The 56,130-nt window shown below is 72.1% G+C and carries 51 protein-coding genes and 4 pseudogenes (2 of these 55 cut by a window edge); 29 read left to right on the top strand and 26 right to left on the bottom strand.

All coding sequences use genetic code 11. The features are described from left to right. Positions 1 to 273, top strand: the 3' end of a protein-coding gene (locus NMK34_RS10575) for a BTAD domain-containing putative transcriptional regulator (RefSeq protein WP_318333225.1). 2,865 nt of this gene lie to the left of the window's left edge; 273 of the gene's 3,138 nt are visible here — the last part of the coding sequence; its start codon lies beyond the left edge, outside the window; its stop codon occupies positions 271 to 273. Here the strand turns inward: NMK34_RS10575 and NMK34_RS10580 are convergent. Both NMK34_RS10580 and NMK34_RS10585 read right to left on the bottom strand, forming a co-directional pair. After that, positions 257 to 1,003 (bottom strand): ABC transporter permease, encoded by a 747-nt coding sequence (locus tag NMK34_RS10580; protein ID WP_318333226.1) that lies wholly within the window; start codon positions 1,001 to 1,003, stop codon positions 257 to 259. The genes NMK34_RS10575 and NMK34_RS10580 overlap by 17 nt on opposite strands. Further along, the gene (locus NMK34_RS10585) at positions 1,000 to 1,941 is read right to left on the bottom strand and encodes an ATP-binding cassette domain-containing protein (protein ID WP_318333227.1); all 942 of its coding nucleotides are present in this window, start codon (positions 1,939 to 1,941) and stop codon (positions 1,000 to 1,002) included. Before NMK34_RS10585 ends, NMK34_RS10580 begins: the two co-directional genes overlap by 4 nt. Before the next feature lie 93 nt (positions 1,942 to 2,034). Here NMK34_RS10585 and NMK34_RS10590 point away from each other — a divergent pair, with 93 nt between their 5' ends. The 3 genes from NMK34_RS10590 (at position 2,035) to NMK34_RS10600 (ending at position 4,753) form a co-directional block, all read left to right on the top strand. Then, entirely contained in the window at positions 2,035 to 2,601 is a 567-nt protein-coding gene (locus tag NMK34_RS10590) for a DUF4240 domain-containing protein (protein ID WP_318333228.1), read from the top strand. A gap of 77 nt (positions 2,602 to 2,678) precedes the next feature. Beyond that, the gene (locus NMK34_RS10595) at positions 2,679 to 3,767 is read left to right on the top strand and encodes a DUF3800 domain-containing protein (protein WP_318333229.1); all 1,089 of its coding nucleotides are present in this window, start codon (positions 2,679 to 2,681) and stop codon (positions 3,765 to 3,767) included. Further along, positions 3,764 to 4,753: a BtrH N-terminal domain-containing protein gene (locus NMK34_RS10600; RefSeq protein WP_318333230.1), complete on the top strand. Its 990-nt coding sequence runs from the start codon at positions 3,764 to 3,766 to the stop codon at positions 4,751 to 4,753. Before NMK34_RS10595 ends, NMK34_RS10600 begins: the two co-directional genes overlap by 4 nt. 3 nt (positions 4,754 to 4,756) lie before the next feature. Here the strand turns inward: NMK34_RS10600 and NMK34_RS10605 are convergent, their stop codons facing one another. Further along, positions 4,757 to 5,182: a VOC family protein gene (locus NMK34_RS10605; protein ID WP_318336315.1), complete on the bottom strand. Its 426-nt coding sequence runs from the start codon at positions 5,180 to 5,182 to the stop codon at positions 4,757 to 4,759. Between the two features lie 45 nt (positions 5,183 to 5,227). Next, entirely contained in the window at positions 5,228 to 8,500 is a 3,273-nt protein-coding gene (locus NMK34_RS10610) for a hypothetical protein (protein ID WP_318333231.1), read from the bottom strand. Between the two features lie 244 nt (positions 8,501 to 8,744). On the opposite strand from NMK34_RS10610, the gene NMK34_RS10615 reads away from it, so the two are divergent. Next, positions 8,745 to 9,638: a sulfotransferase domain-containing protein gene (locus tag NMK34_RS10615; protein WP_318333232.1), complete on the top strand. Its 894-nt coding sequence runs from the start codon at positions 8,745 to 8,747 to the stop codon at positions 9,636 to 9,638. 46 nt (positions 9,639 to 9,684) lie between these two features. On the opposite strand, the gene NMK34_RS10620 is transcribed toward NMK34_RS10615, so the two are convergent. After that, entirely contained in the window at positions 9,685 to 10,149 is a 465-nt protein-coding gene (locus NMK34_RS10620; RefSeq protein ID WP_318333233.1) for a VOC family protein, read from the bottom strand. A 151-nt stretch (positions 10,150 to 10,300) separates the two neighbouring features. Between NMK34_RS10620 and NMK34_RS10625 the strand changes: the two are divergent. Further along, positions 10,301 to 10,684 (top strand): annotated as a pseudogene (locus NMK34_RS10625) (AraC family transcriptional regulator); the annotation flags it as partial. Then, positions 10,683 to 10,859, top strand: a pseudogene (locus NMK34_RS10630) (sulfotransferase); the annotation flags it as partial. The pseudogenes NMK34_RS10625 and NMK34_RS10630, both read left to right, overlap by 2 nt. Positions 10,860 to 10,958: 99 nt before the next feature. On the opposite strand, the gene NMK34_RS10635 reads toward NMK34_RS10630, so the two are convergent. Next, positions 10,959 to 15,365, bottom strand: a complete 4,407-nt coding sequence (locus NMK34_RS10635) for an FG-GAP-like repeat-containing protein (protein WP_318333234.1) — start codon at positions 15,363 to 15,365, stop codon at positions 10,959 to 10,961. A gap of 56 nt (positions 15,366 to 15,421) precedes the next feature. Between NMK34_RS10635 and NMK34_RS10640 the strand changes: the two genes are divergently transcribed. The 3 genes from NMK34_RS10640 (at position 15,422) to NMK34_RS10650 (ending at position 23,963) form a co-directional block, all read left to right on the top strand. Beyond that, positions 15,422 to 22,606: an RHS repeat-associated core domain-containing protein gene (locus NMK34_RS10640; protein ID WP_318333235.1), complete on the top strand. Its 7,185-nt coding sequence runs from the start codon at positions 15,422 to 15,424 to the stop codon at positions 22,604 to 22,606. Then, positions 22,603 to 23,124 (top strand): hypothetical protein, encoded by a 522-nt coding sequence (locus NMK34_RS10645; protein ID WP_318333236.1) that lies wholly within the window; start codon positions 22,603 to 22,605, stop codon positions 23,122 to 23,124. The genes NMK34_RS10640 and NMK34_RS10645 overlap by 4 nt, the downstream gene beginning before the upstream one ends. 128 nt (positions 23,125 to 23,252) lie before the next feature. Then, on the top strand, positions 23,253 to 23,963 hold the full coding sequence (locus NMK34_RS10650) for a helix-turn-helix domain-containing protein (RefSeq protein ID WP_318333237.1): 711 nt from the start codon (positions 23,253 to 23,255) through the stop codon (positions 23,961 to 23,963). Here the strand turns inward: NMK34_RS10650 and NMK34_RS10655 are convergent. After that, positions 23,945 to 24,523: a dihydrofolate reductase family protein gene (locus NMK34_RS10655; protein WP_318333238.1), complete on the bottom strand. Its 579-nt coding sequence runs from the start codon at positions 24,521 to 24,523 to the stop codon at positions 23,945 to 23,947. The two genes, NMK34_RS10650 and NMK34_RS10655, sit on opposite strands and share 19 nt — an antisense overlap. A 54-nt stretch (positions 24,524 to 24,577) precedes the next feature. Next, the gene (locus tag NMK34_RS10660; RefSeq protein WP_318333239.1) at positions 24,578 to 25,042 is read right to left on the bottom strand and encodes a rhodanese-like domain-containing protein; all 465 of its coding nucleotides are present in this window, start codon (positions 25,040 to 25,042) and stop codon (positions 24,578 to 24,580) included. Between the two features lie 62 nt (positions 25,043 to 25,104). Between NMK34_RS10660 and ftrA the strand changes: the two are divergent. Continuing rightward, positions 25,105 to 26,096, top strand: a pseudogene (ftrA, locus tag NMK34_RS10665) (transcriptional regulator FtrA). Here ftrA and NMK34_RS10670 read toward each other — a convergent pair. Genes NMK34_RS10670 through NMK34_RS10680 form a run of 3 tightly spaced genes read right to left on the bottom strand, consistent with a single transcriptional unit; the run spans position 26,069 to position 27,214 of the window. Beyond that, a complete protein-coding gene (locus tag NMK34_RS10670; RefSeq protein WP_318333240.1) occupies positions 26,069 to 26,431 on the bottom strand; it encodes a nuclear transport factor 2 family protein in 363 nt (120 codons plus the stop codon). The pseudogene ftrA and the gene NMK34_RS10670 overlap by 28 nt on opposite strands. Next, entirely contained in the window at positions 26,409 to 26,885 is a 477-nt protein-coding gene (locus NMK34_RS10675) for an SRPBCC domain-containing protein (protein ID WP_318333241.1), read from the bottom strand. The genes NMK34_RS10670 and NMK34_RS10675 overlap by 23 nt, the downstream gene beginning before the upstream one ends. Then, on the bottom strand, positions 26,882 to 27,214 hold the full coding sequence (locus NMK34_RS10680) for a metalloregulator ArsR/SmtB family transcription factor (protein ID WP_318333242.1): 333 nt from the start codon (positions 27,212 to 27,214) through the stop codon (positions 26,882 to 26,884). Before NMK34_RS10680 ends, NMK34_RS10675 begins: the two co-directional genes overlap by 4 nt. A gap of 193 nt (positions 27,215 to 27,407) precedes the next feature. On the opposite strand from NMK34_RS10680, the gene NMK34_RS10685 reads away from it, so the two are divergent. Beyond that, positions 27,408 to 28,151 carry a hypothetical protein gene (locus tag NMK34_RS10685; protein ID WP_318333243.1) on the top strand — a complete coding sequence of 248 codons (744 nt, stop codon included), beginning with the start codon at positions 27,408 to 27,410 and terminating at the stop codon, positions 28,149 to 28,151. Positions 28,152 to 28,187: 36 nt separating this feature from the next. Here the strand turns inward: NMK34_RS10685 and NMK34_RS10690 are convergent, their stop codons facing one another. Next, on the bottom strand, positions 28,188 to 28,613 hold the full coding sequence (locus tag NMK34_RS10690) for a hypothetical protein (protein WP_318333244.1): 426 nt from the start codon (positions 28,611 to 28,613) through the stop codon (positions 28,188 to 28,190). A gap of 144 nt (positions 28,614 to 28,757) precedes the next feature. On the opposite strand from NMK34_RS10690, the gene NMK34_RS10695 reads away from it, so the two are divergent. The 4 genes from NMK34_RS10695 to NMK34_RS10710 all read left to right on the top strand — a co-directional run bounded on the left by NMK34_RS10695 (position 28,758) and on the right by NMK34_RS10710 (position 31,733). Continuing rightward, positions 28,758 to 29,495 (top strand): VOC family protein, encoded by a 738-nt coding sequence (locus NMK34_RS10695; RefSeq protein WP_318333245.1) that lies wholly within the window; start codon positions 28,758 to 28,760, stop codon positions 29,493 to 29,495. Positions 29,496 to 29,555: 60 nt separating this feature from the next. Then, on the top strand, positions 29,556 to 30,092 hold the full coding sequence (locus NMK34_RS10700; protein WP_318333246.1) for a DinB family protein: 537 nt from the start codon (positions 29,556 to 29,558) through the stop codon (positions 30,090 to 30,092). An 83-nt stretch (positions 30,093 to 30,175) separates the two neighbouring features. Then, the gene (locus NMK34_RS10705) at positions 30,176 to 30,790 is read left to right on the top strand and encodes a dihydrofolate reductase family protein (RefSeq protein WP_318333247.1); all 615 of its coding nucleotides are present in this window, start codon (positions 30,176 to 30,178) and stop codon (positions 30,788 to 30,790) included. 46 nt (positions 30,791 to 30,836) lie between these two features. Next, positions 30,837 to 31,733, top strand: a complete 897-nt coding sequence (locus NMK34_RS10710; protein WP_318333248.1) for a hypothetical protein — start codon at positions 30,837 to 30,839, stop codon at positions 31,731 to 31,733. Between the two features lie 2 nt (positions 31,734 to 31,735). On the opposite strand, the gene NMK34_RS10715 is transcribed toward NMK34_RS10710, so the two are convergent. The 6 genes from NMK34_RS10715 to NMK34_RS10740 are packed head-to-tail and all read right to left on the bottom strand — an operon-like array spanning position 31,736 to position 34,568. Further along, entirely contained in the window at positions 31,736 to 32,272 is a 537-nt protein-coding gene (locus NMK34_RS10715) for an SUKH-4 family immunity protein (protein ID WP_318333249.1), read from the bottom strand. Beyond that, positions 32,269 to 32,814 (bottom strand): SUKH-4 family immunity protein, encoded by a 546-nt coding sequence (locus NMK34_RS10720; RefSeq protein WP_318333250.1) that lies wholly within the window; start codon positions 32,812 to 32,814, stop codon positions 32,269 to 32,271. Before NMK34_RS10720 ends, NMK34_RS10715 begins: the two co-directional genes overlap by 4 nt. After that, the gene (locus NMK34_RS10725; RefSeq protein ID WP_318333251.1) at positions 32,811 to 33,338 is read right to left on the bottom strand and encodes an endonuclease; all 528 of its coding nucleotides are present in this window, start codon (positions 33,336 to 33,338) and stop codon (positions 32,811 to 32,813) included. Before NMK34_RS10725 ends, NMK34_RS10720 begins: the two co-directional genes overlap by 4 nt. Then, positions 33,331 to 33,825, bottom strand: a complete 495-nt coding sequence (locus NMK34_RS10730; RefSeq protein WP_262012143.1) for a hypothetical protein — start codon at positions 33,823 to 33,825, stop codon at positions 33,331 to 33,333. The genes NMK34_RS10725 and NMK34_RS10730 overlap by 8 nt, the downstream gene beginning before the upstream one ends. Before the next feature lie 3 nt (positions 33,826 to 33,828). Next, a complete protein-coding gene (locus NMK34_RS10735) occupies positions 33,829 to 34,158 on the bottom strand; it encodes a hypothetical protein (RefSeq protein WP_318333252.1) in 330 nt (109 codons plus the stop codon). Further along, positions 34,155 to 34,568 (bottom strand): YbaB/EbfC family nucleoid-associated protein, encoded by a 414-nt coding sequence (locus tag NMK34_RS10740; protein WP_318333253.1) that lies wholly within the window; start codon positions 34,566 to 34,568, stop codon positions 34,155 to 34,157. The genes NMK34_RS10735 and NMK34_RS10740 overlap by 4 nt, the downstream gene beginning before the upstream one ends. 178 nt (positions 34,569 to 34,746) lie before the next feature. On the opposite strand from NMK34_RS10740, the gene NMK34_RS10745 reads away from it, so the two are divergent. From NMK34_RS10745 to NMK34_RS10760, 4 genes are all read left to right on the top strand, one after another. Beyond that, entirely contained in the window at positions 34,747 to 35,361 is a 615-nt protein-coding gene (locus tag NMK34_RS10745) for an RNA polymerase sigma factor (RefSeq protein WP_318333254.1), read from the top strand. Further along, positions 35,354 to 36,265 (top strand): CU044_5270 family protein, encoded by a 912-nt coding sequence (locus NMK34_RS10750; protein WP_318333255.1) that lies wholly within the window; start codon positions 35,354 to 35,356, stop codon positions 36,263 to 36,265. The genes NMK34_RS10745 and NMK34_RS10750 overlap by 8 nt, the downstream gene beginning before the upstream one ends. Positions 36,266 to 36,335: 70 nt before the next feature. Then, positions 36,336 to 37,289, top strand: a complete 954-nt coding sequence (locus NMK34_RS10755) for an FAD-dependent oxidoreductase (protein ID WP_318333256.1) — start codon at positions 36,336 to 36,338, stop codon at positions 37,287 to 37,289. 57 nt (positions 37,290 to 37,346) lie between these two features. Further along, positions 37,347 to 37,724, top strand: coding sequence for a hypothetical protein (locus NMK34_RS10760; protein WP_318333257.1), 378 nt, complete (start codon positions 37,347 to 37,349; stop codon positions 37,722 to 37,724). A gap of 9 nt (positions 37,725 to 37,733) precedes the next feature. Here NMK34_RS10760 and NMK34_RS10765 read toward each other — a convergent pair whose 3' ends face one another. After that, complete coding sequence (locus NMK34_RS10765; protein ID WP_318333258.1) at positions 37,734 to 38,018, bottom strand: hypothetical protein; 285 nt, start codon at positions 38,016 to 38,018, stop codon at positions 37,734 to 37,736. Positions 38,019 to 38,085: 67 nt separating this feature from the next. Here NMK34_RS10765 and NMK34_RS10770 point away from each other — a divergent pair, with 67 nt between their 5' ends. From NMK34_RS10770 to surE, 4 genes are all read left to right on the top strand, one after another. Continuing rightward, on the top strand, positions 38,086 to 38,274 hold the full coding sequence (locus tag NMK34_RS10770; RefSeq protein WP_018786469.1) for a hypothetical protein: 189 nt from the start codon (positions 38,086 to 38,088) through the stop codon (positions 38,272 to 38,274). Between the two features lie 119 nt (positions 38,275 to 38,393). Next, on the top strand, positions 38,394 to 38,606 hold the full coding sequence (locus tag NMK34_RS10775; protein WP_194800835.1) for a hypothetical protein: 213 nt from the start codon (positions 38,394 to 38,396) through the stop codon (positions 38,604 to 38,606). A 57-nt stretch (positions 38,607 to 38,663) separates the two neighbouring features. Continuing rightward, on the top strand, positions 38,664 to 39,590 hold the full coding sequence (locus NMK34_RS10780) for a 1-phosphofructokinase family hexose kinase (protein WP_318336316.1): 927 nt from the start codon (positions 38,664 to 38,666) through the stop codon (positions 39,588 to 39,590). Then, positions 39,580 to 40,410, top strand: coding sequence for a 5'/3'-nucleotidase SurE (surE, locus tag NMK34_RS10785; RefSeq protein WP_318333259.1), 831 nt, complete (start codon positions 39,580 to 39,582; stop codon positions 40,408 to 40,410). Before NMK34_RS10780 ends, surE begins: the two co-directional genes overlap by 11 nt. A gap of 48 nt (positions 40,411 to 40,458) precedes the next feature. Here surE and NMK34_RS10790 read toward each other — a convergent pair whose 3' ends face one another. Both NMK34_RS10790 and NMK34_RS10795 read right to left on the bottom strand, forming a co-directional pair. Beyond that, positions 40,459 to 40,686 (bottom strand): hypothetical protein, encoded by a 228-nt coding sequence (locus tag NMK34_RS10790; protein ID WP_013474689.1) that lies wholly within the window; start codon positions 40,684 to 40,686, stop codon positions 40,459 to 40,461. 68 nt (positions 40,687 to 40,754) lie between these two features. Next, positions 40,755 to 41,582 (bottom strand): alpha/beta fold hydrolase, encoded by an 828-nt coding sequence (locus NMK34_RS10795; RefSeq protein WP_318333260.1) that lies wholly within the window; start codon positions 41,580 to 41,582, stop codon positions 40,755 to 40,757. A gap of 96 nt (positions 41,583 to 41,678) precedes the next feature. Between NMK34_RS10795 and NMK34_RS10800 the strand changes: the two genes are divergently transcribed. Next, positions 41,679 to 42,713, top strand: coding sequence for a sigma-70 family RNA polymerase sigma factor (locus NMK34_RS10800; protein WP_318333261.1), 1,035 nt, complete (start codon positions 41,679 to 41,681; stop codon positions 42,711 to 42,713). 30 nt (positions 42,714 to 42,743) lie between these two features. Here NMK34_RS10800 and NMK34_RS10805 read toward each other — a convergent pair. Continuing rightward, positions 42,744 to 42,977, bottom strand: a pseudogene (locus NMK34_RS10805) (hypothetical protein); the annotation flags it as partial. Positions 42,978 to 43,229: 252 nt separating this feature from the next. Here NMK34_RS10805 and NMK34_RS10810 point away from each other — a divergent pair. Then, positions 43,230 to 43,721: a winged helix-turn-helix domain-containing protein gene (locus NMK34_RS10810; protein WP_318333262.1), complete on the top strand. Its 492-nt coding sequence runs from the start codon at positions 43,230 to 43,232 to the stop codon at positions 43,719 to 43,721. 158 nt (positions 43,722 to 43,879) lie between these two features. Here the strand turns inward: NMK34_RS10810 and NMK34_RS10815 are convergent, their stop codons facing one another. After that, positions 43,880 to 48,277 carry a S8 family serine peptidase gene (locus NMK34_RS10815; RefSeq protein ID WP_318333263.1) on the bottom strand — a complete coding sequence of 1,466 codons (4,398 nt, stop codon included), beginning with the start codon at positions 48,275 to 48,277 and terminating at the stop codon, positions 43,880 to 43,882. 259 nt (positions 48,278 to 48,536) lie between these two features. On the opposite strand from NMK34_RS10815, the gene NMK34_RS10820 reads away from it, so the two are divergent. Both NMK34_RS10820 and NMK34_RS10825 read left to right on the top strand, forming a co-directional pair. After that, complete coding sequence (locus NMK34_RS10820; RefSeq protein WP_318333264.1) at positions 48,537 to 49,106, top strand: winged helix-turn-helix domain-containing protein; 570 nt, start codon at positions 48,537 to 48,539, stop codon at positions 49,104 to 49,106. 254 nt (positions 49,107 to 49,360) lie between these two features. Further along, a complete protein-coding gene (locus tag NMK34_RS10825; protein WP_318333265.1) occupies positions 49,361 to 52,591 on the top strand; it encodes an Ig-like domain-containing protein in 3,231 nt (1,076 codons plus the stop codon). A 63-nt stretch (positions 52,592 to 52,654) separates the two neighbouring features. Here the strand turns inward: NMK34_RS10825 and NMK34_RS10830 are convergent, their stop codons facing one another. The 3 genes from NMK34_RS10830 to NMK34_RS10840 form a co-directional block, all read right to left on the bottom strand. After that, on the bottom strand, positions 52,655 to 53,701 hold the full coding sequence (locus tag NMK34_RS10830) for a zinc-dependent alcohol dehydrogenase family protein (RefSeq protein WP_318333266.1): 1,047 nt from the start codon (positions 53,699 to 53,701) through the stop codon (positions 52,655 to 52,657). 378 nt (positions 53,702 to 54,079) lie between these two features. Further along, positions 54,080 to 54,799 carry a hypothetical protein gene (locus tag NMK34_RS10835; protein WP_318336317.1) on the bottom strand — a complete coding sequence of 240 codons (720 nt, stop codon included), beginning with the start codon at positions 54,797 to 54,799 and terminating at the stop codon, positions 54,080 to 54,082. A 5-nt stretch (positions 54,800 to 54,804) separates the two neighbouring features. Further along, positions 54,805 to 55,308 carry a SigE family RNA polymerase sigma factor gene (locus NMK34_RS10840; protein ID WP_318333267.1) on the bottom strand — a complete coding sequence of 168 codons (504 nt, stop codon included), beginning with the start codon at positions 55,306 to 55,308 and terminating at the stop codon, positions 54,805 to 54,807. 136 nt (positions 55,309 to 55,444) lie between these two features. Between NMK34_RS10840 and NMK34_RS10845 the strand changes: the two genes are divergently transcribed. After that, positions 55,445 to 56,130, top strand: the 5' portion of a protein-coding gene (locus NMK34_RS10845; RefSeq protein WP_318333268.1) for a DUF3152 domain-containing protein. It continues 109 nt past the right edge of the window; 686 of the gene's 795 nt are visible here — the first part of the coding sequence; its start codon is at positions 55,445 to 55,447; its stop codon lies off the right edge, out of view.

Raw genomic sequence — 56,130 nt, forward strand, 5'->3', positions numbered from 1 at the left:
GCGGCGCGCGAGGGTGGCTACGCGCCGCTGACCGCGCAGGTGCTCGTCGGCGTCGCGGACCTGGCGTTGCGGCTGGACCGGCCGGACCAGGCGGCGCGGCTGCTCGGCGCCGCCACCGCGGTACGCGGGCAGCCCGACCGCACCCACCCCGACGTGCCCCGGATCGAGGCGGCGGCGCGCGACCGCCTCGGCGACGCGGGGTTCGCCGAGGCGGTCGCACAGGGCCGGGAGACCGGCTGGGAGCGGCTGGTCGAGGTCACGCTCGCTTCGTGAACGTGGACCGCGCCCACAGGTAGCCGACCACCGCGATGCCGGCGCACCAGGCGAGCGCGGGGATCACGTCGCCGGCCGACGGCGCGCCCTCGAGCAGGCCGCGCAGCGTCTCGATGATCGGCGTGAACGGCTGGTACTCGGCGATCTGCCGCAGACCCGGCCCCATCTTGTCGGCGGGCACGATCGCGCTGCTGAAGAACGGCAGCAGGACCAGCGGCACGGAGGCCATGCCCGCCGACTCCGGCGACTTGGCGAACAGGCCCAGCGCGACGGTGAACCAGCTGACCGCGACGCTGAGCAGCACCACCACGCCGGCCACGCCGAGCCAGTGCAGCGGTCCGGCGGCCGGGCGGAAGCCGAGCAGGAACGCCACCCCGACCAGGGCCGCGACCGCGAGGACGTTCGTCAGCACGGTGGCGACGACGTGGCCGGTCAGCACCGCGCCCCGCGAGACGTGCATGACCTTGAACCGGTTGATGATGCCCTTTGTCATGTCGGAGTTCACCGACGTCGCGGTGCCACCGAGGCCGTAGCAGACCGCCAGCAGCATCAGGCCCGGCGTCGCGTAGTCGACGTAGTCGACGCCGACGGAGAACGCGTCGCCGAGCATGTACACGAACATCAGCATCACGATGATCGGCATCAGCACCGCGTTGAACACCGAGGTCGGGTTGCGGCGCAGGTGCGTCAGGTTGCGGCGCAGCATGACGACCGAGTGGTTCCTGCTCATTTGGCGGCCACCTCCGTGGTACGGCCCGTCAGGGCCAGGAAGACGTCGTCGAGGTCGGGGGTCTGGACGGACAGGTCGTCGGCGCTGATCGTGTGTGCGTCGAGCCGGTCGAGCAGGGCGCGCAGCGCCGTGGTCCCGCCGTCGGTGGGCACGCGCAGCGCCAGCGCCTCCTCGTCGCGTACCGCCTCGGGCAGCACCAGGGCCGCCGCGTCGAGTTCGGCGCCGGTGCCGAACCGCAACCGCACGTGCGTGCCGGGGATCCGGCGCTTCAGCTCCTCCGGCGTGCCCTGGGCGACCAGCCGGCCCTGGTCGAGCACCGCGATCCGGTCGGCGAGGCGGTCGGCCTCGTCGAGGTACTGGGTGGTGAGGAAGACCGTCACGCCGCCGGCCACCAGCTCCCTGATGATCGACCACATGGTGCGGCGGCTGCGCGGGTCCAGCCCGGTCGTCGGCTCGTCCAGGAAGATGATCCGCGGCTCGCCGACCAGCGTCATCGCCAGGTCCAGCTTGCGGCGCATGCCCCCGGAGTACGTCGACACCAGCTTGTCGGCGGCCTCGACCAGGTCGAACCGTTCCAGCAGCTCGGCGACGACCCGCTTGCCGGTCACGCGGTTGCGCGGACCGAGGTCGACCATCAGTTGCAGGTTCTCCCGCCCGGTGAGCAGTTCGTCCACCGCCGCGAACTGCCCGGTCACGCCGATCGCCGCGCGGACCGCCTGGGCCTCGGTGGCCACGTCGTGCCCGGCGACCCGCACCGACCCGGCGTCGGCACGGATCAGCGTGGTCAGGATGTTCACAGTCGTCGTCTTGCCGGCCCCGTTCGGGCCGAGCAGGGAGAAGATCGTCCCGGCCGGGACGTCCAGGTCGATGCCGTCGAGCACGACCCGGTCCTTGTACGCCTTGCGCAGCCCGGAGGCCGCTATCGCTGAACTCGTCATGCGACCACCATGGGCGGCCGTACCGCCACCGCCCTGACACGGCGCTGACACGGGCGCTGACAGCTTGTCGGTGGGCCGGCGTACGGTCCCGCCGTGGATCGGGAGACGTTCTGGGACATCGTGGAGCGGGCGCGTCGCGCCGCGGGAGGCGAGACGGTCACCGCCGAGGGGGCCGAGGCGGTGGCCCGGCACCTGGTCGCGGAGCTGTCCGCGCTGAGTCCGGCGGCGATCGTGGGCTTCGAGCAGGCGTACGACGACGTGAATCTGGAGGGGTGGCGCTGGGACCTGTGGGCGGCCGCCTACCTGATGCGCGGTGGCTGCTCGGACGACGGATTCGACTACTTCCGCGGCTGGCTGGTAGCGCAGGGGCGGACGGTCTGGGAGCGAGCCGTCGCCGATCCCGACTCACTCGCCGACGCCGGTGTCGACCCGGAGGACGACGCGGTCGAGTGCGAGGCGGTGCTGAGCGCGGCGGGCGACGCGTACGCCGTGGCGACCGGCGCCGGCGCCGACGCGTTCTGGGAGGCGCTCGACGCCGCCGACCGCGCTGCTCCCGCCCAGCCGGCCGACCCGGCCGGTGAGGACTTCGACTTCGACGACGACGAGCAGATGCGCGCCCGTCTGCCGCGCCTGACCGCGATCTACCGGCCGGTGGAATGAGGCGTCACGGCCCGCCGTCGCCCCGATCCGGGTTGACCGCTGGTCCGCCGCGGGCCGGGTGGGCGAGCATGGTCGGCATGGCGGGGTCGACGGGTGCGAGGCTGCCGCTCCAGGGCGGGCTGCCACCCGGCGAGGCGCTGACCGGCGCGGTGCGGGAGATCGCCTGCGACGAGTCCGGCTTCTCCGGCACCAACCTGCTCGACCCGGCCACCCCGGTGATCGTCCACGCCAGCACAGACCTGAGCCGCGACGAGGCGGCCGGGCTGATCCGTACGCTGCGGTCCGGGTTCCGGTTCTCGCCCGACGAGGTCAAGTCGCGGCAGTTCCTGCGCCGCCGCGAGGCCGCCGAGGCGGTGAAGTGGTTCCTGTCGGCGCTGCGCGGCCGGGCGCACGTGCACCTGGTCGACAAGGAGTTCTTCCTCGCCACCCGGGTCGTCGATCTGCTGCTGGCCGAGCCGTCGTACGCGGCGGGCACCCGGCTGTCCGGTGACCGGCGTCCGGCCGCCGCGGCGCTGCACCGGGCCGGGCGGGCGGCCGGGGGCGGCTGGGCGGCCTTCCTCGCCGCCGTGGTCGAGATGCTGCGCACCAAGCGGCGGGACCGGGCGGACGACCGGAGCGTCGAGCGGTTCTTCGCCGCGCGGGACGCGCTGCGGCGCGACGTCGGCGACGCGCAGGCCGGGGCGGTCCTCGACGCGCTCGAACCGGCCCGGGTGGCAGCCTTGCAGGCCCGGTTGTACGCGGGCGACCGGACGATCCCGCCACCGCTGGAGCCGCTGCTTCCGGCGCTGGCCGAGACCGTGCTGCACTGGAGCGCCGGCCGGCGGCGGGTGCTGGTGATCCACGACGAGCAGAGCGCGCTCACCGAGGACCGGCTGCGCCGCCTCCAGGCGGCACTGGCCGCGGGCGACCCGGCCGGCCCGTCACCGCTGGCCGGGCTGGTGATGACCGACTCCCGCGACGACCCGCGGGTCCAGGCCGCCGACCTGCTCGCCGGGGTGGCCCGCCGGATGTCCGGCACCCCCGGCGACGGGCCGCTGCGCCCGCTGCTGTCCCCACCCGCCGGGCCCGGCCCGAGCGCCGCCGCCGCGCGGCCCGACCCGAACACCGCCGCGCCGCAGCGCGGCCCGAACGTCGCCGCCGAGCCGGCGGAACAGGAGGCGACGTGATCCTCGACGACGTGACGCCTCGCCCCGGACTGCACTGCGAGACCACCACGCTCGGCGTGCTGACCCGGCACGCGGGCCTGGACCTCTCCGAGCCGATGCTGTTCGGCCTCGGCGAGGGGCTCGGCTTCGTCTACTGGGACGCCAAGGGCATGGATGTGCCGTTCCTCGGCGGGCGCACCAAGCCGCTGTGCGTGACCCGGGCCGCCGCCGGCCGCCTCGGGCTGGACCTGCGCGTCCGGGAGACGACGTCGGCGGCCAGGGCGTGGCGGAACGTCACCGAGGCGCTTGACGCCGGGCAGCCGGTCGGCCTGCAACTCGACTCGTACCACCTGGACTACTTCACCACCAGGGTCCACTTCGGCGGGCACACCGTCGCGATGTACGGCTACGACGACACGCACGCCCATCTGGTCGACACCGCCCAGCAGGGCGGGGCGGTGACCACCACGCTGGACAGCCTGGCCCGGGCCCGCGCCGCGCGTGGGCCGATGACCGCGCGACACCTGTCGTACACGCTCACCGCTCCCGGCGGCCCGCCGGACCTGGACGCCGCCGTCCGCGCGGCGGTACGCGCCAACGCCGGGGCGTTCCTCGACCCGCCGATCGCCAACCTCGGCCACCGGGGGATCGCCACCGCCGCCGCCCGGGTGACCCGCTGGCTGGACCGCGCCGCCGACCCGTCCCGCGACCTGCCGCTCGCCGCGACGCTGATGGAACGCGGCGGCACCGGCGGCGCACTGTTCCGCACCATGTACCGGGACTTCCTCGCCGAGGCCGCCACCGTCACCGGCGACGAGCGGGTGCGCCGGGCACAACTCATGTACGCCGGCATCGCGCCGCTGTGGACCGCCGTCGCCGACCACATCGCCACCGCCGGGCGGACCGGCGACGCCGCCCACCTGACCCGCGCGTCGGCGGTCCTGGCCGACCTGGCCGTCCGCGAGCGCGAGGCGATGACAGTGCTGGCCGCGGTCGACGCGCGGTAGGCGTCAGCTCAGCTGCTCGGCCAGCGCCACGATGACGCCCGCCGGGCCGCGCAGGTAGCAGAGCCGGTAGACGTCCCCGTAGTCCGCCACCTCACCGATCAGCTCGCCGCCGTGGGCCCGCAGCCGGGCCACCGTGTCGTCGACGTCGTCCACGGCGAACATGACCGACCGCAGGCCCAGCGTGTTCGGCGGCGCGTCCGCCGGTTCGGCGGCGACGAGTGCCGGCGCCCGGAACCGCGTCAGTTCGAGCTTGCCGTGGCCGTCCGGCGTCCGCATCATCGCGATGTCGACCCGCACGCCGTCGATGCCGTTGACCCGGTCCACCCACTGCCCCTCGACCGGCATCTCGCCCTCCACCTCCATCCCGAGGTCGGTGAAGAAGGCGATCGCGGCCGGCAGGTCGTCGACCACGACGCTGACGTGGTCCATCCGCTGAAGCGTCACGCCCCGAGCATAGGGCGACGTCCGGCCCGGTCAGCTCATGTCGAGCGTGTACGCGGCCTCCCGTACGTCGGCGTCCGGGTGACGGCGCAACCCGGTCAGCAGGTCCCGCCACGGCGTCTTCCAGCCGAACTCCGACCCGTGCGCGACGAGCGCCACCGCGAACAGCCCACCGGCCAGGTCGCCGCGCCCGGCGAGGTGGGCTACCGTGCCGGCGAGGGCCGCCGGATCGGGCCGCCGCCGCATGGTGAGCAGACGATCGCCGACGCGTTGCGCGGTGCGTACCGCCACCACGGGCCGGCCGGCGCAGAGCGCGGCGACCTCGTCCAGGTCGTCGAGGCGGCCGAGGTCGACGAGCAGCCCGGTGGCCGTACCCAGGAAGGAGTCCTGCCCGGCGAGCCACCGCGCCGCCTCGACCAACCCGGCCCGGTCGGTGCCGGCGGGGCGGCTGTCGGACCACAGGGCCGCGCCCTCCGCGAGCGACTCGACGCGCCGCCGGGCCGGCCGGTCGGTCACCGGGCCACCCGGGTCGCCGTCGGCGGCGTCCCGCTCCACCAGCCGGGTCAGCGCGGCCCGGAACGCCGCGTCGCCACCGGCCCGCAGCAGGTTCGCCACCCCGATGCCCGGCGTCGTCTCGTCCGGGTCGGTGAGCCGGTCCACGACCAGGTCGGTGACGCCGGTCAGCCACGGCGACCACTCGCCGAGCGCGTCGAACGCGGCGCGGCGGACCTCCCGGTCGTCGGCCCGGCACGCCGTCGCGACCAGGTCGGCGTAGGCGCGGCGGTGGCGTTCCGAGATCCCCGACGGGTACGCGCCGAGCACCGCCCGCCGCTCCTCCCGGCCGGCGTGCACCGCCGCGCGCAGCACGGCCCAGGTCGCCTCGGTGCCCAGCCGCTGCCGGGCGGCGGAGACGATCGCCGCGCGCACGTCGCGGTGCGTGCCCGGACCGGCGTACGCCTCAGCGAGCGTCGCCGTCGCGTCCACGTGCGCGTAGCGGGCCAGCAGCCGGGCGGCCTCCTTGCGGCTGGTGACCTTCGCGGCGCCGGTCAGCACCCCGGCCAGCAGCTCGGCCAGGTGGGCCGGCGGGACGTGGCGGGCGGCCCGTCCGGCGGCGTACAGCGCGACGCGCGCCCGGTCGCCGTCGGCGTACCGCAGCAGCAGCGGGAACGCCTCGTCCGGCCGGTCGGTCCAGACCAGCGCGCCGAGCGCCGCCTCGGCGACCGGCACCTCGGACGCGTCGACGTGGCGCAGCAGCAGCTCGCGTCCGGCCGGACCGGCGCCGGCGGCGGCCCGGATCGCCGCCGCCCGCTGCCACACCCGGTGCCCGGAGTCGGCGACGACGCGGGCCTGCAGCGCCACGTAGCGTTCCTGCTGGCGGGGGAGCCACCGCTGCGCCCGCGGGGCCGGGCCGGGCACCCACCGCTTCCCGTTCTCCACGAACCGGCCGCGCGGCGGGCGGTCCAGCACCCGGTCCAGCAGGTCGGTGCGGGAGGTGCAGACGATCGTCCACACGTCGTCCAGCGCCACCGCCGACGCGTCGACGTCGAGCACCTCGGCGACGCGCCGCGATCGGGTACGCGGGTCGTCGAGCCAGAGGCCGACCGCGGTACGGGCCACTGTGGGCAGGGGGTCCGGCCCGATCGCCCGGCGCAGCAGGTCCTGCAGCTCCGGCAGCCGCCAGGCCCGCCGGCCGAGCGCGTGGGTGAGCGCGAACAGCAGCCCGTACCGGCCGCGCGCCATGCCCGCCTCGATCCGGCCGCGCAGCCGGTCGAACACCACCCGCTCCTGGCCGTGCCGCAGCACCGTGTCGAGCCGGCGCAGCACCGGCACGTTCGCGTCGCTGCTCACCGCGTCGATCGTGCGCAGTGCCCACTCGGCCAGCTCCGGCACGTCCACGTGGAGCGTGAGGACGTCGACGGCGAGCCGGCTCAACGCGGTGGTGGTGGTCGCCGAGGTGTCCCGTGCGTCGACCGCGTCGGTGGTGAGCCCGGTCAGCCCGCCCGCGCTCATGGCGGTGAGCAGCGGCGCCACAGTGGCCAGCGCGGTGAGCGCGGCGGCGCGTACCGGGTCCTGCTCGTTGCGCAGCCGGCCGAGGCGGACCACCACCTGGGCCACCGTGCGCGGATCGCGGGAACGCCGCGCGGCCGCCACCAGCAGCCGCCAGCCGTCAGCGCGTTCCTCCGCGTCGCCCGAGCGCAGCGCAGCGCTCGCCGACGCGGACGCCTGCGGCCACGGCAGGTACGCGCTCCAGAACCGCACCTGCTCCTCCCGCTCGCGCACGGCCGGGAGGGTCAGCACACGGGCCGCCTCGCGTGCCCGTACCGCCGCCGGCAGCATCTCCATCACCGCGGTGCCGGGTAGCAGCGCCGTGGTGTCGGTGTCGGCCAGCGCCGCGTCGTACAGCTCGGCGCGGCGGCTCGGCGCCACGGCGCGCAGCAACGCGGCGAGTGCCCGGTCGTGGTCCCGCAGCCGGGCGGCGAGCGGGATCAGCTCACCGGTGGGCAGCGTGGCGACGCGGAGCAGCAGCGCCCGGGGTGGCACGATCCGGGCCAGCCAGGTCGTGCGGCCGGGCGACGTGAGCAGGCGTACGACCCGGCGCGCGTCGTGTGCGGCGAGCCGCCCGTACGCGACGAGCGGGCCGGGCAGCGACTCCTCGGGCGCGTACGCGTCGAGCAGGTCCAGTGCCCGCGCCGGATCACCGCCCAGCACCGCGCCGGCGGCCTCCGCCCAGATCCGCCCGCGCGTCTCGGGCGGGGCCGCGGCGAGCCGTTCACCGGTGCGCGCCAGCACGATGTCGCTGTGCGTCCGCATCAGCCGTTCCGGGTTCAGCGCGTGTTCCAGGTCGGGCAGCCACGCCCGTACCGTCTCGGGGCCGCAGGCCGGCAGCAACGCGGCTGCCTCGTGGTCGCCGAACCGCTCGCGAACCCCGATGATCAGTGCGTCGGCGACTGCCGGCGCCGGGTTGCGGCGCAGCGCCCGGTAGACCCGCCGCCGCGCGTTCGCCGGCCGGTCGGTCAGGTCGGCGGGCGTCACGCCGGCCCGCACGGCGGCGGTCAGCGCGGTGGCGGCGATCGCGGGCTCCGGATCGTACGTCGCGGCCAGGACCGCCGCGGTGTCCCGGGTGGCCAGCGCGGCGAGCAGCGCGAGACGCCGTTCGTAGCTGTCGTGCCGGCGCAGGTCGGCGCAGACCTGCGCACGGTCGGGCGCGGTGCGTGCCCACGCCACGAGGCGCCGCGTCCGGTCAGGGTGGGACAGCGGGTCGAGGGCGGTCAGCAGATCGCGGGTGGGGGTGAGCACGGCGCTCATTGTGCCGGGGTGCGGGCGGGCGCTGCTGCCCCGTCGCGCTTATTCCGCAATTCCTAGAGAAATTGTAGACTTTCAGCGTTCTCTCAGCCGACCGGGATTGACATTAATCGGACCGTCGGGGATATTCCTAGCGGCGCGTCGGGGCGCGGGGCGGAGCAGGCGAAGTCTGCGGACTTCACCTGCGTGACGTGCGGAAAGGTGTTCGTGCTGCCCCTGCTCCGCGGGGTCCGGATGAGGTTGGGAAATGATTAATCGGGCCGTCGAATTCGCCAAGCACAATTCGCCGAATTCTCTGCGCGTCAAGGCCCGGCGGGCGCAGATGGAAGCGCGCAACGCCCGCATGCGACTCACCGTTCCGGTAGTGGCACGTAGCGAGTTCGACAACATCTTCCACTGCACCGTCCGCAAGACCGGCAGCCAGTGGATCAAGGCGCTGTTCAGCGACCCGGCCGTCTACCGCCACTGCGGGATGCTGCCCTACGACCCGCGCTTCTACGCCGGCGGGGCGACCGCGCCGGTGCCGGCCGGCCGCATCGGCCTGGCGATCTTCCTCTCCCACAAGCGGTTCGAGGCGGTGCCCAAGGCCGGCAGTTACCGCGCGTTCTTCGTGATCCGCGACCCGCGCGACGTCGTCGTCTCCAGCTACTTCTCGCTGCGCAACTCGCACGCCCCGATGGGCGACATCCCGCAGGCACGCAAGGCCCTCCAGGAACTGCCGAAGAAGGAGGGCATGCTCTACGTCATCGACCGCCTGCGCGACAAGAAGCAGTTCGGGCAGATGCGCTCCTGGGCCGTCGCGCCGAGCGACGAGACGTTCCGGCTGTTCCGCTACGAGGACCTGACCGGCGAGCGGCAGGCCGACGAGGTCGACCAGCTCCTGCGGCACTGCGGGATCACGCTGCCGCCGGCCGAGCTGGAGGCGCTGCTGGCGCGCTACAGCTTCACCAAGATGAAGAAGTCCAAGGAAACGCCGGGGCGGATCTCCCACTACCGCAAGGGCGCGTCCGGCGACTGGCGCAACCACTTCGACGACGACATCTACGCGGCGTACACGAAGGCGGCCGGTGACCTCGCCGAGATCCTCGGCTACCCCGCCCGCGACGACGAGCGGAACGGGCAGGAGTCCGCAGCCCGGTAGAGCGGTGACGGCGGTACGGTGTTCGTACTGCCCGGAAGGGTGCGCCTCACGAGCCCGCCTGCCCGAACCACAGATCGTGGACAGACTGCAAGCCGTCGTGCGTCGAGTCGGTCACCCGGAAGAACTTCCAGGCATAGCCGAACGGATCCTCGAACTCGACGTACCTCTCTCCCCACGGTGCGTTCGCCGGGCCGGCAGTGATGACGCAGCCGGCAGCTTCACACCGCAGTGCCGCTTCGTCGATGTCGTCAACCTCGAGCCCGATGACAACGCCGAGCCCGCGCGGGCCGGTCTTCGTCTGACGTTCCCGGGCGCTGTCCGGGAACGGGATGCCGACCAGCGCGTCGACCAGCAACTGCAACGGACCCCGCCGGAGGATTGCCATGGCGAGACCACCATCAGCGCCAGGCACCGTGCCCACCGGGACAAAACCGAAACTCTGATACAACGTCGAGGCCGCCGTCACGTCATCGACCCGCAGCGCGACCCGTACCGGTGGCTCGTCGGTCATCCCGCGACGCTAGCGATTCGGCACACTGCGCGCAACGCTCACCCAACCGGTCCATTCCACCTTCGTATCTCGACGGCCCTTTCCGGAATGCGAAGGACCGTGCGAGGCGGTGAGCGAATGATCCCCACCTGGACCGCCGTATGCTCCTGCCGTGGAGCTGCGGTTCACCACGAGGGCGTCCGACTCGGCCTGGATCGACACCGTGTGGACCTGCACCAGCGAGCGGGTCGAGGAGATGACCTCGGTGGCGACGCCGTGCTGGGGGCTGGTGTTCTGGCAGCGCGACGGTCGCTCCCACGCGGCCGTCTCCGGCCCCGAGACCGCTACCGGCACCGCGCCGGTGCCCGAGGGCGCGACGTTCGTCGGTATCGAGTTCGCGGTGGGCACCTCGCTGCGGCTCGTGCCCACGCCTGCGCTTGTCGACGGCGGCGCCGAGCTGCCCGACGTGAGCCGCCGGACGTTCCGGCTCGACGGCGGCCGGTGGGCCACACCCGGCCCGGACGACGCCGAGGCCCTGGTGGACCGGCTGGTCCGCAAAGATGAAGAAGTCGAAGGAGACCGCCGGACGGATCTCCCACTACCGCAAGGGCGCGTCCGGCGACTGGCGCAACCACTTCGACGACGACATCTACGCCGCCTACCGGGCCGCGGCCGGTGACCTCGCCGAGATCCTCGGCTACCCCGCCCGGGACGAGACCCCCGCCCGCTAGAGCGGCCGACAGGACCGGCGCTGGTCGTGCCGCTTCACAAAGGGTGATCCGGTGCCCGGCGGTCCTCACCGCCGGGCACCGGATCCTGTTCCGTTCGGCTCAGCCGATCGCCTTGACCACTGTGGTGGTCCAGCCGCTGGCCACCTGGTAGCGGTTGTTGAGGCTCACGTCAGGACGGCCCGTGTAGACCCACGCGTTCCCACTCGAGTCGACACCGAGGACATCCGGGAGGCCGTCGGAGTTGATGTCGGCGACAGCGACCCGGTACGGGCCCCAGTCATTACCGATCTGCTTCCTGGCACCGAACATCACCCGTCCGGCCTGTCCGGTGTTCGGGTACCAGAACATGTCCCCCGCCGGATCGATAGCGATGAGGTCGTCGAGTCCGTCCCGGTTGAAGTCGGCCGGATAGATGCGGTAGTTCGACCACCCGGAGCGACCCACCAGGACCTTGCAGCAGCCGTTCGGGTAGTAGAACAGTTCGCCGGTCGAGTTCTTGATCCCGAAGTGATCCGGCTTCGCGGCGCGGTTCGCGTTACCTGTCGCGTGGGTGTAATCACCCCACATCGAACCGACCAGCGCACGTCTGCCCGAGCTGGGCGCACCGCTGGCGTTCGGGTACGCCCACAGGTCGCCGACCGTGTCGACCATCATGACGTCGGCGAGCCCGTCCTGGGTCCAGTCGTAGATGTCCCAACGCAGGCTTCCCCAGCCGACACCGATCTTCACCGGCGTGCCGAAGGTGGACATGCCGGTGCCGCCGGTGTGCGGCCGGAGGTAGAGGTTGCCGGCCGAGTCGGCGGTGACGATGTCCGGCTTGCCGTCGCCGGTCAGGTCGTGCTGGGCCGGGCTCGGGCTGAGCACCACCGACTTCCACGTCTGAACCGTCGACAACTGACCGTTGAAGTAGCTACCGAAGGATGCGCTCCCGGTGCGTGTGCCGCCGAAGCGCATGCTCCGGTCCGCGTGCCAGGTGGTGGAGTGCGCCGCCGAACCGACACCGCGCCCGTTGACGTAGAGGTACATGCTGCTGAGGTTTCCGCCGGCCGGTTTGAACGTGATCGTCAACTCCGTCCAGGCGCCCAGCCGTACGGTGTTGGCGCCACTGCTGACCGTGTCCCAGACCGGGCTCGCGACATCGCTGCGCGACATGGCGAACCGCCAGGAGTTGTCGCTCGCCTCGGCCCACAACCGGAAGCTCGCGGTGTTGACGCCGTCCTGGGAGACGACGGTGCCGCCGCTGGCGTCGGGCTTCGCCCAGACCGACAGCGAGAACTCGGCGTTGGTGGTCACTGCTGACGACGCCGTGGTCAGTGTGCTGTCGACGCCGTCGAGGTCGATGCTCGGATCGAACAGGTCGCCGGAGTGCCAGGCCGCCGCCCCGCTACCCGTCGCCGCCAGGCTTCCGACTGCGTCCTGCGCCGGAACGGCGCTCGCCGGCCCTTCCGTCGCTTCTCCGAAGTGCCAGGCGTGGTCAGCGGTGAGGATCTTGCGATCCGTCTCGGCGGTGATGGTCCCCGCGGCACCGGTCAGGCCGGTGACCCGCCAGATCTTGCTCAGGCCGCCGTCACCGATCGCCCAGAGGTCCGGGTGTCCGTCGTTGTTCACGTCGGCGGCCCGCAGGCGCACGGCCGCGCCGGTGTTCCAGCCCGACGCGGCGATCACGTACGGGGTGTAGGTCATCTGGCCGTTGTCGATGTCGATGCCGATGTCGGTCCAGAGATGGAGTGCGCCGGTACTGCGCTTCCAGAGGAACATCGCCGTTCTCGTGCCGGTGCTGGTGGTCACCTGCGCCGTGGCGATGGTCCAGTTGTTCCAGTCGACACCGCCGTCCGGTGTGGTGGCTGAGGTGCGGGTGACCTGCTGGAACATCCCGGCGCCGGTCGACGGGTAGTAGGTGAGGGAGTAGCCGACGGAGTCGTTTCCGCTGGTCCCGATGAGATCGTTGTGCCACGATCCGGTGCCCCGGGCGTCACCGGCGTTGGCCACCTGCAACGGCGACTCTCCAGCCTCGTCGGTGAGGGCCTCGCGCTGGATCGTGTACTGGGTGTCGTCCGCGGACGGCTGGATGACCGACCCGTCGCCGTTCGTGCGAAGCACAGTGCCGCCGCCGGCGAACGGCCCGGAGGTGTAGTAGACGAGCACGTCCTGCAGCGCGTAACCGGAGAACCGACCGGTGACGGCTTGTGCGCCGTCGTAGTCCCTGGCGGATCCGGGCTTCGTCAGGCCGTTGCCCTTGGCCCCGATGTTCGTCGCGGGTGCGGGCGGCCCGTCCGATCCGCCCTCGGTGAGCCAGAGCCCGGCCGGCAACCCGTTCACGCCGCCGGTGGCGACCAGGTCGGGCACGTCGTCACCGGTCATGTCACCGTCGGCAGCCAGGGCCGCCGGATCCGCGTTGAAGGTCACGCTCTCGGAGTCGCCGATGTTGCCGCCGGGGGACAGGCTGGTGACGGTGAGCGTGTTGGTGTAGCGGGTGGGGAGGATCGTCACCGTGGTGCCGTCGGCGCCGGCGTTCGCCACCTGGACCGGCGCGCCGGCGTTGAGCTGGTAGAGGTAGCCACTCGGCGTGGTGCCCCCGGCCGCCGTGATGGTGAAGCTGGCCGGCTGGCCGATGACCGCCTCCGTCGGCTTCGTCACCTCGGGGTGACCAGGGCGGGTCGGGTCGAAGTTGAACGTGCAGGTGTCCGACCAGTCGCCCGCCGTACGGAAGTCGGTGGCCTGGACCCTCCAGGTGAAGGCCGTGACCGCGCCGGTGCCCGGGCCGGTGTAGCCGGCGTACTGGCGCAGGGTGGCCTGTGAGACCACGAGTACCGACGTGGCACCCGAGGCGGAGGTCAGCTTGTTCGGGTCGGACGTCGCGACCACCGCCCCGTCGCTCTTGCGGGTGACCCGGAAGGACACTCCGAGGACACCGCCGTTGCGGTCGGACACCGGCGCGTAGAGGGAGACGGAGGCGTCGCCGACAGTCGACCCGCCTGCGCAGGTGGTCTTCGGCGAGGTGGTCAGGCCGGTGGGCTTGTTCGGCTTGTGGTTGTACTGGATCTCGAGCGTCGGGCTCGTCTCCAGAAACTCCTTCCAGCTCTGCGGGTCGCTCGCCTCACTCGCCGCCTTCAACCACAGGGTGCGGGTCTTGTGGTTGTCGCTGATGTCCCGCTGGATCTGGGCCTTGACGTCGAAGGACACGCCGTTCGCTGCGCACCCGCTGTATCCGTAGGCGAAGCTCTTGGACGCGGCCAGCGGCCCGGCGCTCTGGCCCTCCCAGAAGTTCCAGGTGGCGTTGCTGCTGCTCAAGACCGTGTTGGGTGCGTAGACGTTCACCTGCTTGGGGTCGCAACTCCACGACCGCGTATTCGTGATCTTGAAGTACGCCGAGTTGATCTCGGCGTTGGTCAGGGTGCTCACCGGGATCGAGAAGTTGATCAGCGTGTTCGAGCGCTGTACGCCCGAGTTGCCGACCTGCATCCGGTCGGCCGGATCAGGCGTGGTCATCCAGTAGTTCGTGGACTGGTGCTGGTAGGAGATGCTGGCCCAGCCGCCCCGGGACGATCCGGCGGGCGTCCAGGTGAACGTCGGGTCGATGTACACCGGGTACGTCGTCTTCGGGCCGGTCAGGAGGGCCTGATCCGGAGTGAGATGAAGCTGCCGGCCCTGCATGCGTACCTTGATCGGCGCCGTCCGTGCGGCCCGGCCGGGCGCGGCGGCGGTCGAGTTCGGGGCGCTGCGGGCGGCCGGGCCGGTGGCCCCGGACGCGCTCGAGTCCCACATGATCGGCGCGGGCGCGGACAGTACCGTGGCGCCGGCCCGGTCCCGGCCGGCGATGTTGCCGGTGCCGTCGACGTCGAGGGTGAATCCGTTCGCCTTGGTTCCGAGGGTCAGAGTTCGGAGTGCCGGGTTGGCGGCGGCTTTCGGTGTGTGCACCACGAAGACGTGGGAGAAGCCGCCGTTGCGGTCGACCCTGACCACCAGGTCGACGTCGGGCAGCACCTGCCGGTAGGTGGCGGTCGGGCCGGACAGCGTCGGCGCGGGGAGCGGCACGGGTGCGTCCACGGTGAGGGTGCGGTCACCGGATGTCAGTTCGGCCAGCGGCGCCGAACCGCCGGGGGAGATGCTCACCTCGCTGGTCGTCAGCCTGGGGGCGATGGAGCCGTCCGGGTGCCGGACCAGTGTCGCGTCCAGGTCCTTCCACATGCCGCCGACCATCTTCCGCATGGGCGTGGCGTGCTGGGTCAGACGAACCTGGCCGTTGGGCAGGGCCGTGACGACAGAGGTGGACGTGCCGGTCGCGGTCGCCTCTACGGACTTCCCGGTCCGGCGTGCCCGGGCCAACGCCTTCTCGACGCCCAGCGGGGCGTCGACGGCGCCGGCCGGCACCGGCGCGCCGGCGTAGCCGTCCGGTGACGCGGAGACGATCGCGCCGGGCCAGACGGCGCCGGTGCTGACGAGAAGGATGGCCGCAGTCGCGAACGAGGCGGCCCTCGTTCGGCGTGGAGGCCGGATTGCGGGCATGACGAAATCTCCCCCGTGTCGAGGGACGCGCGGACGCGCGTCCGATGGCGGGCACAGTGAACCAGCGGAACCCGGCTCGGGGAATGTTCTTCGTTACAGCGCGCTGTCCCTTTCGCACTTGCTGCGACGCTTTTGCGCCGGTGCCAGCGGGCCCGTGTTACCGATTCGTGATCTTGTATCGGTCGGAGACGTGGCACATTGATCGCGCCACGGGGGTGAGCGACATCGATGACCCGTGTGGTCACCTCATCCGTACTCAGGTTGGGACACGCATGCTCAGGCACGGGGGATCGCGGCTCTTCACGGGTCGCAGGCGGCTGGTCACGTCAGTCGTCACCGCAATCGTCGCGGCGGGGGTGCTGGTCGGCACGCCCGCCGCAGCCGCACCGACTGTGGCCCGGCCACCGGTCCCGTCGCCGGGCAGGTCGGTCGACGGGGTGAAGCCTCTGCCCAGCCGGTTCGTGACACCCCGAAACGACGCCAGAACGAGCTTCAAGCCGACCAGGACGACCTGGCCGCGGGCAGCCGCCGCGCAGGTCGACCTGAGTGGCGTCGCGAAGACCTCGTCCGGCGCGTCCAAGGCCCGCGCTGCGGGCACCCCGGTCTGGGTGAGCCCGGTGGCGGAGGGACGTGCCGCCTACACCGGTCCGCAGCGCCTGGAGGTGCGTGTACTCGACCGCACCGCCGCCACCGCGACCGGCGTCGACGGACTGCTCGTGGGCGTCACGCCGCAGGCGAACTCCTCGGCGAAGACCACCGGCACCGTGCGGATCGGCGTGGACTACGACTCCTTCGCCGAGGCGTACGGCGGGAACTACGGTCTGCGGTTGAAGTTGGTGCGGCTGCCGGCCTGCGCGCTGGACACCCCGCAGCGCGCCGAGTGCCGTAAGCAGCAGCCGCTGCCGTCCACGAACGACACCGCCACCAGGACCGTCTCCGCCGAGATCCCCCTGGAGGCCGCCGTGTCGAAGACCGGCGCGCAGATGCTCGTCGCCGCAGTCGCCGGCGCGGGGGAGGAAGGCGGCAAGGGCGGCACCTACGCCGCGACCGACCTCAAGCCCTCCGGATCGTGGAGCGCCGGTGGCAGCACCGGATCGTTCAGCTACTCGTACCCGGTGACCCTGCCGCCGTCGCGGTCGAAGCTCGCGCCGCAGATCGCCCTCTCCTACGACTCGAGCGCCGTCGACGGGCAGACCGTCGCCACCAACGCGCAGGCGTCCTGGGTCGGCGACGGCTGGTCGACGCCGCGAAACTACGTCGAGCAGACGTTCGTCTCGTGCAAGGACAACCCGGGCGGCAGCCCGTCGCCGAAAAAGACGTACGACCGCTGCTACGCCGGGCCGATCCTGACGTTGTCGCTGAACGGCTCGTCGACGTCGCTGATCTGGGACGTGAACAAGAAGGTCTGGAAGCTCCAGAGTGACAACGGCTCTGTCGTCACCCGGGTCACCGGGTCGAACAACGGCAGCGGCACCTACAACACCGAGTACTGGCGGGTGACCGAGCCCGACGGAACGATCTACGAGTTCGGACGCAACCGCCTTCCGGGCTGGTCCTCCGACAAGCCGGAGACCAAGTCCGTCGACTACGGCCCGGTCTACTCCCCGCACTCGGATGACCCCTGCTACGACAGCGCGGGGTTCGACGCGTCCGTCTGCACCATGGCTCACCGGTGGAACCTCGACTACGTCAAGGACCCGCACGGCAATGCGATGGCCTACTTCTACAACCAGGACGTCAACTACTACGGGCGCAACGAGGGCGCAACGGACGTCCCCTACATCCGCGACAGCAGCCTCGCCCGCGTCGACTACGGCTTCAGCGACGGCGGTGCCTACGGCACCGTGCCGAACCGGGTCGTGTTCAACACCGACGACCGCTGCCTCTCCGGCACCTGCAAGCCGCTCAACGAATCCACGAAGGCCAACTGGCCCGACGTTCCCTACGACCTGGTCTGCGCCAAGGACACCGACTGCAAGTCCTGGAGCCCGTCGTTCTTTTCCACGGTGCGGCTCACCTCCATCCAGACCCAGCAGTACGACCTGACCGCCCGCAAGCACCTGCCGGTCGACACCTACACACTGGCGCAGACGATGCCGGCAACGGGCGACGGCACCGCGCCCACGCTGTGGCTCGACTCCATCACCCGCACCGGGCACGACCTCACCTCGGGCGGATCGACGACGCCGATCACCCTGCCGTCCGTGTCCTTCACGGGGAAGAAACTCGCCAACCGGGTCGACACCGCCGGCGGCTTCCCGTCGTTCTACCGGCAGCGCATCGAAACGGTCACCACGGAGACCGGCGCCAAGATCACCGCTAGTTACGAGCTGCCGGTCCCGTGCACCGCGCCGGTCACCGTCGCGCCGGAGTCGAACACGCGCTCCTGCTATCCGGTCTACTGGACGCCGGACGGTCTGACCGCGCCGAAACTCGACTGGTTCCACAAGTACGCCGTCACTCGGGTGACCGCCACCGATCCCACGGGTGGTGCCCGGCAGACCTCGACCAGCTACAACTACGTCGGCGGCGCCGCTTGGCGTTACGACGACAACGAGGTGGTCAAGGCGAAGTACCGCACCTACGGGCAGTTCCGGGGGTACGGCAAGGTCGAGACCCGCAACGGCGACGGGGTCAACGACGCACAGACGTTGTCCGTCTCGACCTACTACCGCGGCATGTCCAAGAACAACAACAGCACCGTAGTCAGGGTGACGGACTCAGCGGGTGGGCAGCACGAGGACCTCGACCAGCTCGCCGGGCGGGAGCTGGAAACCACCACCCATCGCGGCGACAACGGCCCGGTGGAGACCTCCTCGGTGATGTCCTACTGGGTGTCCGACGCCACCGCCACTCGTGCGCGTGTCGGCCTGCCCGCACTGACCGCCCACAAGATGGGACAGGTCCAGAAGTGGAACCGGCAGGCGGTCACCTCGTCCGAGACCACCACCTGGCGCTACAGCCAGACCGACACCACGTACGACACAAACGTCAACTCGCCGACCTTCGGGCTGATCACGCACTCCTACGACCACACCGTGCCGGTGAACGCCGCCTACGACCGCTGCACCTCCACGAAGTACGCGCCGGCGAACACCGCCGCCAACATCACTGGTCTGATCAGTCAGGTCGAGACCGTGTCGGTGGCCTGCGGCGGCTACTCCCAGGGCTCGCCTGCCACGGTTCCCGGCAGCGTCAACACGTTGACCGCCCCGGCGAACGTCGACCGGCCCCGCCAGGTTGTCTCCCACACGCGGACCTACTACGACGACCCCGCGTTCGATGAGGCCTTCCCGCAGACCAGGGTGCCGACCCGGGGCACGGTCACGATGGTGCGCAAGGCCGAGGACTACAAGTCCGGCGCCTACGTCTACCAGACCACCGACCGTGCCGAGTTCGACAGCTACGGACGCGCCGTCGCCACCTACGACGCGAACGGCAACGTCAGCCGGACCACATATACCGACAACTCGGTCGGTCTGACCGTTGCGGTCAAGACCACCAACGCCGAGGGGCATTCCACCTCGACGACGGTCACGCCGATGCGCAACCTCACCACGGTGAGCAGCGACGTCAACAATGTGGTGACCACCCGCCAGTACGACGCGCTCGGCAGGGTCAAGGCGGTCTGGGCGGCCTCCCGGGCGACCAGCAGCTCACCCCACTATCGCTACACCTACCTGGTTCAGAAGACTGGTCCGAGCGCCACCACCACCGAGACGCTGAACAACTCCGGTGGGTACGCCATCTCCACCCAGATCTACGACGCTCAACTGCGTCCCCGGCAGACGCAGACCACGACGCCGGCCGGCGGCCGCATGATCACCGACACCTTCTACGACAGCCGCGGCTGGGTGACGGAAACCTACAACGGCTGGTGGGACGCCGAGCGGGATCCCGGAACGACCCCGGTGTACGCGCCGGACCTCGCCAAGAAGGTGCTCAACCAGACGAGAAACACCTACGACGGCGCGGGCCGGGTGATCCTTGCCGAGAGCGCCCGCGACAACCTGGTCGTCTCGTCGACCCGCACGGTCTACAACGGTGACCGCACCACGGTGATCCCGCCGCCGGGCGGCACCGTCACCACCACCGTAACCGATCCGATGGGCCGTGCCACCACGCTGCTCCAGTACACCGCCGCGCCCACCCTGGTAAGCCCGGCGAACGCGTTCACCGGCACGTTCCGGGTGACCGGTGGCACCACAACCGCCACCAGCTACGGCTACGACGACCGGGGCAACCAGGCGTTCCTGACCGACGCGAGCGGAGCCGACTGGAAGAACCAGTACGACCTGCTCGGCCGGGTCACCAGCAAGACGGACCCGGTCGCCGGCACCAGCAGCACGACGTACGACGGCGTCGGCAACATCACCGAGATCACCGACTCGCGTGAGAAGACCGTCTCCTACGTCTACGACAAGATCAACCGGAGGACCGGCAGCTTCACCGCCGCAAAGAAGGACCAGTCGGCGGCCAACCAGGTCGGCAAGTGGGAGTACGACAACACCAACAACGCCGTTGCCGGGATGACGAACCCGATCGGCAAGCTGACCACGGCCACCACCTACCGCAACGGCGCCGCCTACACCACGCAGTACGGCGGCTTCACCGCCTTCGGTGCCTCCACCGGCGAGACGATCACCATCCCGGCGACCGAGGGGCTGCTCGGTAACACCTACTCCTTCACGCACAAGTACCTGGCCGTCACCGGCAAGCCGTACAGCGACGCCTGGCAGGCTGCCGGCGGCCTGCCAGCCGAGACCGTCACCTATTCATACAAGGGCGCGCTGGAGATCCCCAACGGGGCGAGCAGCCTGCTGGCCACCTACGCAAACGTCACCAACTATGACGCGTGGGGCCGGATCACCGGCGGAGGCCTCAACGCCAGCTCCAGCCAGGCCACCATGGCCAACATCTACGACGACCACACCGGCTGGCTGAAGCAACGCAAGATCACCAAGACGACGACCAGCACCTCCGACGTCGGGCAGCGTGCCTACGAGTACGACCGGTTCGGCAACATCATCAAGCAGGTCGAGACCCGGAACCTGCCTGGCGTGGCGGCCGAGACCCAGTGCTACCGCCACGACGCGCTGCGACGGCTCACCTCGGCCTGGACCGCCACCGACAACTGCGCCACTCAGCCCACCGCCGGCAACCGCTCCATGGTGGGCAGCGGCATCGGCTCCACCAGCGCGTTCTGGACCGAGTGGACCTTCGACGCCGTCGGCAACCGCAAGACCCAGATCCAGCGCTCCCTCAGCGGCGGGTCCGACACGACCACCGACTACGTCTACAACGGCAACGGCGCCGGCCAGCCGCACACGCTGACCAGCACGACGACCACCGGCGGTCTGACCGGCTCGACCTCGTACACCTACGACAAGAGCGGCAACATGACCGCCCGTAACGCGGGCCAGGGCAACCAGACGCTCACCTGGGACGAGACCGGCGAGCTGACCGCGGTGACCGGGGGCCGGGACGGGGACAGCCGATTCCTCTACGACGCGGACGGCAATCTCCTCATCCAGAAGGATCCCGGCACCGCCACCCTCTACCTGCCGACCCAACAAATCACCCTGAACACCACTACCAACACGGTCAGCGGAGTCCGCTACTACCCGCTGCCCAACGGCGCGACGGCCATCCGAACCGGTGCCGGCACCAACTACAGCTACCTGATCCCGGACCATCAGGGGAACCCCACCCTCTATCTCAACAACACGGCACAGATCCCCACCTGGCGCCAGTTCACCCCATACGGCGGGCAGCGCGGCGCCACCGTCACGGCACCTGACAACCGTGGCTTCCTCAACCAGCCCTTCAACACCAACACTGGGCTGACCCAGGTCGGCGCCCGCAACTACGACCCGACCACCGGTCGCTTCGTCTCCCTGGACCCCCTCCAGGATCCGGCGAGCCCACAGCAGTGGAACGGCTACGCGTACGCCAACAACTCGCCGGTCACGACGAGTGATCCGAGCGGCCTTATCCCGGACGACTGCCGCCAGTTCGACTGCTACGGATACAGCCCGGCTAAGGGCTGCCCGGGTGGGTGTGGCACGTCGGCAAACGAGGCATGGGGCACGAGCCGGGGGCAGACCGGCAGCGCCCCCAAGCGTCGCAACGACCCTCGTTACCTCGGCCACGTCATCCGCGTCCCGGACACGGTGCCGCTGGAGGAGTTCACCCGGCGCTGGAACGAAGAACGCGGCGCGTGGTTCGCGCGTGATGCACTCGTCCCGAGTGTGGAACTCGCGCCTGCCAGCGAACGAGCTCTGGCTATGAACATCTGCGTCGAGATGGGAAATCCGGGCGGCTGCCATAAGTGGGTCCAGGAGTTGTACAACCCCTACATCGACAAGATGGCGGAGGTGCTGCCCTCCGATGACCTGATTCCAGGAGGGGCCGGGGCCCTGGGCGCAGCTGCGGGCGCCGGTCGTGGGCTGAGCGCCGGTAATCGCCCCAGGAACCGCGGCGGATGCATGAGCTTCAGCGGCGGCACTCTGGTGCTCATGGCCGACGGCTCAGTCAAGGCGCTGGATGATATTCGAGTCGGTGACGAAGTCCACGCGACGGATCCGGAAACGGGTGAGCAGGGCCCGCGGAGAGTCGAGCACGTCTGGGAGCACCTGGACGATCTTGTCGAACTCGAGATCGGAGATGCCGTCCTCGTCACGACTGAGGATCATCCGTTCTGGAACCGGACGGAGCGCGAGTGGCAGCGGGCCGACGAACTCAATCCGGGAGATCTCGTTCTTGCTCCCGATGGAGGGGCAGACCACGTAGGTGGCCTGCGTCCGGCGTCGGTGCACACCTCGCTTGCCTTCAACCTGACCGTCAATGGGCTGCACACCTACTATGTGATGGCCGGTGACACTCCGGTTCTGGTTCACAATGACGGACTCACCCCGCCACGGGTGGTGCAGGATGGGATCGATGCGTTCAACCGAGGCGAGCTGAGACAACGCATGACCACCAAAATGGAGAACGGACGTCCCGTCCGAGTGAACGGCCGGACTGTCAAGGTACCCGACGAATTCCGGGGCGACTCCGGGCCCATCGGTGCGAGGAAATTCTGGAAGGGTGCGAAGATCTACGAAATTCCCGGTGGCGGTAACGACTACCGTCTTCTGGTGAAGACCGACGGGACTATCGGTTGGGTTGGCCCGAAGGGTGGACGCCCGGGGGCGGGGCACAACTATGACCGGATCACAACTTATCGGCCGTGTGGGTGACAATTGTGCTTAACTCGGAGATGATCATTGGCTCCCTGAAGACCGCCGGGGTGGACGTGGTCGACTTCAAATGGGACTCCGTAGGCATCCCAGCCTCGGCGGCCTGGATGCTCTCCGCTTGTACCGAAGAGGAAGGCAGGGAGGATGTCGAATTCATGTTCGATGACTCCTCCCTGATCGAGGGTGCCAACGCGGCTTGGTGGAACTTCGCGAACACGGGCCGGCTGTTTGATGAAGAGGGGCGCTTTCTCGTCTCGGTCGGGCCGGTCGATGGAGAGCCGTCAGCGGGGCCGCACTGGGCTCGGGTGCGGCTGCGCGACGAATGGGACGTCATAGGTAAGGGAGTGGACTGGGGTGTATTGGGGGGCCCCCCGGGGCGACCTGGCTTCGTCATGATGGCGCTGGACGAGCGGGTGATCATCGGAGCGACTACTTGGACTGGATTCATCAGCGTCATGAGGCTGGCAAATCCGATGGAGGCCGGGCCGATCCGTCAGGCAATGGGTTTGCGCGGCTGAATCGGGAAGTCGGACCGGCCGTTTCTCAGGCGCCTCCCTCACCGAGGAACGGCCGGTCCGATCGCGCCGTAGTCCACTGGGTCGCATCCGGGATCACTCGAATCCCATGGTCGCCGTATGCTCCTGCCGTGGAGCTGCGGTTCACCACGAGGGCGTCCGACTCGGCCTGGATCGACACCGTGTGGACCTGCACCAGCGAGCGGGTCGAGGAGATGACCTCGGTGGCGACGCCGTGCTGGGGGCTGGTGTTCTGGCAGCGCGACGGTCGCTCCCACGCGGCCGTCTCCGGCCCCGAGACCGCTACCGGCACCGCGCCGGTGCCCGAGGGCGCGACGTTCGTCGGCATCGAGTTCGCGGTGGGCACCTCGCTGCGGCTGGTACCCACGCCTGCGCTTGTCGACGGCGGCGCCGAGCTGCCCGACGTGGGCCGCCGGACGTTCCGGCTCGACGGCGGCCGGTGGGCCACACCCGGCCCGGACGACGCCGAGGCCCTGGTGGACCGGCTGGTCCGCGCCGGCGTGGTGGTCCGCGACCCGCTCGTCACCGAGACGCTGCGCGGGGGCCGTCCACCGGCGTCACCGCGTACCCTCGAACGCCGGTTCCGGGCGGCGACCGGGCTGACCCGGGGCGCGGTGCGGCAGATCGACCGCGCGCGCCGCGCCGCCGTGCTGCTGGCCGCCGGCGGCCCGCCCGCCGACGCGGTCACCACCTTCGGGTACGTGGACGAACCGCACCTGGCCCGCGCGCTGCGCCGGTACGTCGGACGGACGGCCGGCGAGCTGCGCGCGGGCGCCGGTGGGGCGATCGCGCTGGACCCGGCTCAGCGAGTCACGTCGTAGATCAGCTTGACGACGCCGTTGGGGTAGGCGGCCGAGTCGCGCAGCCGCAGCGTCTGCCGGTCCCGGTCCGCCTGGCTGAACAGGCCCTTGCCGGCGCCGAGCAGCACCGGGAAGACGAGCAGGTGGTATCTGTCGATCAGGTCCGCCTCGGCGAGACGGCGGGCGAGTTCCGCGCTGCCGTGGATGAAGACGTCGCCGCCGTCGCCCTGCTTCAGCGCGGCCACGTCGGCGGTGGAGCGCAGGATCGTCAGCGGCCCCCAGCCGTCGATCAGCGCGTCCTCGGGCAGGCTTGACGACACCACGTACTTCGGCAGGTCCCGGTAGGCGGCGTGGTCCTCGGAGTCGCGCCAGGTCGGCGCGAACGCCTCGTAGCTGCGCCGCCCGAACATCAGCGCCGTGGTCTGCGCCAGCTCCTCGCCCTTGAGCGAGAACGCCTCGGGCAGGAACTCGATGTCCTTGACGACCCAGCCGCCGCTGCGGTGGTCCTCGCCCGGGCCGCCGCCGGGGGAGTCCACGACGCCGTCGAGCGACATGAATCCGGTGTACACAAGATCACGCATGCGGCAATGCTAGGAACGGCCGCCACCTGCCGTCTTGTACGGAACCGACACGCCTCAGCAGCCGCACGAGACGCCGGCCGGGGCGGTGAGGTCGTCGGCGGGCCGCCGCACCAGCCCTGCCTCGGTACGCACCGGGAAGCCCTCCCGCACCCAGTACTCGTACCCGCCGATCATCTCCTTGACCGGGCGGCCGAGCCGGGCGAACTCCCGCGCGGCGCGGGTGGCGCCGTTGCAGCCCGGCCCCCAGCAGTAGGTGACCATTGTGGCGCCCGGCGGGACCAGCTCGTCCGTCCGGGCGGCGATCTCCGCGGTGGGCAGGTGCACGGCGCCGGGGATGTGCCCCTGCCGCCATGCCGGTAGGGAGCGCGAGTCGACCACGACCAGGCCCGGTACACCCGCCTCCAGGTCGGCGTGCACGTCGCTGACGTCGGCCTCGAAGGCGAGCCGGGCCGCGAAGTGGGCGAGGGCGTCGGCGGGGCGGGCGGCGGGGATGCGCAGGACGTTCGACATGGCACCCATCGTGGTGGCCGTCTTCCGGCCGCTCCAGTGGCGCGAGCGACGCCGATCGCTAAGATCCCGCCATGAACCGCGCCACCGTGGCGGTGCTCGCGTACGAGGGCATGTCGGTGTTCGAGACCGGCATCGTCACCGAGGTCTTCGGCCTGCCCCGCCCCGAGTTCGACGTGCCCTGGTACGAGCTGACCGTCTGCGCGGAGACCCCCGGCGCGGTACGGCTGGTCGGCGGCGCCACCCTGCACACCGGCCACGGCCTCGACGCGTTCGCCGCCGCCGACACGCTGATCGTGCCCGGCGTCGCCGACGTGCACGCCGACCCGTCACCGGCGCTCACCGGCGCGCTCCGCGCGGCGCACCGGCGCGGCGCCCGGATCGTGTCGATCTGCTCGGCGCGTTCGCCCTGGCCGGCGCGGGACTGCTCGACGGCCGCCGCGCCACCACCCACTGGCGGTACGCCGACCTGCTCGCCCGGCGCCACCCGGCGGTACGCGTCGACCCGGACGTGCTCTACGTCGACGACGGGGACATCCTCACCGGCGCCGGCAGCGCCGCCGGTCTGGACCTCTGCGTCCACCTGGTACGCCGCGACCACGGCCCGACGATCGCCAACGCGGTCGCCCGCCGGCTGGTCGTACCGCCGCACCGGGACGGCGGCCAGGCGCAGTTCATCGAGGCGCCGGTGCCCGGCGACCCGGAGGACGACCGGCTCGCCGCGAGCATGTCCTGGGCACTGGCGAACCTGAACACCCCGATCACCGTCGACCGGCTGGCGCGGCGGGCGCACATGTCGGCGCGTACCTACCTGCGGCACTTCGCGCGGGCCACCGGCACCACCCCGATCCGCTGGTTGATCGACCGGCGCGTCCAGGCCAGCCTGCCGCTGCTGGAGACGACCACCGCGCCGATCGAGGAGGTCGCCGCGGCGGTGGGGTTCGAGACGGCGGTGACGTTCCGGCACCACTTCGCCGCCGCGATGCGGACCTCGCCGTCGGCGTACCGACGGGCCTTCACCGGGGCGTCAGGCGGTGCTCACGCGCCGGGCAGAGGGACGACGTAGGAGTCGACCCGGGCGATCAGCCCGTCCCGGAACGTGAACAGGTCGTTGAAGGCGAACCGGAACGGCCCGTGCTCGACGCTGACGCCCCGGCCCTCGCCGGTCACCACGACGACCGGCCCGTCCTCGTGCACGCGTTCGACGTCGAGCCGCGGGCTGCCGGTGAACGCCGGGTTCTCGATCTCGCCGTCGAACTCCGCCCGGCCCCGCGTGGTGCGGTGGCCGTGGATGACCCACTCGACGTCGTCGGTGAGCGTGGCGAGGATGCGCTCGTGGTCGCTCGCCCGGAAGCCGTCGAAGTATTCGGCGACCAGGTCACGCTGGGATGCTCGGGTCACTGTCGTCTCCATCGTCGTGGTGTCGGAGGTGGGCGGCGAGGGCGTCGAGGATCGAGGCGAGCCCGTCGGCCGCCTGGTCGGTGCGCAACTCGGGCGGGAGTTCGCGCTGGTGCACGGTGAGGTCGGTGCCGTACCCGGCGGGTCGCAGCGTGACAGTGGTGCGCAGGCCGGTGGCCGGCTCGTCGAACACCAGCTCACGCGGCTCGTCGACGCTCACGTAGACGAACCGCAGCCGCCCGGTCCGGCCGTCCGGGGCGCGGGTGCCGAGCGCGAACTCGCCGCCCGGTCGCAGGTCGACAGTCACCGAGCCTGGCGGCACAGAGGCGTGCGAGCCGCCCCAGAACGCGGCGATGCCGGACGGTGAGGTGAAGGCCTCCCACACCCGGTCCGGCGCGGCGGGCAGGTGGCGTCGCGCGATCAGTTCGTCGCCGTGCCGTTCGGTACGGGCCGTCACCGGGTCGCCTCCGGATCGGAGAGGTGCGTCTCCAGCGCGTCGAGACGGTCGTCCCAGGCGCGGCGCTGCTCGTCGATCCACGTACTCAGCCGGGCGAGCCGGTCGACGCGCAGCCGGCACGGCCGCCGCGTGCCCTCGCGTCGCTGCTCGACGAGGCCGCACCGGCGCAGCACGCCGACGTGGTGGGAGATCGCCTGCGGCGTCAGGTCGAACGGCTCGCCCAGCTCGCCGACTGTGGCCTCACCCCGGGCGAGGCGGGTCACCAGGGCGCGGCGGACCGGGTCACCGAGGGCAGCGAAGGCGCGGTCGAGGTCCGGATCGGAGCGCATGCCCGCACGCTATCGCAAACATCGCTTTGCGCAAACACTCATTTGCGGAGTTGTCGCAGTACGGCCCAGCTGAACACCCGCCGCGCCTGCCGGAACCCGGCAGGTGCGCCGGGCGTTGGGGGAGTGGCGGTGCTGTTTCGGGTGACGCCGCATCGGGAACGTCGTCGGGACGGGGCACGGGACGGAGGTCGACGTGAGGACACCGAGTCGCCGGAGGCGGACGCTTGGCGTACCCCTGCTCGTCGCCACGCTGCTGGCCGGCGCCTGCGGCGACGGCGGCGGGAACGACGGCGGCGGCGCGAGCACGACCTCGACGCCGGCCGCGGGCCCGACGGCCGCCACACCGTCGGCGTCACCGTCGCGCGGCGGGCCCGTGACGATCCCGACGTCCGCCTTCGTCGACCTGCCGCCGGAACTGCGCAAGGCCGCCGCCCAGCCGGCCGACGCCGCCGACGCGCTGCCCGAGCTGTGCGACAAGGAGTTCCGCAGCGGCGGGCGGTCGGTCACCGCGAGCGCCGCGATGATGAGCACCTACAAACAGCCGAAGGATCCGCCGGAGAACGTCCCCTACGGCACGCTGCACCAGACCGTCTTCGCGTTCGAGGGCACCGGCGCCGCCGACTACCTGCGCCGGGTGCGCGGGGCGGTGGCGGACTGCCGGTCGTTCCAGGCCTCGGGCGGCACCGTCACCGTCGCGTCCCGGCCGATGGCCGGGACCGGGGACGAGGCCCTGCTGGTCACGGTGAGCCGTCCCGCGACCGGCCTGGACGGCAGCCCGGCCCAGGGGCGGAGCACCAGCCAGATCCTCGTGATCCGGGTCGCCGACGCGGTGACGGTCGTGCACGACCAGGGCTGGGAGGGCACCAGCATCGACCCCGGCCTGGCCGACGACATCGCCCGGGCCGCGGTCCGCGGCCTCGACTCCTGGCAGCGCTAGCAGCAGTGGCCGCGCACCGCCGGACCGGCGGCACGGTCACGACACGGCGGTACGCACCAGCTCGGCGAGCTTCTTCTCCACCTCCGGGCTCCACCGCACCAGCGCGAACGACGCCGGCCACATGTCGCCGTCGTCGAGGTTCGCCGCCTCCTGGAAGCCCACCGTCGAGTAGCGGTACTTGAACTTCCCCGCGTCCTGGAAGAACACGACGATCTTGCCGGCGGCGTTTGCGTACGCGGGCATGCCGTACCAGGTCTTCGGCGCCAGCTCCGGCGCGGCGGAGGTGATCGTCATGTGCACGCGCTCGGCCAGCTCGCGGTCCTCCGGCGCCATCTGCGCGATCCGGTCGAGCACCGCCTGGAGCTCGTCGGCCTTCTTCGCGCCCTTCTTGCCCTCGGCGCGCAGCTCGGCCGCACGCTCCTTCATCGCGGCGCGCTCGGCGGCGCTGAACCCGTCGGACATAGCGATCCCCCCTCGTGACTCGCGGTCCGCGTGGTGCCGACCGCCCGATGACAACGCTATGGCCCGGCGGCGACGGCGCGCTTCTCGATTCCTGATCACCTGCCGGGACCACGGCGACCGGGCGGGGCACCTACCATCGCCGCCATGGCAACCCGGCTCGTACAGATCAACATGAAGGCCCACGACGAGGTGGCGCTCGGCGGCTTCTGGGCGAAGGTGCTCGGCTGGGGGATCTCCAGCGAGGCCCCCGGCGTGACGAACCTCGAACCCGAGGACCTCACCTACCCGGACCCCCGCGCCCTCTACATCGACCTCGTCGTCTCCACCGCGCCCAAGACGGCGAAGAACCGCGTCCACGTCGACCTCGCGACCACCTCGGCCGCGCACCACGCGGAGCTGGTCGCGCGCCTGACCGCGCTCGGCGCCACCCCCGCCGACATCGGCCAGGGCGACGTGCCGTGGACGGTCCTGGCCGACCCCGAGGGCAACGAGTTCTGCGTACGGGAGCCGAACCCGCGGCACGCGGACACCGGGCCGATCGCCGAGGTGGTGGTCGACTGCGCCGACCCGCGGGGCATGGCCGACTTCTGGGGCCGGGCCACCGACTGGACCGTGCACGAGGTGACCGACCGGCAGGCGGTGCTGCGCTCCGCCCAGGGCGTCGGGCCGTACCTGCGGTTCGCCCGCACCGCCGACGCGAAGACCGGGTGGAACCGCGTGCACCTCGACGTCCGCCCGTACGCGTCGGACGACCTGGACGCCGAGACCGCCCGCCTGCGGTCCCTCGGCGCCACCGACGCGGACCTGGGCGGGGCCGACATCCCGTGGCGGGTGCTCGTCGACCCGGAGGGCAACGAGTTCTGCGTCCTCACCCCGGCCTGACCCGCCGGCGGCGCCGGCGGGCGCCCCCCACGGATGTCGCCTGCTGCCTATGCTTCGGCGATGGACGACGCGACCACCGAGACCGAGGCCGAGGCGCTGCTGGCCGTCCTGGAACGCAACCGGCGGACCTTCGCCTGGAAGACCGACGGGCTCGACGAGACGGGCCTGCGCGCGGTCACCGCCGCCAGCACCATGACGCTCGGTGGCCTGATCGCGCACATGGCCCTGGTCGAGACGGACTGGCTGGCCGTGAAGGTGGCCGGTCAGGGGTACGGACCGCCGTGGGAGGGCATCGACTTCGACGCCGAGCCCGACTGGGAGTGGCGTTTCGGCGCGCAGGCCGCGCCGGACGACGTGTACGCGCTGTGGCGCGCCGCGGTGCAGCGGTCGCGCGGGCTGATGGATGCCGTCGTCGCCGAACGTGGACTGGCCGGGCCGTCGTCGTTCACCTGGCCGGACGGCCGCACCCCCACCGTCCGCAGGATGCTCCTCGACATGATCGAGGAGTACGCCCGGCACACCGGCCACGCGGACCTGCTCCGGGAGGCGGTCGACGGGCGGGTGGGCGAGGGCGCGCCGCCGGATTTCTCGTTCTGATCCCGGGTGACGTCGTCGCGGGCCGATGAGTTTGACACGGTGCGGCGGTCAACCCGTCGAACCCACTGCGAAGGAGCACCGTGATGGCCACTGTCATCTCCACGCTGTTCATCTCGGCCGACGGTGTCGCCGAGATCGACCCCGACTGGCACTTCCCGTACTTCGACGAGAACATGGGCCGCGCCGTCACCGAGGACTACGACACCTCCGACGTGCTGCTGATCGGCCGGGAGACGTACGACAGCTTCGCCGGTGCCTGGCCGGACCGGGAGGCCGCCGGTGGTGAGGACGCGCCGTTCGCCAAGCAGCTCGGCGACATGCGCAAGGTCGTCGTCTCGCGCCAGCCGCTGGAGTTCTCCTGGCGCAACTCCGAGCTGATCCAGGGTGACCTGACCGACGCCGTACGCGCGCTCAAGGCCGACGCCGGCATCAAGGGCGTCCTCATCCCCGGGTCGATCTCGGTGGTGCAGCAACTGCTCGCCGCGGGCCTGGTGGACGAGCTGCGGCTGCTGGTGCACCCGGTCGCCGCCCGCAAGGGCCGCCGGCTGTTCGACGAGGGCGACGCGCCGTACCACCTGCGGGTAACCGCGACCGAGGCGTACCCGACCGGCGTGATCCGGGTGATCTACACCCCGGCCCCGGCGCCGGGCGCGGTCGGCTACGACGACGTCAAGGACCAGGTGCCGGCCGGCAGCTGACGACCACGGGGCCGCGGCGGCCGGTGTGTCGTGAAAGGATCCGCCGGTGCGTCGCCCCCCGCTGCTGCTGATCCTCGCGGCCGTGTCCGCCGTCGCCCACGTCGTCGGCGTCCTGGTGGCCGCACCGCTCTGGCACGGCGCGGAGGTGCTGAGCCTGGCACTGCTGCTCGGCTACGCCGTCGCCGCCGGACTGCCGGCGCCGCGCTGGGCGGTGCCGGCGGCGCTCGTACCGCTGATTGTGGACGCGGTCCGCACGATGCCGGCCGAGCCGGGCGCCGGAGACGTCGGCTGGGTGATGTACGGCAGCGGCGACAGCGCAGTCGACCGGACTGCCGGCTTCGACGCGGCGCTCGCCGGGAGCTGGGCGGCGCTGGTCGCGGTGGCGGTGCTGCTTGTCGCGTACCGGGGGCGTGGACGGCGGCGGCATCTGATCGCCGCGGCGGTCGCCGCCGCACCCGTCGTCGGGTACGCGGCCGTCCGGGTCGCCGATGTCGGCGCCGCGGTCGCGGCGAGCACCCGGATCGTGGAGGTCCGTACCGGGACCACGCCGACCCGGGTGACCGGATCGGGGCAGGGCCAGGCCGATGTCGTGCCCGCGCTCGTCCTCGCGGTGCTGCCGCCGCTGGCGCTCGCACTCACCGCGCTGGCGCTTGCCGCGCTGCTGGCCGGGCGGGGCCGGCGGCTCGCCGCGACCGGGGCGGCACTGCTGGCGGTGCTCGCGTTGCCGCTGCTCGACGCGGCGCTGGCCGCGGTGCCGCATCCGCTCGAGGCCGACGGCACCGCCCTGTTCGCCTGGTTCGCCATCCCGCCCACCTCGGCGATGCCGCAACCGGTGGCGGCGCTGTCGGCGGTGGTGGAGCTGGCCGCGTACCTGCTGCTCGTCGCCGGCGTGACCGGCGCGGACCGCGCCGCACAGGCGGTGCCCGCGCCGGCGGCCGGTTGACGTCAGGCGGTCGACTCCAGCTCGTCGAAGGCCATGTTCCACCACGACTCCGGCTCCGCGAACGCCACCGGGTCGACCGGGCGCAGGTCGTCGCGGATCGCCGCCGCCCGTGCGGCCCGCTCCCGCCCGCCCGGGTCGGTGGCGATGAGCTGCCCGAGCCGGTAGAGGAACTCCACGAACGCGGCGAACGTGCTGTTCACCGTCTCCAGGTTCGGCGTCTCCAGGTCCAGCAGGATCACCGCGCCGGTGTCCGCGTCCAGGCAGAACAGCAGCGCCGGATCCTCCGGCGAGGCACCGAGCACGACGTACGGGCGGGGGCCCTGGTCGCCCAGCTCGATCGACAGCGTGGAGAACAGCTCCACGTCGGGGACCGAGACGTCGACTGTGAACAGGATCGGCACCTCGACCGGCAGCGCCCCGTCGGGCGGGAACACCTCCGGCCCGAGCGGCCCGAGGATCGCGTCGAAACGCTGGTCGGGGAAGTAGATGACGCCCCGCTCACCCCACAGCGCGGTGAGCTGCTCCCGGGTCACCGTCACGGCTGCGCCTCGTCCTCGTCCACGTCGTCCGACTCGTCGAGCAGGCCCTGCCGGTCGAGGAACGCGTACCACGCGTCGTTGTCGGTGACCAGCTCGGCGTAGCCGGGGCCGAGCACGTAGTAGTGCACGAACGAGTCGAGGTCGGGCGCCAGCTCCTCGAACGCGTCGCCCATGAACCACTCGGTGCCGGTCGGCGGGAAGTACCACACCGCGCCGGTCGCCCGCTCCAGGAAGATCGGCTCGTCGCTGCGCGTGCCGACGACCAGCCAGCCGGTCTTGTCCTGGCCGACGGGGGAGAAGCCGGGCGCGTAGTCGAGGAAGTACTGCACCCCGGCGAGCCGGCCGGTCGAGGCCAGCTCGAACGCCCCGGCGCGCAGGCCGTCGGCGGCGAGCAGCAGATCACGCAAGCCGGCCGGCAGCTCCGCCGGCACGTCACCGTCGTCGGCGGGCGCGCCGATCTGCGCGTACGCGAGACTCGCCGGCTCGTCCGCGGCCAGGTCGGCGCGGAGTTCGTCGAGAAGCTGCGCGAGATCGGAAGTCAATCCACTACCTCTATTCGGATCGGGGTTCCGTCCGGCAGATTCTGGATCTGCCCCCAGATCTGGGAGCCGATGTCCGTGTTGGTTCTACCATGCAGCAGTTTGAGGTTGTCGACGGTGTCCGGCCCGCCGAGCTGCAGTTCCCACACGTGGTCGGGATGGTAGTCGCTGAGCCGTTGACTGAGCCGGTTGGCGAGGTCCTTGTCGTGCGGCCAGTACTTGTCCCAGATCTTCTGCCGGATCCGATCCTTGTAGCCGTCGGTGATGCTCTTGTCGCGCTGCACCGGGTTGGTGGCCTTGTAGAGCTTGCCGGAGTCGCTGAGCTTCTTCAGTGCGGCCATCTTGCGCCGGAACTGGGCGGTGGCGTGGAAGTCGCGGCGCTCCACCCGGACGACCTTGGTGGGGAGGCTCCGATTCGGTCCGGTGACCCGGACGATCGGCTTCTCCAGCTTCTCGACCGCCTTGCGGACGATCTTGCCGGCGGCCGGTTTCGCGGCGGCGCCCCGGCCGCGCCTCGGGCTAGGCATCGAGCAGTCTCCCGATGACCTGGTCGATGAGCGCGCCGACGATCTCCCGGGTGATGATCTGGAAGATCGGGATCTCGGCCAGCGAGGCGCCGAACGTGACCACGGCGGTGGCGATCGCCTGGGCGACCTCGAACGCCAGGATGGCCAGCTGCACGATCACCGCGATCTTCAGAGCCAGCACGATCGCCGCGCAGATGATCAGCCCGGCGCCGAGCAGCATCGCCGCGGGCATGCTGTCGTGCAGCACGAGCGGCCCGTTCTGCTCGCCGCCCCACCACTTCTGGAACGCCGCGATCGCCGGGCCGACGTTCTGCGTCCACACCTGCGCGGCGGCCGCGTCCGCCTCGCCGGCCGCCGCCCCGATCCGGCCGCCGAACTCCAGCCACGCCTGGCCCATCTCGAAGAGCTTCTCCTCGTCGGCGGCCGGCCAGGTGTAGCCGATCCAGCCGAGCGCGGTGACCAGCTCACCGGGTAGTTGCAGTCCCACGGCTCAGCCCAGCCCGCCGGCCAGCGAGCGCATGGTGCCCGCGCCGTCCTCGTCGACCCGCTCGTACGAGTCGGCCATCCCCGCGATGTCGGCGCCCGCCGAGGTGAACTCGTCGGCGGCCATGCCGAGGCAGTCGAAGATGTAGTTCGCCACCTCGGTGTACGCGATGCCGATCAGCGACCCGATGTCGTCGGCGCCCCACGGCTCGCCGTAGCCCTGCATCCGCGCCTCGAACGCCTCCAGCTCGCCGGTGAACCGCTTGGCCACGTCGGTGACGCCGCGCCCGGCGGCCCGGATCAGCGGCGGATGCACCTCGAAGCCGTCGCCGCTCATCGCTGCCCGCCGCGCGCCAGCCGCTCCTGCGCCTCGGTGAGCGCGTCGAGGAACGACCCGAGCCGGGGTACGGCCGTGTCCCGTACCTCCTGCAACTGCTCCCGCAACTGCGACATGTCCGCGACCTGCGGCGCCGGGCCGGCGCGCAGCCCGTCGATCGCCGCGTTGACGGCGGTGACGATGTGGGCGGTCAGCTCGTCGGAGCCGAGCCGCATCAACCGTGGCTCGACGTGCAGCGAGTGGAGCTTGCCGTCGCGGCCCATCTCGGCGCGTACCTGCCCGTCGGCGGCCTCGCCGACCGCCGGTGTCTCCGCGTCGTCGGCGGGCGGCGGACCCACCGTCCGCAGTGCCGCCATCGTCGCGTCGAGCATGCGGGTGAAGTCGCCGCTCATCGAAGGATCCGCACTCATGAGCCCTCCCCAAGGCCAAACGCCACGAGCGTAACCGAGACGGACAAAGCGATTCCGCCCCGTACGACCGCACGGTCCACGACGGACCACCCGACCGGCCTACCGTCGCGGGCGTGAACCGTCCGGACGCGAGCAGCGGACAACAGGTGACACGTCCCCACTCGCCGAGAGGCCGCGCATGAGAAGACTGAGACGGGTGAAGGATGTCGACGTCGGCGCGCTCACCGACGCCGAGGTCGTCGCCCGGTCCGTACGGGAACCGGAGACCTTCGCCGCGATCTTCGACCGGCACGCGCCGCACATCCACCGCTACCTGGCCCGGCGCCTCGGCTCCGCGGCGGCCGACGACCTGGTGGCGGAGACGTTCCTCGCCGCGTTCCGGCGCCGGGACCGGTTCGACACCGGCCGCCCGAACGCCCGCCCGTGGCTGTACGGGATCGCCACCAACCTCGTCGCCCAGCAGCGGCGCACCGAGGAACGGGAGTACCGGCTGCGGCAGGCGTACCGCCCGGCGACGTCCGAGGCGTCCCCCGCCGACCGGGTAGCCGGCGAGGTGACCGCGCGGTCGCTGCGCCGGCACCTGCTCGACGCGCTGGCCGGGCTCGCCGACGGCGACCGCGACGTGCTGCTGCTCGTCGCCTGGGAGGACCTGACGTACGAGGAGGTCGCCGCCGCGCTGGCCGTCCCGGTCGGCACCGTGCGGTCCCGGCTGAACCGGGCGCGCCGGCTGCTGCGGGAACGGCTCGGCGGCGAGCCGGCCGACACCATCGAGGAGGTACTGAGCAATGGATGAGATGCGACTGCTCCAGCGGCTCGGCGACGAGACCGAGCTGCCGGCCGGCGAGCGACTCGGCGTCGCGCGTACCCGGCTGGTGGGCGCGATGACCGCGACGGAGGCCGCGCCCGCCCGACGGGTGCGACGGCCCGCCTGGCGGCTGGTCCTCGCCGGGGTGGCGACGGCGTCGGTGGCGGCGTCGCTCGCCGCGGTGCTGGTGCTGGCGCCGGACCGGATCGGCGGCAGCGCACCCGCCGCCCGGGCCGACGCCCGGCAGGTGCTGCGCGACGCGGCGGTGGCGGCGTTGCGGCTGCCGGACGTCGAGCCCCGGCCCGACCAGTTCGTCTACACGCGTTCGCAGGGCGGCCGGGAGCTGCGGGAGAGCTGGGCGTCGGTGGACGGGACGAGGGACGGCCTGGTCGTCGAGTACCCGCCGGGCGGCCGCCAGGAGTTCGTGCTCCCCGGCTGCCGGGACGGCCGGGCGAAGATGTACAAGGGCGGGCAGCCCCTGCCGGGCACCGAGCCGTGCGTGCCGGAGCCCGCCTACGACCCCGCCGTGCCCACCGACGCCGCCGCGATGCGCGCCTATCTGGACAAGCACCGCAGCGGCGAGCCCGGTGACGTCAACGCCGCCGCCAAGGACGTGATGTTCCTGCTCAACGACTCGTACCTGAGGCCACGGTCGCGGGCTGCGCTGTTCGAGGCCGCCGCCGCGACGCCGGGCCTGAAGGTGGTGGAGAAGGCCACCGACGGTGCGGGCCGCTCCGGTGTGGGCGTCAGCTGGTCCTCCCCGGGGAACCCGGCCCTGATGGTGATGGTGTTCGACCCGCGGACGTACGCGTTCCTCGGCGTGGGCGGGGAGGCGGGCACGTCCGCGGTGCTGTCCGTCGCCGTCGTGGACCGGATCGGCCAGAAGGGCTGACGCCCGCCGGGCGGGTCGCCTCCCTGGGCGGCCCGCCCGCTCCGGTCGTGCGTCCGGGGCCTGCGCCATCATGGGCGTCATGACGAAGGCGGACGTGGTGGTGGTCGGCGGCGGCGTGATCGGGATGACGACGGCGCTCACGCTCCAGCAGCGCGGCGCACACGTCACCGTGCTGACCGCGCACGACCCGGCCGACACGGTGTCGACGGTGGCCGCCGCCGTCTGGTACCCGAGCCACACCGAGGAGGATCCCCGGGTGCTGCGCTGGGCCCGGGACACCCACACCGAACTGCGCCGCCAGGCGGCCGACGGCGTGCCGGGGGTGGTCGACCGGCCCACCCGGATGTGGCTGCGCCACCGCTACACCGGGCCGCCCTGGTGGGCCGACGCCTGCGGCGACCTGACGGCCGAACCGGCGCAGCCGCCGTACACCGCGCTGCTGCGGTTCACCGCCCCGTCGGTGGAGATGACCAGCTACCTCACCTGGCTGCGGCAGCGCCTGGAGGCGGGCGGCGGGCGGGTCGTCCGCCGCGCGCTGGGCACGCTCGCCGAGGCGTACGAGGTCGCGCCGGTCGTGGTGAACGCGACCGGACTGGCTTCCGGCCGACTCGCCGCCGACCCGGCCGTGTACCCGGCGCGCGGGCACGTCCTGCTGGTGGCGAACCCCGGTCTGACCGTCTCGGTCCGCGACGAGGACGACCCGGCGGGCGTCACGTACGTGCACCCGCGCCGCCACGACGTGGTGCTCGGCGGCACCTACGAGGCCGGGGTGGGACACACAGGCCCCGACCCGGAGGAGGCGGCGGCGATCCGGCGCCGGTGCGTGGCGCTGGTGCCGCAGCTCGCGGAGGCGCCGGTGCTGGGGGAGCGGATCGGGCTGCGGCCCGCCCGGCACGGCGGCCCCCGGGTCGAGGTGGACCCGGCGGACGGGCGGCTGGTGCACGCGTACGGGCACGGCGGGGCCGGGGTGACGCTGTCCTGGGGCTGCGCCGCCGAGGTGGCAGATCTCGCCCTGGGCGTCTGACCGCCCTGGCGCGCGACGGTCCACCGTCAGGGCTCGGCGGGCGGTAACCTCGGCCCGGTGTCCGCCCGCCGCGCCGCACTGTTCGCCCTCGTCGCCCTGATCGCCGTCGGTTGCACAGTGGTCGCGCTCGCGGCCTACAGCCACCGGATCGGCCTGGTGACCCACGACGGCGCCAGTTTCCCGGTGGAGCTGCTCGACGCCGTGGTGCCCCTCCGTGACCTGCTGCCCGCCGTGCTCTGGCTGCTGCCGGTCACGCTGCTCGTCACGTTCGCGGCCCTCGGCTGCTGGGCCGCCCGGCGGACCGTCCGCCCCGACGGCGAGCGGCTACCGGCGACGGCGTGGGCCGCCGGTATCGCCGCGGTGCTGCTCAACCCGCTGGCGGCCGTGCGCTACGCGTCGGCCACCGCCGAGGGCGGCGAATACATGCGGGAGTGACCTGTCCGCTCACGAGTGTCTCGTCCACGCGACGAACCGGTGGAACAGTTCGCCGGGGCGAGGGCCCGGATCGGGGTTGAGTCTCAGCAGGTCGGCGGCGGCGTCGAACAGGCAGCCAGCCATGTAGATCGACAGCGCCACCCGGTCGCGGCGGTATTCCAGCAGCAACAACAGGCGCGCGGGCTGACACGGCCACGGGCCGGCGCAGACCCGGCACAGCCACAGCGGCCGGATCGCCACGTGCGGCCGGATCGCTCTGGGCGGGCGGCCCTGGGTCGGCGAGGAAGTCGGCATACCCCATACGGTGACCGGGGCGTTGACCCGAGTCAAGGAGCCAGGGCAACTGTCTAGCGTCCGGCTTATGGAGCTGGTGGGCGCAGCCGAGATCCGCGTGATGCTGGGTGGCATCAGCAAGCAGCGCGTCTACGTGATCACCAGTCACCGCAACTTCCCGGAGCCGGTGGCCGACCTGGTGCAGGGCAAGGTCTGGCTGAAGTCGGACGTGCAGAAGTGGATCAAGGAGCATCGGCCCGAGCTGGCCGCTGACTGACCAGGAACAGCGCGGCGTGGACCGGTCAGGAATCGAGAAGCGTCGCGCGGGCGGGCGGACCTAGCGTTTCCGGCACAGGCCTCCCACCAGGGCGGCCACCGGGGAAAGGTCGTCGACCCATGGACACGCGCATCCGTCAGCTCCACCGCTGGTTCTCCGTCGCCTTCACCGTGACCGTCGTGATCACCTTCGTGGCGCTGGCCCAGAAGGACCCGATCGTGTGGGTCTCCTACGTGCCACTGCTGCCGCTCGCCCTGCTCCTGATCAGCGGTCTCTACCTGTTCGCGCTGCCGTACCTGCGGCGCCGCCGTGCCGCCGCGCGCCCGCGCTGACCTGGGGGATTACCGGGGCCGGTGAGCGGGCAACACCGGCGGATGGAGCAGAAGGTGATGGTGTTCGCCCCGGCCCCGCTGTTGACGGTGACGATCGAGCAGCAGGGCGACGTACCCGAGCTGCACCTGCACCCCGGCGGGCAGGGGGTGTGGCAGACCCGGATGATCGCGGCGCTCGGCGTACCGGTGACCATGTGCGTGGGTCTCGGCGGCGAGGTGGGCGACGCGGTCCGCAAGCTGCTCGACGACGAGGACGTCACGGTCCGGACGGTGCGGCGTGAGTCCGGCACCGGCTGGTACGTGCACGACCGGCGCGACGGCGAGCGGACCGAGATCGCCGAGCATCCGGGCGCGCCGATGGTGCGGCACGACATCGACGAGCTGTACACGGTGACGCTCACCGAGGGGCTGCGCGCCCCGGTGAGCGTGCTCAGCGGCCCGGCCGACCCGCAGGTGGTGGACCCGGACATCTACCGCCGCCTCGCCGCCGACCTGAGCGCCAACGGCGGGACGGTGGTGGCCGACCTGTCCGGGCCGTACCTGGAGGCGGTGCTCGACGGCGGCGTGAGCGTGCTGAAGGTAAGCCACGAGGAGCTGCTCGACGACGGCCTGGCCAAGGACGACAGCGTCGAGGCACTGCGCGACGCCGGCCGCCGGTGCCAGGAGCGGGGCGCGCGGACGGTGCTGATCAGCCGCGCGGGGGAGCCCGCGCTGGCGCTGCCGGAGGACGGCGAGCCGCTGCTGGTGCACGCCCCGCCGCTGGAGCTGGCCGACCACCGGGGCGCCGGGGACTCGATGACCGCCGGGGTGGCGGCGGTGCTGGCCCGGGGCGGCGACATGCGGGAGGCGCTGCACGTCGGCGCCGCCGCCGGTGCGCTGAACGTGACCCGGCACGGGCTGGGCACGGGCCGGGCCGAGGCGGTACGCGAACTGGCCGGCCGGGTGCGGCTGACCCCGCTGGACGGCGGCGACGATGACGACTGACCGGCCGCCACGGGTGCTGGTGACGAACGACGACGGTGTGCACGCCCCCGGCATCCGCGCGCTGGCCCGGGCCGCGTACGAGCGCGGGATGGACGTGGTGGTCGCGGCGCCGGAGGCCGAGGCGAGCGGGATGAGCGCGGCGCTGTCGGCGGTGACCGACGACGGGCGGCTGGTGTTCCGCGAGACCGAGCTGGACGGCCTGCCGGGTGTGCCCGCGTACGCGGTGGCGGCCTCCCCGGCGTACATCGCGGTGCTGGCCGGCCTGGGTGTGTTCGGGCCGGTGCCGGACCTGCTGCTGTCCGGCATCAACAGGGGCGCCAACGCGGGTCACGCGGTCCTGCACTCCGGCACCGTCGGCGCGGCGCTGACGGCCGGCAACAACGGCATCCGCGCGCTCGCCGTGTCGCTCGACGTGCTCACCGCGGCGGCGGCGAGCGCCGGCAGCGGTGGCGCGGCGATCGCGGTGCTGGACAGCGTGGACGACGAGTCCCGCCACTGGTCGAGCGCCGCCGAGCTGGCCGCGACGCTGCTGCCGTGGCTGGCCGGGGCGGATCCGGGCACGGTACTGAACCTCAACGTGCCGGACCGGCCGGCCGATCAGGTGGCGGGGCTGCGCCAGGCGACACTGGCCCCGTTCGGTCAGGTGCAGGTGTCCGTGGCCGAGCGTGGTGAGGGGTTCGTGCGTACGGCGGTGGAGGCGAACGCGGTCCGCGCGGTCCCCGGCACGGACATCGCCTGGCTGGCCGACGGGTACGCGGCGGTCACCGCGATCCGGGCGCTCGGGCACCTGCCCGACGTGGAGCTGCCGGTCGACGGCTGAGGACGGCTCCGCCCCGCCACCGTCGTACGGGTGGCGGGGCGGAGATCGTCACTCGCCTGCCGCGCGCCGGCGGTCGGCCTCGGCGTCGGCGGCGCCCACCGGGGTGCCGTCGCTGTCCCGGTCGGCCCGGGACAGGTCCACGTCGGCGCCGGCCCGGGCGGCGTCGGCGGCCGCGTCGTCGGCGCCGACGACCTCACCGCCGTCGGTCTGTCCGTCGTCGGGGACCAGCCGCCCGGCGGCGGCCAGCCCGATCGGTGCGTACCTGGGGTCGGTCATCTCGTCCTCCTCACCGGTGCTCCTGCGCAAGCGGTACCCCGGTACGGGACGCGGCACACGCGCGCGGGTCAGCGGCCCCGGTCGAGGAAGTCCAGGGTGACCGCGGCGAACAGCGGCGACTGGTCGATGTCGTAGTGGGTCAGGCCGGGCAGGATCGCCAGCGCGTGCCCGCCCGCCGGGCGGCCCTCGCCCGTCCAGCCGCCGTCGCGCCGGCCGCCGTCGAGCAGCCCGAACACCTCGACGAAGTGGCTCGGCGGCGCCATGTCGGCGTCGGCGGCGACCACGAGCGTCGGCACCCGTAGGGCACGGACCTGCTCGGTGAAGTCGAAGTCCTCCCGCATCGCCTCGCCGATCTTGTCGAGCAGCCGGGGGAAGTCCTCCGGACGCGGCGCGACCCGCTGGTACAGCTCGTACATCGGGGTGTCCTTCATGTACTCGGCTGCCGCGCCGTTGACCTGGCCCTGCTGAGCCAGCAGTTCCGGGTAGACCGCGTCGCGGCGGATGTGCGCGGACGCGGCGACCAGCCGGCCCACCTTCTCCGGGTGCCGGAAACCGGTGTGCAGGGCGACGCCGCCGCCGAGGGAGAAGCCGACCACGTCCGGGCGGTCCAGCCCGAGGTGGTCGATCAGCGCGGCCACGTCGTCGGCCATCAGCGCCATGTCGAGCGGCCGGTCCACGTCGGCGGTGCGGCCGTGCCCCTGGAGGTCCACCACGATCACCTGGTGCGTGGCGGCCAGCGTGGGCAGGATCGGCGCGAACATCTCACCCGAGGTGAGGCCGCCGTGCAGCAGGATCATCGGCCGGCCCTCGCCGTGCGTCTCGTAGTAGAGGTGGACGCCGTTGACGTCGGCGTACCGCCCCGGGGCCTGTGGGTCGTCGCGCTGCGCTGTGGTCATCGGTGCTCCTCGGACGTGGTGACCTGACGGCTGTCAGACCGGCCGGGCGGCACCGACTCATCGGTGCGGGCCCCGACGTGCTCGCATTGACGCAGCATGTGGGCTAGTTTCGGCGGGGTGAGCGAGGTGGCGAGCGTCCCCGTCGAGGCGCAACTCGAGGAGTACCGGTCGGAGCTGACCGGCTACTGCTACCGGATGCTGGGTTCGGCCTTCGAGGCCGAGGACGCGGTACAGGACACATTCGTCCGTGCCTGGCGTAATTTCGACAAGTTCGAGGGGCGGTCCGCGCTGCGGACCTGGCTCTACCGGATCGCGACGAACGTCTGCCTGTCCATGTCCACCAGCGCGCAGCGCCGGGTCCGGCCGATGGACCTCGGTCCGGCCGGCGTCGGCACCGCCACCCACCCCGGCGAGCCCCGCCCGGAGCAGATCTGGCTCGGCCCGGCGCCCGACGACCGGGTGCTGCCGGAGGTCGCCGACCCGGCCGAGGTGGTGGCCGGCCGGGAGTCGGTCCGGCTGGCGTTCGTCGCGGCGTTGCAGCACCTGCCGCCGAAGCAGCGGGCCGTGCTGATCCTGCGCGAGGTGCTGGCGTGGTCGGCCCAGGAGGTCGCCGACCTGCTCGACACGTCGGTGGCGAGCGTCAACAGCGCGCTGCAACGGGCGCGCGCCACGCTCGCCTCGGCCGACACCGAGGCCGACGTGCGCCGGCCGCTCGACAGCGAGCAGCAGGCGCTGCTCGCCCGCTACGTGCGGGCCTTCGAGGCGTACGACCTGACGGCGCTCACCGCGCTGCTGCACGAGGACGCGACGCTGTCGATGCCGCCGCTGCCGCTGTGGCTGCGCGGCCCCGAGCACATCGCGGCGTGGATGGCCGGCACCGGCAGCGGCTGCCGCGGCTCCCGCCTGGTGCCGACCGCCGCCAACGGGATGCCGGCGTTCGGGCACTACCGGCGCGACCCCGACGGCTCAGGCCACGTGCCCTGGGCGCTGATCGTGATCGGCGTCTCCGGCGGCCGGATCACGTCGCTCAACAACTTCCTCGACGTCGACCGCCTGTTCCCGCTGTTCGGGCTGCCGGACCGGCTCGAGGAGGGTGCCGGCCAGCCCGAGCAGGCCGGCGATCTCGCGTAGGTCGTCGCCGGCCCCGCGTACCTCCAGCCGCCAGCCGAACCGCCGCGCGGTCAGCCGGATCCGCGCCAGCACCTCGACCGTGACCAGGTCGGGCGCGCTCACCGCGGACACGTCGCACACCACCACGCCCCGGTCGCGGCCGCGCAGCGCCTCGGCCAGGTCGGCGCAGCGGGCCGCGATGTCCGCGCGGGTCGGCGTCCCGTCGGGCAGGCAGAGCAGGTGGGTGATCACACGCATTGGACCGCCGTACGCCCCGTCTCTCATCGGTACGCGCGTGCCGGACGCGGCCCGGCGCACGTTGCCTCGAACACCTTGTTGCACGCAGTTACATCGACGTTAACTGCTATACCAATCATCGGTGCTCGGCTATATGATCCCGGTAGTTCACCCCGAAGCCTCACGAAACCGCAGCTCCCGCACCCCTCGGGTCGAACTCCGCAAGCCAGGTGCCTCCGCAACGTCGTGCCTGGCGGCCGCCCGGCGTTGTGGTTCGGCCTGCCGGAAAGGTGGGAACGGATGACAGGGCTCCCGTCCTTGGTCATCGGCATCGCGTCCTCGTCGGCCGAGCGCCGGCAGCTCGCCCAACTGCTCGGCGGCACCGAGTCGTTCCTGATCGTGTCCAGCGCCCATCAGGCCCGCCGCTTCCTCGACCTGGTCCGCCGGCCCGCGCTGGCCCCGGCGCCGCAACCGCCCGCGGCTGACGAGGCGCCGGCCGAACCGCCCCGGCGGGATCTGGCAGTCGACTCCGACCGGCGGGTGCTGCGCTGGCGGGAGCGGGAGATCGGGCTGACGCCCTTGGAGCACGACCTGATCGTCTGCCTGACCGGTACGCCCGGCCAGGTGTGGACGTACGCCCGGCTGCACCGCGCCGTCTGGGGCAACGACCATCTCGGACGGCGCTCCGACATGCACTCGGTGGTCCGCCGCCTCCGCCGCAAGCTGGGCCGCCTCGACGCCCCCGCCACGATCCACGCCGTGAGAGGCGTAGGTTTCCGCCTCACCCAGTAACCCCCGCCCGCCCTGGTTCGCCGCTGATCTTGCACTTGCGGCCCCTCGGGTGGGGCTTTTGTGTGCCTTGCCGGGGCAGCACGTGCAAGATCGACGGGGGAAAGGGGCGGCCCGCCCGGTGTGGATCGCCGGGCGGGCCGTCCTCGTCGGTGCTGAGGTCAGCAGCGGGTGGGGGAGAGGGTGAAGTCCTCCACCGTGGGCGTGCTGCTGTTGATCTTCGTCTGGCGCGTCTGGGGCTTCCAGCCGTCCTTCGCGACGATCAGCGTCAGCGGGTTGTTGCGCCGGTCCATCCAGTAGGCGTACCGGCCCTGGGCGTCGGTGGTGAAGGTGTACGAGTTCGCCCAGGAGTCGACCTGCACGGTCACGCCCGCCAGCGGCGCGGTGGCGCCCTGGCAGCTCTTGCCGGAGACCGTGCCGGACAGCTTGCCCCAGGTGGTCGGCGGCTGCGCGATCATCGTCACCGCCACCGGCTCCACCGTGTACGGGGTGTTCTCCTTGATCACCACGGAAGCGGAGTACGTACCGGGCTGGTCGACGCTCGCGGTCATGCCGACCGTGACGGTGACCTTCTCACCCGGTGCCAGCGTGACCTTCGACTTGTCGACGGTCAGCCAGCTCACGTCGGCCGCGGCCTCCGAGCACTCGCCGAAGCCGGGCAGGACCTCGCTGTCCTTGGTGGCCGTGAAGCCGCCCGACGAACCACCGATCTTGTAGAACCCGCAGGCCGCGCCACCCCGGTAGCGGGGGGCGTTGGCGTTGGGCAGGTTGGCCCACGAGTTGGTCGCCGGGTCGAACGCGAAGCCGGCGTTGGTGATGGCGCCGCCCTGCGACCCGCCGACGACCAGCAGCTTGCCGTTCGCCACCGCGTACGAGGAGGCCCAGCTGTCGGCCGGCGCGTCCGGGATGGCGGTCCAGGCGTTCGCGGACGGGTCGAAGGCGTACCCGACCTTCTGCGACGTGGTGCCGTCGTTGCCGCCGGTGCAGTAGACGGTGCCGTCGATCCCGCCGCAGGACAGGAACGCCACCGACTTCGGGTACGCCGGCAGCGTCTCCCAGGCGTCGGCGCCCGGGTCGTACCGGACCACCGAGTTGGCCATCGGCGTGCAGCTCGCGGTGGTGCAGCCGCCGATCGCGTACAGCTTGCCGCCCGCTACCGCCTGGCCGGCCGCCGCGCGCGGCGCCGGGTTGTCGGCCTTGCGGGTCCAGGTGTTCGCCGCCGGGTCGTACGAGAAGGTGGCGGCGTCCGGTCCGGCGGCACCCCAGCCACCGGTGGCGATGATCTTGCCGTCGAGCACGCCGACCGTCATGGCGTTACGCGCGCCGGGCAGGTCGGCGATGCCGGTCCACGCCTGGGTGATCGGGTCGTACCGGTAGTTCTTGGCGCTCGACGCGGTGCCGTCGCCACCGGCGATGGAGTAGACGGTGCCGTCGACGGTGACGACCCGGTTGTCCATCACGTTCGCCGGGTAGCCCGGGATGGTGGTCCAGGGGTCCGCCTGCGGTGCGGCGGCGGCGATCGCGTTCGACGACTTGCCCGACGAGCGGGCCGCGAACGACGTGGCGGCGGTCAGCCGCTGCGCCGGCGCGCCGGTGGAGCCGAGCAGGGCCTGCTCGGACAGCCGGGAGCCGTCGGCCCGTTGCAGTACGAACCCGCCGTCGCGCTCACTGAACTCGGCGGTGACCGGGGCCCCGCCGGTGTTCGTGACGGTGAAGGTTCTGCTGACCTTCCCGCTGGGCATCCGGACCGTGCCGGTGATCGAGGTCGGCTTCACCGACAGCCGGCCGGCGGCGAGCTGGAAGTTGGGCGCGGTGGCCCAGTCCTCCTCGACCGTCACCTGCTTGGTCTGGCTCACGTAGTTGCCGGCGTCGGCGGTGAACGGGTGCTTCCCGGTCAGCGACGAGAACATCCAGTAGAAGCCGTCGGGCAGCTCGGTGTCGTCGGGCGTGGCGACTGTGGTGGCCTTCTCCGCCGGGCGGTCCTTGCTGGTCACCGTGGCGCCGTTGACGTAGCTGTTGTCGTTCTTGTCGCGGACGTGGCCGAGCACCAGGCCGCCCGTGACCGGCTTGCAGACGAGCTTGCTGCCGATGAGGACGTTGTCGACCTGCCACCACCATTCCCAGCTCGCCTCGTAGTAGTGGAAGCGCACCCGCACCTGCGACTGGCCGGCCGCCTGCGGGATCGGCACCTCGGTCACCCGCGGGCCGCGCACGTCGGCGGCCTGCCGGAGCACGTTGCTCCACGTGGTGCCGCCGTCCAGGCTCAGGTCGACGTCCGCGCGGTCGCTGTTGAGCCAGTTGTAGTCCTGGTTGAACCGGATCACCGGCGTGGTCACGCCGGTCAGGTCGACCACCGGGCTGACCAGGGACGTGTCCTGCCGTCCGCCGCTGCCGTAGTTGTCGCTGTCGATGATGGCGAAGTTGCCGCTGCCGCCGGTCAGGTTGCCGCGCTCACCGGCGTCGGTGAACTCCCAGACCTGGCCGGTGCCGGCGTTGTCCACCACGCTCCAGCCGTCCGGGACGCCGGTGCCGTCGAACGTCTCGTACTCGCCGTCGGAGCTGACGGTGTAGCCGGGGGCGGTGGTGCACGCCTCCGGGTTCGCCTGCACCGCGATGTTGGCGGTCACGTTGCCCGTGCCGACCGTGACGTCCTTGGTGGTGGTCAGGTAGCCGGCGTACTGCGGCTCGACAGTGAGCCGGTACGTCGCCCCGGACGGCAGCGACAGGCTGTAGCGGCCGGTCGTCGGCGTCGTGTAGTCAGAGATCGGCGTGCCCTCGACGCTCACCTTCGCGTACAACGGCCAGCCGTGCCCGGACCCGTCGGTGACCTGCCCGCTGACCGTGACGCTGGGTACCGCGGTGAGCGCCACGTCGAGCGTGGTGGTCGTGTTCGCGGTGATCGTCGCCGACAGCGTGCGGGTCGCGTACCCGAACGCCGAGACGACCACCTGGTAGTCGCCGGCCGGCAGGAGCGAGGAGTACGTCCCGTCCGCGCCGGTGGTCAGCGTGCGGTCCGCCGCGCCGGACAGCGTGACGGTCGCGCCGGCGATCCCGGCACCGCTGGCGGCGTCGGTGACCTTCCCGGCCAGCGTGCCGTTGTCGCCGATCGGGGCGGCGGCGAGCAGCGCGAGCGCGTCCAGGCGGCCCTCACCGTAGACGTTGTTGTCGTCGGTGGTGCCGCCGCACTGCGCGTCGCCCTTGTCGATCGCCGTGTCGTCGAGCAGCGCGCGGGTCGCCGTGACGTCGCCGACCAGGGTGGGCGCCGCCGACCAGAGCAGCGCGATCGCGCCGGCCAGGTGCGGCGCCGCCATCGAGGTGCCGCTGATGCTGGCGTACGAGTCGGTCGGCACGCTGGAGCGCACGTTCACACCAGGGGCCGAGATGTTCGGCTTGATCTCGCCGCTCTGCCCGGTGCCCCGGGACGAGAAGCTGGCGATGTTGTTGTTGATGTCGTACGCGCCGGCCGAGTAGTTGCTCGCCAGGCTGCCCGGTGAGCCGCTGGTCTGGCAGGACGGGCCGTTGTTGCCGTTGGACCAGACGCCGAAGATGCCGGAGGCGTTCCACGCGTCGGTGACGTCCTCCATGAACGGCTCGTTCGACGGCGCCGTGGTGCCCCACGAGTTGTTGATGATGTTCGGCCGCTTGCTGGCGTCCGGGTTCTGCCCGTTGAGGTCGGTGGGCTCCAGCATCCACTGCCCGGAGGAGATCAGCGCGGCGTCGGACGGGCAGCACCCGTTCGCGGCGATCCACTTGACCTCGGGGGCGACACCGATCTGGTTGGCCCCGTCGGCGCCGGCCATGGTGCCCATGGTGTGCGTGCCGTGGCCGTCGGTGTCGCACGGCGCGGTGGCGCACTCGCCAGCGGCGTCGAACCAGTTGTAGTCGTGGTCGAAGGTGCCGTCACCGTTGTTGCCGCGGTAGGCGTTCACCAGCGCCGGGTGGTCGAACTGGACGCCGCTGTCGATGCTCGCCACGGTGATCCCGGCGCCCTTGACGCCGTACTGGGACCAGACGTCGTCGGCGTTGATGTTGGCGATGCCCCACTCCAGGGCGTTCGCCGCCTTCTCGTCGGTGCCCTTGGTGGTCTCCGGCAGCTTGTACTCCACCGGCGCGTACAGGCCGTCCACCTCGGAGTGGGCGGCGAAGTTCTGCGCCATGGTCAGCGAGCCGTCGGTGACCTTGATGGCGTTCGTCGCCCAGAAGGTCTGGTACTTCGTACCCGAGCGGTCCAGCTCAGCCCGGATCTTCGACTGGCTGTCGGCGGCGGTCTTCTTCAGCGCCGCCGCGACGGCGGCGCCGCGCTCGTTCCAGTCCTTGATCGCGGCGGCCTTGCTCAGGTCCGCCTTGGCCCCGAAGTGGATCCAGAAGTCACCCTCGCTCTTGCCCTGGAGCTGCCGGGTGAGTTCGGGACGGATCTTGTCGCCGGCCGACGCGCCCGCGCCCGTCTCGGCCTGCGCCGCCGTACCGGTCGCGGCCAGCGCGGTGGCGGCGAGCACCAGGGCCGCGCCCGCGCTCACCAGCCGCCGGGCCGGGCCCCATCTGTGTGGACGTCTCAGCATCGGTGCTGCCTCCTGTTCCGATGACCCGCTGATGATCGAGCCATGGCAGAAGGGCCAGGAGACGTGCTCTCCCGACTACGACACCGGTGTGAAAAGAACCCCCCAGGCCCCCTAGGCGCCGTGCGGGTCTGCGCCGGACGCCTGAGTGGACACTATGATCGACAGTAAGGAACGATCAATGACCGTACGTGAGCAACATGTCACCAACAGGCCCCCGGATCGAGCGGCCTGTTGACAGTTTTTGTCACGGTGGGGCGCGGTGACGACTGACGGCACGAACGCGGCGAACTCCGGCACCGACCCGTCGGAGCGCCCCTTCTCGCTCGTCATCGGGGTGACGTCGTCCCCGGCCGAACGGCTGCGGCTGACCGAGTTGCTGGACGGCGTCGCGCCCCTTCTGATGGTCGCCGATCTGGACGAGCTGCGCGAGTTGATCACGGATGCGCCGGCCTCGGCGCACGCGCCCGCACCGGCCGTCGCGCCGGCTGCGCACGTACCCCGGGACAAGCCGGCGCCGGACGGCGCGCTGGTCATCGACGCGGCCCGGTCGACCGCCCGGTGGGGCAACCGGGAGACCGCCCTGACCCGGCTGGAGCGTGACCTGCTGACCTGCCTGACCGTCGAGCCGGTACGGGTGTGGAGCTACGCGGAACTGCACCACGCGGTCTGGCGAGACGCGCCGACGCACGGCCGGGCCGACGTGCAGTCCCTGGTGAAGCGGTTGCGCCGCAAGCTCGACGAGCTGGGCACCGGCGTCACCATCGCGGCGGTACGCGGCGTCGGCCTGCGGCTGACCGACCACCGCCACCCCCGGGTACGGGGAGACTGACCCACCCTGGGTCCGCTGCGGGAAAGAGCACTTCACGGACCGGACGGCACGCACGGCCGGACGGTGACAGCCGGTGACCCGATCGGTGGAGGCGCCCTGCCGGTGTGGCCGGAATTGATGGCGACCGGTCGATTACCAGTGCGGCATATATCGCGAGAAGTATTTGCCTCCTACGGTGGCGTCCGGCACGCGGACGGAGGGGACTCGGGAATCACCCGAGGGGGCCGTCCCGGCGGACAGGGAGAGTTGTCTCGATGCGAGTTTGGCTTCGCGCGGTGGCGGTGCTCGCCGCCGGCGCGGTCGTGGTGGCGGGAGTGCCGGCGCTCGCCGCCACCGTCACCGTGCGGGACGCCGGTGTGGCCGGCCACACCGGCGCACAGGCGACGGGGAGCAGCGCCGCGCTCGGCGCCGCGCGTACCACCGCGACCCGTGCGCTGGTCACCCCCGGGGACACCCGGCTGATGCCGACCACGCCCCGCACCGACACGCCGCGGATCACCAACGGCGAGATCACCGACATCGAGGTGATCGGCAACCGCGTCTTCATCGCCGGCACGTTCACCTCGATCGCGAACGTCGGCGGGTCCGCGATCGCGCAGCGGTCCCTGGCGTCGTACAACCTGGACACCGGCAAGGTGGACACCGGGTTCAAGCCGGTCATCGACGGCGCGGTCGCCGCGGTGGAGGCGTCGCCGGACGGCTCGTCGCTCTACATCGCCGGCGCGTTCAACACGATCAACGGCGTCACCAAGCGCAAGATCGCCCGGCTGAACCCGACCACCGGCGCGCCGATCGCCGCGTTCACCGCCACCGCCAACGCGCGGGCCACAGCGCTCGCGGTCAGCGGCAACGCGGTCTACGTCGGCGGCCAGTTCGCCACCGTCAACGGCGTCAGCCGCAGCGGCCTGGCCGCGCTCAACCCCACCACGGGCGCCGTCGACACCGGCTTCAACCTGCCGCTCACCGGCGGCATCGGCGTCGGCGGCATGCTCACCGTGCAGCAGCTCAAGCTCACCCACGACCGCAGCAAGCTGCTGGTCGTGCACACCGGCCGCCAGATCGCCGGCCAGGACCGCTACGGCGTGGCGCTCATCGGTACGGCGAGCAAGGCGCTGCTGCCGTGGCGTACCCGGCTGTGGGAGGACAACCTCTCCTTCGTCGGCGGCATCCAGCGCGTCTTCGCCGGTGACATCGCGCCGGACGACTCGTACTTCGTGGTCACCAGCGGCTCCGGCGGCGACCGCCCGCCGATCAACGACACCGCCATCGCGTACCCGCTGACCGGAAACGACAACGTCGAGCCGCTCTGGATCTCCCGGCACTTCGACAGCATCTACTCGGTCGCGATCACCGACACCGCCGTCTACGTCGGCGGCCACTTCAGCTGGCAGGAGTCGCCCACGTCGAACGTGCCGTGGCCCGGCCTGGACAACGTCGGCTACGGCACCGGCCAGGGGCTCAGCGGCTACGGCCTCGGCGACCAGGTGGTCCGCCGCGACCACCTCGGCGCGCTCGACCCGCTCACCGGCACCGCGCTGGAGTGGAACCCCGGCTCCAACTCGTACGAGGGCGAGAAGGCGATGCTCGCCACCTCGCGCGGCCTGCTCGTCGGCGGCGACGGCAACGTCAAGGGCGGCAAGACCACCGGCCGGGTGGCCTTCTTCGACCTGTCCAAGCAGCCCGCGCCGGCGGCGCTGGACACCACCGTCACCACGCCGATCGAGGGCGCGGTGAAGCCGGCCGGCGAATCGTTCACGATCAGCGGCCAGGCGCTCGCCCCGGCCGGCGTGGCCCGTGTCCAGCTGGAGATCCAGGACCGCAACAGCGGCAAGTACCTCCAGGCCGACCTGACCACCTGGGGCGCGTTCAAGGCGATCAACACGACGGTCGCCGCGCCGAACGCCACCTCCACCACGTGGAGCCTGCCGGTGACGCTGCCGGCCGGGGTCTACCAGTTGCAGGCCAAGACGTTCGACCGCAAGGGAGCCGGCGACACCACGAAGGCGGTCAAGAAGATCGAGGCGTTCCGCTTCGACGACCTGCCGCCGACGACCCGGATCAGCGCGCCGTCGGCCGGCCTGCTCGCCACCCAGACGTTCGTGGCCTCGGGCACCGCCACCGACGACAAGGGCGTCAACTCGCTCATCTACTCGTTCCGCACCTCCGACAACCGGTACCTCCAGGACGACGGCACCGTCGCCGCCGTCTACAACACCTTCCGCGGCGAGCCGGACGTGATCGGCGCGACGTCCACCACCTGGCAGTACGAGGTCACGCTGCCCACCGAGGGACAGTGGAAGATGACCGCCACCGCCGTCGACACGACCGGGCAGAGCGACCTGCGCGGCGACACCCGCGACTGGACCGTCTCGGCCAACGGCGTACCGCCGACGGTGGCGATCACCTCGCCGGTGGCGATGACGCCGCCGGGCAACGCCGTGCCGTTCACCGTCGCGCCCGGCGGCACCGTCACGTTCGCCGGTACGGCGAGCGACGACGACGCGCTCAAGTCGGTCGAGATCTACCTGCGCAACAACACCACCCGCGAGGCGCTCGCCAGCGACGGTACGTGGGGCGCCGACTCGGTCGCCGGCTACCACCGGATCTCGCCGACCAACCTCGACGCCGCGACGTTCGACTGGTCGTTCACCACGGTGCCGCTCACCCCCGGCGTCTACGACTTCCGGGTGCGGGCGACCGACAAGCTCGGCCTGACCACGTCCAGCACCAACATGGGCCGGCTCACCGTCACCGCCCAGGTGCCGGGCGACGCCTTCCCCAACGGGCTGCTCAGCTTCACCGGCACCAACCAGGACATCGACCAGCTGCGCCTGGACCTGACCGGCACCGCCACCGACGACAAGGGCGTCCGGGCGGTCCGGATCGCGCTGCGCGACCTGGACACCGGCCGGTACGTGCAGCCCAACGGCACCATGGCCGCCGCGTTCGCCACGGTCGACGCGACGCTCGCCGCGCCCGGCGCGACCAGCACCGGGTTCACGCTCTCGATCGACCTGCCCACCCGGGGCACGTACAGCGTCGAGGCGTGGGCCGTGGACACGGCCGGTCAGCAGGACAACTCGACGAGCGGCGCGACCGCCCGTTACCTGGTCTACCCGGGTGACACCGACCCGACGCTGGAGCCGAGCATCACGCCGGTCGAGGGTCAGGCGTACACCGGTGGCCGGATCGTGATCACCGGCCGCGCCGTGGACGACGGCGGGATGCAGAAGGTCGAGGTGCAGATCGGCAACAGCGCCGGGCAGGGCATGAACTCGGCCGGCACGTTCGGCCGGGCGGGCGCGCCGACCAGCTGGCCGTGGATCGCCACGTTCCTCACCAGCCCGGGCTCGCCGGGGTCGAACTTCGCGTACACGTCGCCGGTGATCCCGGCCGGCACGTACACGGTGACGATCCGCGGCATGGACAACCGGGGGCAGTACCAGCAGCCACCCCGCACCGTCACGGTGACCGTCACCGACTGACCGGACGGCCTCGCGGGCCGGTCCGCGCCGGGTCTCCCGGCGGCGGGCCGGCCCGTGCCCGTCTCAGGGCCGGATCAGGCACATCCCGGCGGTGGCCGGCCGGTCCATCGTGGCCAGCGCGTCAGGGGCGGCGTCCAGGTCGATGGTGCGGGTGACCAGCTCGGCCGGGCGCAGCACCCCGGCGGTGACCAGCCGCAGCATCTCCGGGTACGCGTGCGCCGGCATGCCGTGGCTGCCGCGCAGCTCCAGCTCGTACGCGATCACCAGGTCCATCGGCAGCGCCGGGCGGCCCTGCGCGGCGGGCAGCAGCCCGACCTGCACGTGCCGGCCGCGCCGGCGCAGGCCCTCGATCGACGCCACGCAGGTGGCGTGGCTGCCGAGCGCGTCCAGCGACAGGTGGGCGCCCCCGCCGGTGGCCTCCCGGATCGCGGCGGCCACCTCGCCGGGACCGCCGAGCGCGCTCGCGTCCACGCAGACTCCGGCGCCACTGCGGCGGGCCAGTTCCAGCGCGGCGGCGGAGACGTCCACGGCCACCACCCGCGCCCCGCTCGCCGCCGCGACCATGACCGCGGACAGGCCGACGCCGCCGCAGCCGTGCACTGCCACCCACTCGCCCGCCGCCACCCGGCCCTGCGCGACGACGGCCCGGAACGCGGTGGCGAAGCGGCAGCCGAGCGCGGCGGCGGCCGCCTCGTCCAGCTCGTCCGGCAGCCGGACCAGGTTGACGTCGGCGTGCCGTACCGCGACCAGCTCGGCGAACGAGCCCCATCCGGTGAAGCCCGGCTGGGTCTGCCGCTCGCAGACCTGCTGGTCGCCGGCCAGGCAGGACGGGCACCGCCCGCACGCGCAGACGAACGGCGCGGTCACCCGGTCGCCGGGCCGCCAGCCGCGGACGTCCGCGCCGGCGGCCACGACGACACCGGCGAACTCGTGCCCCGGTACGTGCGGCAGGCGGATGTCCGGGTCGTGGCCCTGCCAGCCGTGCCAGTCGCTGCGGCACAGGCCGGTAGCGCCGACCCGGACGACCACACCGTCCGGCGCCGGCACCGGGTCGTCCACCTCCCGGACCTCCGGCCGCACCCCGAACCGCTCGAACACCACCGCACGCATACCCCCGATCCTCACACCCCCACCCCGCAGTCCTCCGCCCTCGCCCTCCCACACACACCCGATCCCCGCGATCTTGCACTTGCGGCCTTGTCGATGTCGCAGATGTCCCATCTGCCCGGGCCGAAAGTGCAAGATCGCCGACGAGGGGCCGGGGTCAGCCGTCTATCTCATCTGGTGGACGTTTCGGTCTGCATTCTGAGAGTAACCGTGGATCTTGGTACGAAAGTGCCCTCATGGGGGCCGTTTCGTACCAAGATCTGCGGGCCGGTCAGGCGTGCCGGGCGGCTCGGCTCGGCGAATCGAGGAGTCCGGGGCGTGGTCGGCCCTGCGCAAACTCCTTGATCACCGGGCACAGGGGGCGCGAGGCCGGGGGCGGGGCTACAGGCGGCGGCCCTGGGCGGTGCGGGCGGTGATGCCGTCCAGGGGGGTGCCCGGGGTGAGGGTCCTCGGGTCGAACCAGAAGATCACCACCTGGGGATCCTCGCTCCAGCGGACCAGCTTCGCCTCGACCTGCCGGCCGTCGACAGTCCCGACGATGCGGGCCGCCGGGCCGACGAAGTAGCCGAACGTGGGGATCGACGCGTCTGTGGGCACCCGCTGCTGGTCGTACCCGATCTCGTGGAAGCCCGGCCGGCGGTCGCTGCCGGACACGTCGTTGACCAGGAAGTCGGAGGTCAGGCGGCCGTCCGGCGCGCGCCGTCCGGCGACCAGACCGATCGTCACACGCGGCAGCTCCGGCACGTCGACCGGGACCATGAAGAACACGCGCGCGTCGGCGCCGTACCGGATGCCGCTGTCCACGACGGTCCCGAGCGGCCGCAGCGGCGACTCGGTCGGGGCCGGCGCGGCGGTCGGCGAGGGCGGGGGAGTGCCGGTGGACGCGGTGGCGACCGGCTCCCCGGGCGGGAGGTCCGGCGGGCCGGACCGCGTCGCCACGGCGTCGACACCGACCGCCACCGCGATCGTCGCCACCGCCGCCGCGACCCCGGTGCCGATCCGCCGGCGGCGGCGCAGCCGGCGTCCCCGGCGCATGATGTCCGCGATGTCCAGGCCGTCGGCCCGCTCGGTCGCCCGCATCACCCGGCGCAGCTCGTCCATCTCGGTCACCGGCACGTCTCCTGCGGTCGCGGCGCGGACAGACCGGCGGTACGCAGCTTCTCCAGCGCCCGCGACGAGGTGCTCTTGACGGTGCCGACCGACACGTCGAGTTCGCGAGCCACCTGGGCCTCCGGCAGGTCGAAGTAGTGGCGCAGGACGACGACGGCGCGTTCACGCGCGGTGAGCGTGCCGAGCGCGGTCACCAGCCACCGCCGGGTCGCCACCTCCTCGGCCATGTCGCCGCCGTGGCGCTCCAGCAGGTCGTCGCTCGGGTACTCGCGGATCGGCCGCCGCCAGGTGTCGACGAGGTGGTTCACCAGCACCGAGCGGGCGTAGCCGTACGGGTCGCCGTTGCGGATCCGGGACCAGGACGCGTACGTGCGCACCAGCGCCGTCTGTGCGGCGTCCTCGGCGTGGTGGTGGTTGCCGGTCATGAGGTACGCGGCGTGCGTCAGCCGCGCCGAGGACGCCCGCGCGAACTCGACGAACTCCGCGTCACCCCGGGCCATGCCGGTCCTCTGCACCTCTCACCCCGGTAGGGACGTGCGGGACGCGGAAAAGGTTGAGTCCCCACCGGACCAACTTCCGCGACGGGTCACCCGTCCTCATCCCCGTGCCCCCGACCGGGCGCCGAGGGGAGACGAGATGACCAGGACCGTGGACCGGACACGCGGCGGCGCGGCGGTGATCGCGCTGGCGGTGTCGCTGGCCGGCTGCACTCCGGCCGTGGCCGACCAGCCCACAGGCGCGCCGCCCGGGCCGTCCGGCCCGTCGGCCGCCGGGCCGGCCGTGTCGGCGGCGGCGCCCGTCCGGCCCCGGCCCGCGCCGATCGGCTATCCCGCCGAGGGCGGCAACCGGTGGCGGTTCGCCGCCGCCGAGCCGGCCACCACAGGGGGTACGGGCCGGCTGCTGCGCTACCGGGTGGCAGTGGAACGCGACATCACCGGTCTGTCGCCGGCCGAGTTCGGGGCGCAGGTCACCGGCATCCTCGTCGGACCGGGTGGCTGGACGACCGACGGTCGGATCGCCCTGCGCCGTGTCGGTGCCCGCGGGCCGGCCGACTTCACCGTCTACCTCGCCACCCCCGGTACGCGCGACGACCTGTGCGGGGACGGGCCGGACCGGTACACGTCCTGCCGTAGCGGGGACCGGGTGGTGGTGAACGTGGCCCGCTGGGTGCGCGGCGCGCCCGCCTACGGCAGCGACCTCGCCGCGTATCGCCGGTACGTGGTCAACCACGAGGTCGGCCATCGCCTGGGTCACGGGCACGAGCGCTGCCCGGGGCGGGGACGTCCGGCGCCGGTGATGCAGCAGCAGACGCTCGGCCTGCA

It is taken from the genome of Micromonospora sp. BRA006-A (assembly GCF_033433935.1).
Classification (GTDB): domain Bacteria; phylum Actinomycetota; class Actinomycetes; order Mycobacteriales; family Micromonosporaceae; genus Micromonospora; species Micromonospora aurantiaca.

What these genes read in the sequence shown, in the direction of transcription:
- NMK34_RS10690 (WP_318333244.1), bottom strand. Translation starts at nt 28,613, where the DNA reads ATGTCCGACGGGTTCAGCGCCGCCGAGCGCGCCGCGATGAAGGAGCGT.
- NMK34_RS10595 (WP_318333229.1), top strand. Translation starts at nt 2,679, where the DNA reads ATGGCGGGGTCGACGGGTGCGAGGCTGCCGCTCCAGGGCGGGCTGCCA.
- NMK34_RS10580 (WP_318333226.1), bottom strand. Translation starts at nt 1,003, where the DNA reads ATGAGCAGGAACCACTCGGTCGTCATGCTGCGCCGCAACCTGACGCAC.
- NMK34_RS10765 (WP_318333258.1), bottom strand. Translation starts at nt 38,018, where the DNA reads ATGCCGACTTCCTCGCCGACCCAGGGCCGCCCGCCCAGAGCGATCCGG.
- NMK34_RS10770 (WP_018786469.1), top strand. Translation starts at nt 38,086, where the DNA reads ATGGAGCTGGTGGGCGCAGCCGAGATCCGCGTGATGCTGGGTGGCATC.
- NMK34_RS10700 (WP_318333246.1), top strand. Translation starts at nt 29,556, where the DNA reads ATGGACGACGCGACCACCGAGACCGAGGCCGAGGCGCTGCTGGCCGTC.
- surE (WP_318333259.1), top strand. Translation starts at nt 39,580, where the DNA reads ATGACGACTGACCGGCCGCCACGGGTGCTGGTGACGAACGACGACGGT.
- NMK34_RS10840 (WP_318333267.1), bottom strand. Translation starts at nt 55,308, where the DNA reads ATGGCCCGGGGTGACGCGGAGTTCGTCGAGTTCGCGCGGGCGTCCTCG.
- NMK34_RS10795 (WP_318333260.1), bottom strand. Translation starts at nt 41,582, where the DNA reads ATGACCACAGCGCAGCGCGACGACCCACAGGCCCCGGGGCGGTACGCC.
- NMK34_RS10585 (WP_318333227.1), bottom strand. Translation starts at nt 1,941, where the DNA reads ATGACGAGTTCAGCGATAGCGGCCTCCGGGCTGCGCAAGGCGTACAAG.
- NMK34_RS10605 (WP_318336315.1), bottom strand. Translation starts at nt 5,182, where the DNA reads ATGGACCACGTCAGCGTCGTGGTCGACGACCTGCCGGCCGCGATCGCC.
- NMK34_RS10635 (WP_318333234.1), bottom strand. Translation starts at nt 15,365, where the DNA reads ATGCCCGCAATCCGGCCTCCACGCCGAACGAGGGCCGCCTCGTTCGCG.
- NMK34_RS10755 (WP_318333256.1), top strand. Translation starts at nt 36,336, where the DNA reads ATGGGCGTCATGACGAAGGCGGACGTGGTGGTGGTCGGCGGCGGCGTG.
- NMK34_RS10620 (WP_318333233.1), bottom strand. Translation starts at nt 10,149, where the DNA reads ATGACCGACGAGCCACCGGTACGGGTCGCGCTGCGGGTCGATGACGTG.
- NMK34_RS10655 (WP_318333238.1), bottom strand. Translation starts at nt 24,523, where the DNA reads ATGCGTGATCTTGTGTACACCGGATTCATGTCGCTCGACGGCGTCGTG.
- NMK34_RS10800 (WP_318333261.1), top strand. Translation starts at nt 41,679, where the DNA reads ATGTGGGCTAGTTTCGGCGGGGTGAGCGAGGTGGCGAGCGTCCCCGTC.
- NMK34_RS10775 (WP_194800835.1), top strand. Translation starts at nt 38,394, where the DNA reads ATGGACACGCGCATCCGTCAGCTCCACCGCTGGTTCTCCGTCGCCTTC.
- NMK34_RS10830 (WP_318333266.1), bottom strand. Translation starts at nt 53,701, where the DNA reads ATGCGTGCGGTGGTGTTCGAGCGGTTCGGGGTGCGGCCGGAGGTCCGG.
- NMK34_RS10780 (WP_318336316.1), top strand. Translation starts at nt 38,664, where the DNA reads ATGGTGTTCGCCCCGGCCCCGCTGTTGACGGTGACGATCGAGCAGCAG.
- NMK34_RS10615 (WP_318333232.1), top strand. Translation starts at nt 8,745, where the DNA reads ATGATTAATCGGGCCGTCGAATTCGCCAAGCACAATTCGCCGAATTCT.
- NMK34_RS10740 (WP_318333253.1), bottom strand. Translation starts at nt 34,568, where the DNA reads ATGAGTGCGGATCCTTCGATGAGCGGCGACTTCACCCGCATGCTCGAC.
- NMK34_RS10610 (WP_318333231.1), bottom strand. Translation starts at nt 8,500, where the DNA reads ATGAGCGCCGTGCTCACCCCCACCCGCGATCTGCTGACCGCCCTCGAC.
- NMK34_RS10725 (WP_318333251.1), bottom strand. Translation starts at nt 33,338, where the DNA reads ATGCCTAGCCCGAGGCGCGGCCGGGGCGCCGCCGCGAAACCGGCCGCC.
- NMK34_RS10750 (WP_318333255.1), top strand. Translation starts at nt 35,354, where the DNA reads ATGGATGAGATGCGACTGCTCCAGCGGCTCGGCGACGAGACCGAGCTG.
- NMK34_RS10695 (WP_318333245.1), top strand. Translation starts at nt 28,758, where the DNA reads ATGGCAACCCGGCTCGTACAGATCAACATGAAGGCCCACGACGAGGTG.
- NMK34_RS10745 (WP_318333254.1), top strand. Translation starts at nt 34,747, where the DNA reads ATGAGAAGACTGAGACGGGTGAAGGATGTCGACGTCGGCGCGCTCACC.
- NMK34_RS10660 (WP_318333239.1), bottom strand. Translation starts at nt 25,042, where the DNA reads ATGGGTGCCATGTCGAACGTCCTGCGCATCCCCGCCGCCCGCCCCGCC.
- NMK34_RS10680 (WP_318333242.1), bottom strand. Translation starts at nt 27,214, where the DNA reads ATGCGCTCCGATCCGGACCTCGACCGCGCCTTCGCTGCCCTCGGTGAC.
- NMK34_RS10705 (WP_318333247.1), top strand. Translation starts at nt 30,176, where the DNA reads ATGGCCACTGTCATCTCCACGCTGTTCATCTCGGCCGACGGTGTCGCC.
- NMK34_RS10790 (WP_013474689.1), bottom strand. Translation starts at nt 40,686, where the DNA reads ATGACCGACCCCAGGTACGCACCGATCGGGCTGGCCGCCGCCGGGCGG.
- NMK34_RS10735 (WP_318333252.1), bottom strand. Translation starts at nt 34,158, where the DNA reads ATGAGCGGCGACGGCTTCGAGGTGCATCCGCCGCTGATCCGGGCCGCC.
- NMK34_RS10825 (WP_318333265.1), top strand. Translation starts at nt 49,361, where the DNA reads ATGCGAGTTTGGCTTCGCGCGGTGGCGGTGCTCGCCGCCGGCGCGGTC.
- NMK34_RS10815 (WP_318333263.1), bottom strand. Translation starts at nt 48,277, where the DNA reads ATGCTGAGACGTCCACACAGATGGGGCCCGGCCCGGCGGCTGGTGAGC.
- NMK34_RS10810 (WP_318333262.1), top strand. Translation starts at nt 43,230, where the DNA reads ATGACAGGGCTCCCGTCCTTGGTCATCGGCATCGCGTCCTCGTCGGCC.
- NMK34_RS10835 (WP_318336317.1), bottom strand. Translation starts at nt 54,799, where the DNA reads ATGGACGAGCTGCGCCGGGTGATGCGGGCGACCGAGCGGGCCGACGGC.